This is a genomic window from Microbispora sp. NPDC088329 (assembly GCF_040685655.1).
Classification (GTDB): domain Bacteria; phylum Actinomycetota; class Actinomycetes; order Streptosporangiales; family Streptosporangiaceae; genus Microbispora.
This window is the reverse complement of the sequence record NZ_JBFBIP010000010.1, coordinates 1-55,498: the sequence shown is the minus strand read 5'-3', so window position 1 is coordinate 55,498 and position 55,498 is coordinate 1. Positions and strand designations below refer to the sequence as shown.

56 protein-coding genes (1 of these 56 cut by a window edge) are annotated in these 55,498 nt (G+C 71.8%); 30 read left to right on the top strand and 26 right to left on the bottom strand.

The features are described 5' to 3' along the window. Nucleotides 1-603: the 5' portion of a DUF998 domain-containing protein gene (locus AB0O28_RS20100; protein ID WP_363642211.1), read on the bottom strand. It extends 198 nt beyond the left edge of the window; the window shows 603 of its 801 coding nt (coding positions 1-603); its start codon is at nt 601-603; its stop codon lies beyond the left edge, outside the window. Nucleotides 604-1,092: 489 nt separating this feature from the next. On the opposite strand from AB0O28_RS20100, the gene AB0O28_RS20095 reads away from it, so the two are divergent. The 3 genes from AB0O28_RS20095 (at nt 1,093) to AB0O28_RS20085 (ending at nt 5,559) form a co-directional block, all read left to right on the top strand. Further along, entirely contained in the window at nt 1,093-1,443 is a 351-nt protein-coding gene (locus AB0O28_RS20095; protein WP_363642209.1) for a YciI family protein, read from the top strand. 111 nt (nt 1,444-1,554) lie between these two features. Continuing rightward, the gene (locus AB0O28_RS20090; RefSeq protein ID WP_363642207.1) at nt 1,555-3,705 is read left to right on the top strand and encodes a DUF6596 domain-containing protein; all 2,151 of its coding nucleotides are present in this window, start codon (nt 1,555-1,557) and stop codon (nt 3,703-3,705) included. Then, nucleotides 3,706-5,559 (top strand): histidine kinase, encoded by a 1,854-nt coding sequence (locus tag AB0O28_RS20085; RefSeq protein ID WP_363642205.1) that lies wholly within the window; start codon nt 3,706-3,708, stop codon nt 5,557-5,559. A gap of 73 nt (nt 5,560-5,632) precedes the next feature. On the opposite strand, the gene AB0O28_RS20080 is transcribed toward AB0O28_RS20085, so the two are convergent. Together AB0O28_RS20080 and vanY-N are read right to left on the bottom strand one after the other, a co-directional pair. Then, nucleotides 5,633-6,889: a serine hydrolase domain-containing protein gene (locus AB0O28_RS20080; RefSeq protein ID WP_363642203.1), complete on the bottom strand. Its 1,257-nt coding sequence runs from the start codon at nt 6,887-6,889 to the stop codon at nt 5,633-5,635. Nucleotides 6,890-6,982: 93 nt separating this feature from the next. Then, entirely contained in the window at nt 6,983-7,555 is a 573-nt protein-coding gene (gene vanY-N / locus AB0O28_RS20075; RefSeq protein ID WP_363642201.1) for a D,D-peptidase/D,D-carboxypeptidase VanY-N, read from the bottom strand. A 191-nt stretch (nt 7,556-7,746) separates the two neighbouring features. On the opposite strand from vanY-N, the gene AB0O28_RS20070 reads away from it, so the two are divergent. The 4 genes from AB0O28_RS20070 to AB0O28_RS20055 all read left to right on the top strand — a co-directional run bounded on the left by AB0O28_RS20070 (nt 7,747) and on the right by AB0O28_RS20055 (nt 11,320). Next, a complete protein-coding gene (locus tag AB0O28_RS20070) occupies nt 7,747-8,421 on the top strand; it encodes a response regulator transcription factor (protein ID WP_363642199.1) in 675 nt (224 codons plus the stop codon). A gap of 47 nt (nt 8,422-8,468) precedes the next feature. Beyond that, nucleotides 8,469-9,947, top strand: a complete 1,479-nt coding sequence (locus AB0O28_RS20065; protein WP_363642197.1) for a HAMP domain-containing sensor histidine kinase — start codon at nt 8,469-8,471, stop codon at nt 9,945-9,947. A gap of 44 nt (nt 9,948-9,991) precedes the next feature. Next, nucleotides 9,992-10,480, top strand: a complete 489-nt coding sequence (locus AB0O28_RS20060; RefSeq protein WP_363642195.1) for a GerMN domain-containing protein — start codon at nt 9,992-9,994, stop codon at nt 10,478-10,480. Between the two features lie 147 nt (nt 10,481-10,627). Then, a complete protein-coding gene (locus tag AB0O28_RS20055) occupies nt 10,628-11,320 on the top strand; it encodes a response regulator transcription factor (protein ID WP_363642193.1) in 693 nt (230 codons plus the stop codon). 55 nt (nt 11,321-11,375) lie between these two features. Here AB0O28_RS20055 and AB0O28_RS20050 read toward each other — a convergent pair whose 3' ends face one another. Beyond that, complete coding sequence (locus tag AB0O28_RS20050) at nt 11,376-12,572, bottom strand: FAD-dependent monooxygenase (RefSeq protein ID WP_363642191.1); 1,197 nt, start codon at nt 12,570-12,572, stop codon at nt 11,376-11,378. 140 nt (nt 12,573-12,712) lie between these two features. On the opposite strand from AB0O28_RS20050, the gene AB0O28_RS20045 reads away from it, so the two are divergent. Continuing rightward, the gene (locus AB0O28_RS20045; RefSeq protein ID WP_363642189.1) at nt 12,713-13,207 is read left to right on the top strand and encodes a MarR family transcriptional regulator; all 495 of its coding nucleotides are present in this window, start codon (nt 12,713-12,715) and stop codon (nt 13,205-13,207) included. 17 nt (nt 13,208-13,224) lie between these two features. Here the strand turns inward: AB0O28_RS20045 and AB0O28_RS20040 are convergent, their stop codons facing one another. Next, nucleotides 13,225-13,866, bottom strand: a complete 642-nt coding sequence (locus AB0O28_RS20040; protein ID WP_363642187.1) for a phosphatase PAP2 family protein — start codon at nt 13,864-13,866, stop codon at nt 13,225-13,227. 101 nt (nt 13,867-13,967) lie between these two features. Beyond that, complete coding sequence (locus AB0O28_RS20035; protein WP_363642185.1) at nt 13,968-15,386, bottom strand: APC family permease; 1,419 nt, start codon at nt 15,384-15,386, stop codon at nt 13,968-13,970. Nucleotides 15,387-15,616: 230 nt separating this feature from the next. On the opposite strand from AB0O28_RS20035, the gene AB0O28_RS20030 reads away from it, so the two are divergent. Both AB0O28_RS20030 and AB0O28_RS20025 read left to right on the top strand, forming a co-directional pair. Beyond that, nucleotides 15,617-16,705 carry a histidine kinase gene (locus AB0O28_RS20030; RefSeq protein ID WP_363642183.1) on the top strand — a complete coding sequence of 363 codons (1,089 nt, stop codon included), beginning with the start codon at nt 15,617-15,619 and terminating at the stop codon, nt 16,703-16,705. A gap of 79 nt (nt 16,706-16,784) precedes the next feature. Continuing rightward, nucleotides 16,785-17,510, top strand: a complete 726-nt coding sequence (locus AB0O28_RS20025) for a response regulator transcription factor (protein WP_363642181.1) — start codon at nt 16,785-16,787, stop codon at nt 17,508-17,510. 140 nt (nt 17,511-17,650) lie between these two features. Here AB0O28_RS20025 and AB0O28_RS20020 read toward each other — a convergent pair whose 3' ends face one another. Together AB0O28_RS20020 and AB0O28_RS20015 are read right to left on the bottom strand one after the other, a co-directional pair. Continuing rightward, nucleotides 17,651-19,864, bottom strand: a complete 2,214-nt coding sequence (locus AB0O28_RS20020) for a discoidin domain-containing protein (RefSeq protein WP_363642179.1) — start codon at nt 19,862-19,864, stop codon at nt 17,651-17,653. A gap of 190 nt (nt 19,865-20,054) precedes the next feature. Further along, nucleotides 20,055-21,014 carry an SDR family NAD(P)-dependent oxidoreductase gene (locus AB0O28_RS20015; protein ID WP_363642177.1) on the bottom strand — a complete coding sequence of 320 codons (960 nt, stop codon included), beginning with the start codon at nt 21,012-21,014 and terminating at the stop codon, nt 20,055-20,057. Between the two features lie 101 nt (nt 21,015-21,115). Between AB0O28_RS20015 and AB0O28_RS20010 the strand changes: the two genes are divergently transcribed. After that, the gene (locus tag AB0O28_RS20010) at nt 21,116-21,757 is read left to right on the top strand and encodes a helix-turn-helix domain-containing protein (protein ID WP_363642175.1); all 642 of its coding nucleotides are present in this window, start codon (nt 21,116-21,118) and stop codon (nt 21,755-21,757) included. 48 nt (nt 21,758-21,805) lie between these two features. Here the strand turns inward: AB0O28_RS20010 and AB0O28_RS20005 are convergent, their stop codons facing one another. From AB0O28_RS20005 to AB0O28_RS19995, 3 genes are all read right to left on the bottom strand, one after another. Continuing rightward, nucleotides 21,806-22,990, bottom strand: coding sequence for an ROK family protein (locus tag AB0O28_RS20005; protein WP_363642173.1), 1,185 nt, complete (start codon nt 22,988-22,990; stop codon nt 21,806-21,808). 254 nt (nt 22,991-23,244) lie between these two features. Then, nucleotides 23,245-24,354, bottom strand: coding sequence for a nitronate monooxygenase (locus AB0O28_RS20000; protein WP_363642171.1), 1,110 nt, complete (start codon nt 24,352-24,354; stop codon nt 23,245-23,247). A 113-nt stretch (nt 24,355-24,467) separates the two neighbouring features. Then, nucleotides 24,468-25,115 (bottom strand): disulfide bond formation protein DsbA, encoded by a 648-nt coding sequence (locus tag AB0O28_RS19995; protein WP_363642169.1) that lies wholly within the window; start codon nt 25,113-25,115, stop codon nt 24,468-24,470. A gap of 172 nt (nt 25,116-25,287) precedes the next feature. Between AB0O28_RS19995 and AB0O28_RS19990 the strand changes: the two genes are divergently transcribed. Further along, entirely contained in the window at nt 25,288-26,082 is a 795-nt protein-coding gene (locus tag AB0O28_RS19990) for an isocitrate lyase/phosphoenolpyruvate mutase family protein (protein ID WP_363642167.1), read from the top strand. Nucleotides 26,083-26,142: 60 nt separating this feature from the next. Here the strand turns inward: AB0O28_RS19990 and AB0O28_RS19985 are convergent, their stop codons facing one another. Then, nucleotides 26,143-26,718 (bottom strand): TIGR03668 family PPOX class F420-dependent oxidoreductase, encoded by a 576-nt coding sequence (locus AB0O28_RS19985; protein WP_363642564.1) that lies wholly within the window; start codon nt 26,716-26,718, stop codon nt 26,143-26,145. A gap of 70 nt (nt 26,719-26,788) precedes the next feature. Here AB0O28_RS19985 and AB0O28_RS19980 point away from each other — a divergent pair, with 70 nt between their 5' ends. Next, nucleotides 26,789-27,199, top strand: coding sequence for a ClpX C4-type zinc finger protein (locus AB0O28_RS19980; protein WP_363642165.1), 411 nt, complete (start codon nt 26,789-26,791; stop codon nt 27,197-27,199). A gap of 6 nt (nt 27,200-27,205) precedes the next feature. Here the strand turns inward: AB0O28_RS19980 and kynU are convergent, their stop codons facing one another. Beyond that, nucleotides 27,206-28,444, bottom strand: a complete 1,239-nt coding sequence (gene kynU, locus AB0O28_RS19975; protein ID WP_363642163.1) for a kynureninase — start codon at nt 28,442-28,444, stop codon at nt 27,206-27,208. 262 nt (nt 28,445-28,706) lie between these two features. On the opposite strand from kynU, the gene AB0O28_RS19970 reads away from it, so the two are divergent. Both AB0O28_RS19970 and AB0O28_RS19965 read left to right on the top strand, forming a co-directional pair. Next, nucleotides 28,707-29,459 carry a GntR family transcriptional regulator gene (locus AB0O28_RS19970; protein WP_363642161.1) on the top strand — a complete coding sequence of 251 codons (753 nt, stop codon included), beginning with the start codon at nt 28,707-28,709 and terminating at the stop codon, nt 29,457-29,459. Between the two features lie 114 nt (nt 29,460-29,573). Beyond that, a complete protein-coding gene (locus AB0O28_RS19965; RefSeq protein WP_363642159.1) occupies nt 29,574-29,786 on the top strand; it encodes a hypothetical protein in 213 nt (70 codons plus the stop codon). Nucleotides 29,787-29,977: 191 nt separating this feature from the next. Here AB0O28_RS19965 and AB0O28_RS19960 read toward each other — a convergent pair whose 3' ends face one another. Next, nucleotides 29,978-31,144, bottom strand: coding sequence for a hypothetical protein (locus tag AB0O28_RS19960; protein WP_363642157.1), 1,167 nt, complete (start codon nt 31,142-31,144; stop codon nt 29,978-29,980). Between the two features lie 153 nt (nt 31,145-31,297). Here AB0O28_RS19960 and AB0O28_RS19955 point away from each other — a divergent pair, with 153 nt between their 5' ends. Next, nucleotides 31,298-31,828, top strand: a complete 531-nt coding sequence (locus AB0O28_RS19955) for a gamma carbonic anhydrase family protein (RefSeq protein WP_363642155.1) — start codon at nt 31,298-31,300, stop codon at nt 31,826-31,828. Here AB0O28_RS19955 and AB0O28_RS19950 read toward each other — a convergent pair. Then, nucleotides 31,734-32,690, bottom strand: a complete 957-nt coding sequence (locus AB0O28_RS19950; protein ID WP_363642153.1) for an endonuclease/exonuclease/phosphatase family protein — start codon at nt 32,688-32,690, stop codon at nt 31,734-31,736. The two genes, AB0O28_RS19955 and AB0O28_RS19950, sit on opposite strands and share 95 nt — an antisense overlap. A 46-nt stretch (nt 32,691-32,736) precedes the next feature. After that, a complete protein-coding gene (locus AB0O28_RS19945; RefSeq protein ID WP_363642151.1) occupies nt 32,737-33,987 on the bottom strand; it encodes a mannosyltransferase family protein in 1,251 nt (416 codons plus the stop codon). A 323-nt stretch (nt 33,988-34,310) separates the two neighbouring features. Between AB0O28_RS19945 and AB0O28_RS19940 the strand changes: the two genes are divergently transcribed. Together AB0O28_RS19940 and AB0O28_RS19935 are read left to right on the top strand one after the other, a co-directional pair. Beyond that, the gene (locus AB0O28_RS19940; RefSeq protein ID WP_363642149.1) at nt 34,311-35,756 is read left to right on the top strand and encodes a hypothetical protein; all 1,446 of its coding nucleotides are present in this window, start codon (nt 34,311-34,313) and stop codon (nt 35,754-35,756) included. A 174-nt stretch (nt 35,757-35,930) separates the two neighbouring features. Then, nucleotides 35,931-36,092, top strand: coding sequence for a hypothetical protein (locus AB0O28_RS19935; RefSeq protein WP_167538777.1), 162 nt, complete (start codon nt 35,931-35,933; stop codon nt 36,090-36,092). A gap of 49 nt (nt 36,093-36,141) precedes the next feature. Here the strand turns inward: AB0O28_RS19935 and AB0O28_RS19930 are convergent, their stop codons facing one another. Further along, nucleotides 36,142-36,423, bottom strand: a complete 282-nt coding sequence (locus AB0O28_RS19930) for a metal-sensitive transcriptional regulator (protein ID WP_363642147.1) — start codon at nt 36,421-36,423, stop codon at nt 36,142-36,144. A 115-nt stretch (nt 36,424-36,538) separates the two neighbouring features. On the opposite strand from AB0O28_RS19930, the gene AB0O28_RS19925 reads away from it, so the two are divergent. Next, nucleotides 36,539-37,669 (top strand): PP2C family protein-serine/threonine phosphatase, encoded by a 1,131-nt coding sequence (locus AB0O28_RS19925; RefSeq protein ID WP_363642145.1) that lies wholly within the window; start codon nt 36,539-36,541, stop codon nt 37,667-37,669. Between the two features lie 16 nt (nt 37,670-37,685). Continuing rightward, nucleotides 37,686-38,069 carry an STAS domain-containing protein gene (locus tag AB0O28_RS19920; RefSeq protein WP_363642143.1) on the top strand — a complete coding sequence of 128 codons (384 nt, stop codon included), beginning with the start codon at nt 37,686-37,688 and terminating at the stop codon, nt 38,067-38,069. 116 nt (nt 38,070-38,185) lie between these two features. On the opposite strand, the gene AB0O28_RS19915 is transcribed toward AB0O28_RS19920, so the two are convergent. From AB0O28_RS19915 to AB0O28_RS19885, 7 genes are all read right to left on the bottom strand, one after another. Then, entirely contained in the window at nt 38,186-38,734 is a 549-nt protein-coding gene (locus AB0O28_RS19915; protein WP_363642141.1) for a hypothetical protein, read from the bottom strand. A 74-nt stretch (nt 38,735-38,808) separates the two neighbouring features. Further along, nucleotides 38,809-39,888, bottom strand: a complete 1,080-nt coding sequence (locus AB0O28_RS19910) for a glycosyltransferase (protein WP_363642139.1) — start codon at nt 39,886-39,888, stop codon at nt 38,809-38,811. Then, nucleotides 39,885-40,799, bottom strand: coding sequence for a hypothetical protein (locus AB0O28_RS19905; RefSeq protein WP_363642137.1), 915 nt, complete (start codon nt 40,797-40,799; stop codon nt 39,885-39,887). Before AB0O28_RS19905 ends, AB0O28_RS19910 begins: the two co-directional genes overlap by 4 nt. 159 nt (nt 40,800-40,958) lie before the next feature. Beyond that, nucleotides 40,959-43,082 (bottom strand): (Fe-S)-binding protein, encoded by a 2,124-nt coding sequence (locus AB0O28_RS19900; RefSeq protein ID WP_363642135.1) that lies wholly within the window; start codon nt 43,080-43,082, stop codon nt 40,959-40,961. Between the two features lie 226 nt (nt 43,083-43,308). After that, nucleotides 43,309-43,926, bottom strand: a complete 618-nt coding sequence (locus AB0O28_RS19895; RefSeq protein WP_363642133.1) for a TetR family transcriptional regulator — start codon at nt 43,924-43,926, stop codon at nt 43,309-43,311. A gap of 21 nt (nt 43,927-43,947) precedes the next feature. Next, entirely contained in the window at nt 43,948-44,751 is an 804-nt protein-coding gene (locus AB0O28_RS19890; RefSeq protein WP_363642131.1) for a class I SAM-dependent methyltransferase, read from the bottom strand. Beyond that, nucleotides 44,748-45,563, bottom strand: a complete 816-nt coding sequence (locus AB0O28_RS19885; RefSeq protein WP_363642129.1) for a sugar phosphate isomerase/epimerase — start codon at nt 45,561-45,563, stop codon at nt 44,748-44,750. The genes AB0O28_RS19890 and AB0O28_RS19885 overlap by 4 nt, the downstream gene beginning before the upstream one ends. Nucleotides 45,564-45,726: 163 nt before the next feature. Between AB0O28_RS19885 and AB0O28_RS19880 the strand changes: the two genes are divergently transcribed. From AB0O28_RS19880 to disA, 7 genes are all read left to right on the top strand, one after another. After that, on the top strand, nt 45,727-46,425 hold the full coding sequence (locus AB0O28_RS19880) for a methyltransferase domain-containing protein (RefSeq protein ID WP_363642127.1): 699 nt from the start codon (nt 45,727-45,729) through the stop codon (nt 46,423-46,425). A gap of 67 nt (nt 46,426-46,492) precedes the next feature. After that, nucleotides 46,493-46,897 (top strand): MerR family transcriptional regulator, encoded by a 405-nt coding sequence (locus AB0O28_RS19875; RefSeq protein WP_363642125.1) that lies wholly within the window; start codon nt 46,493-46,495, stop codon nt 46,895-46,897. Next, nucleotides 46,894-47,208, top strand: a complete 315-nt coding sequence (trxA, locus tag AB0O28_RS19870) for a thioredoxin (RefSeq protein WP_363642123.1) — start codon at nt 46,894-46,896, stop codon at nt 47,206-47,208. Before AB0O28_RS19875 ends, trxA begins: the two co-directional genes overlap by 4 nt. Nucleotides 47,209-47,275: 67 nt before the next feature. Continuing rightward, complete coding sequence (locus tag AB0O28_RS19865; protein WP_363642121.1) at nt 47,276-47,689, top strand: metalloregulator ArsR/SmtB family transcription factor; 414 nt, start codon at nt 47,276-47,278, stop codon at nt 47,687-47,689. Continuing rightward, a complete protein-coding gene (locus tag AB0O28_RS19860; RefSeq protein ID WP_363642119.1) occupies nt 47,686-48,324 on the top strand; it encodes an SRPBCC family protein in 639 nt (212 codons plus the stop codon). The genes AB0O28_RS19865 and AB0O28_RS19860 overlap by 4 nt, the downstream gene beginning before the upstream one ends. Nucleotides 48,325-48,428: 104 nt before the next feature. After that, on the top strand, nt 48,429-49,856 hold the full coding sequence (gene radA, locus AB0O28_RS19855) for a DNA repair protein RadA (RefSeq protein ID WP_363642117.1): 1,428 nt from the start codon (nt 48,429-48,431) through the stop codon (nt 49,854-49,856). A gap of 218 nt (nt 49,857-50,074) precedes the next feature. Beyond that, nucleotides 50,075-51,163, top strand: coding sequence for a DNA integrity scanning diadenylate cyclase DisA (gene disA, locus AB0O28_RS19850; RefSeq protein WP_363642115.1), 1,089 nt, complete (start codon nt 50,075-50,077; stop codon nt 51,161-51,163). A gap of 6 nt (nt 51,164-51,169) precedes the next feature. On the opposite strand, the gene AB0O28_RS19845 is transcribed toward disA, so the two are convergent. Next, entirely contained in the window at nt 51,170-51,868 is a 699-nt protein-coding gene (locus tag AB0O28_RS19845) for a hypothetical protein (RefSeq protein ID WP_363642113.1), read from the bottom strand. 195 nt (nt 51,869-52,063) lie between these two features. Here AB0O28_RS19845 and AB0O28_RS19840 point away from each other — a divergent pair, with 195 nt between their 5' ends. The 3 genes from AB0O28_RS19840 (at nt 52,064) to AB0O28_RS19830 (ending at nt 53,931) form a co-directional block, all read left to right on the top strand. Beyond that, a complete protein-coding gene (locus AB0O28_RS19840) occupies nt 52,064-52,930 on the top strand; it encodes an A/G-specific adenine glycosylase (protein WP_363642111.1) in 867 nt (288 codons plus the stop codon). A gap of 126 nt (nt 52,931-53,056) precedes the next feature. Beyond that, complete coding sequence (locus tag AB0O28_RS19835; RefSeq protein WP_363642562.1) at nt 53,057-53,614, top strand: sigma factor; 558 nt, start codon at nt 53,057-53,059, stop codon at nt 53,612-53,614. After that, a complete protein-coding gene (locus AB0O28_RS19830) occupies nt 53,605-53,931 on the top strand; it encodes a hypothetical protein (RefSeq protein WP_363642109.1) in 327 nt (108 codons plus the stop codon). Before AB0O28_RS19835 ends, AB0O28_RS19830 begins: the two co-directional genes overlap by 10 nt. Nucleotides 53,932-54,012: 81 nt before the next feature. Here AB0O28_RS19830 and AB0O28_RS19825 read toward each other — a convergent pair whose 3' ends face one another. Then, complete coding sequence (locus AB0O28_RS19825; RefSeq protein WP_363642107.1) at nt 54,013-54,948, bottom strand: TIM barrel protein; 936 nt, start codon at nt 54,946-54,948, stop codon at nt 54,013-54,015. Nucleotides 54,949-55,498: the final 550 nt, after the last annotated feature.

Genomic DNA, 55,498 nt, shown 5'->3' with positions numbered 1-55,498 from the left:
GCGGCCGAGGACGAAGCAGGCCGCGATGAGGGCGGTGAAGGCCACGGAACCGGCCGCCATGTGCAGCATCGCGTGCCAGCTCATCCCTGCCGGAGCGCCCAGCGGGGTGCCCTCGGGGAAGCCGTCCCCCGGGTCCATGCCGAAGACCCCCGCCGCCGCGAGCCCGGCGCCCTCGACGAGCAGCAGCCGCGGCGCCCACGCCCCTCCGGGCGTGCCGCGCATGGCCCTGCGCAGTCCGATCGCCCCCGCGACCGTCAGGACGGCGGTGATCCAGAAGTTGCTTGTCTGCAGCCAGCCGAGGTCGCCCGTGCTGAGCATGCTCAGGGGGTGACGCAGCAGGGTGAAACCCTCCCGGGTGAACGCCTGCGTCAGCGAGACGATCCCGAAGAGGGGCGTGGTGAGCACGGCGCAGGTGAGCAGGGCGCGGGTGAGCAGGGTACGCGTCGGTCCCCTGTCGGCCCTGGGCCCCGGCGTGGCGGGCCGCACAGCGACCTGAGCAGTGGCCTGAGCAGTGGCCTGAGCAGTGGCCTGAGCAGTGGCCTGAGCAGGGGCCTGAGCGGTGAACTGAGCGGTCGGCCGGGTGGTGTCCTGCGTGGCGGTCATGGCCGTTTCCTTCTTTCAGGCGTCGCGGTTCTCGGAAAGTCCGGTCCGTGGAGGCTCCCGGTCCCAGGGCCTCCGGTCCCAGGGGCCGGTCCCAGGGCTTTCGGCCCTGAGCTCCTGGTCCCAGGGCTTCCGGTCCTGGGCGTCCGGTCTCAGGGGCTCCGATCGCCGGGGGCTCCGGTCTCCGGTGTTCCGGCCGGGTGTCCGGCCTCGCTGACGCGTCGAACGGCGGCCGCGCGATTCGACCAGCCCTCCACCTCGCCTGCCGCCCACCCCGCTCACCTGCGGCCTGAGGCGGATCGTGCATTCTCTGTCACATGCGCATTCCCTGTCGCATCGCCCGAAAGCCCCGGTCACCGCGCCCGGCCACGAGGAGCTGTCGAATGCGGCTCATGCCGTACGACGTGTAGGTGACGGCGGGGACCGGCACCGGCCCCGGCCGGCCGCAGGATCGGAAAGCGGCCGCAGGATCAGGAAGAAGGAGAAGGACCGATGCGATTTCTGATGACCACCAAGGGCACCGACCCGAACCCGGACGCGGCGATGATGGCCGAGATGGGCGCCTTCATCGAGGAGATGACCCGGGCCGGGGTGCTGCTGGCCACGGGCGGACTGGAGCCGGGCGGCGTGCGGATGGTCTCATCCGGTGGCCGGGTCACCGTGACCGACGGCCCCTTCACGGAAGCGAAGGAGGCGATCGTCAGCTTCGCGCTGATCGAGGCACGCTCCCGCGAGGAGGCCGTGGAGCTGGCCCGCCGCTTCTGGGAGATCGTCGGCGACGGTGAGGGCTCGGTCCAGCAGGTGTTCGGCCCCGAAGACGCTCCCGGAGCCGGCCCCCGCTGACACGGGCCGGTGGGGGCAGCGGCTGCCCGGCCCCGCGGCCGCCGTCGGGGCCGGCCCCTGGGCGTACAGGCCGGGTTGCGCGGCGGGCGGGCCGGTGCTGTCATCGGTCGGGTGACGTCCCTGGACGCGAACCGCGTCGTGGACGCGGTCTGGAAGATGGAGTCCGCGAGGATCGTCGCCGGCCTCGTCCGCATGGTCGGCGACGTCGGCCTGGCGGAGGAACTGGCGCAGGACGCGGTCCTCGCCGCGCTGGAGCAGTGGCCCGAGGCGGGTGTCCCGGACACCCCGGGCGCCTGGCTCATGGCCGTCGCCAAACGCCGTGCCGTCGACCATCTGCGGCGGGAGGAGCGGCGGGACCGCGGGCAGGAGCGGCTCGCCCATGACCTCGCCACCCGTTCCGGCGACGGCGAACGTGACGTGGACGACGTGATGGACGCGCTCGACGGAGAGGTGGGCGACGACGTCCTCCGGCTGATGTTCGTCTCCTGTCATCCGGTGCTGTCCGCCGAGGCCCGGGTCGCGCTCACGCTGCGGCTGATGGGCGGTCTGCGGACCGACGAGATCGCGCGGGCCTTCCTCGTCTCCGAGAGCGCCGTCGCGCAGCGGATCGTGCGGGCCAAGCGGGCGCTCGCCGACGCGGGCGTCCCTTTCGAGGTGCCGGCGGCGCCGGAACGGGCGGCCCGGCTGTCGTCGGTGCTCGAAGTGATCTATTTGGTGTTCAACGAGGGATACTCGGCCACGGCGGGCGACGACCTGATGCGCCCGTCCCTCTGTCTTGAGGCGCTGCGCCTGGGCCGCATGCTGGCCGAACTGACCCCCGACGAGGCCGAGGTGCACGGTCTGGTCGCGCTGATGGAGCTTCAGCAGTCGCGGTCGGCCGCGCGTACCGGCCCGTCGGGCGAGCCTGTGCCGCTGCACGAGCAGAATCGGGGGCGCTGGGACCCGCTGCTCATCCGCCGCGGTTTCGTGGCGCTGCTGCGGGCGCGGGAGGCCGGCGGCCCCCTCGGCCCGTACGTGCTGCAGGCGGCCATCGCGGCGTGTCACGCGCGGGCCGCCACGCCGGAGGAGACCGACTGGCCGCAGATCGCGGCGCTCTACGAGGCTCTCGTCACGGTGTTGCCGACTCCGGTCGTCCAGCTCAACCGCGCGGTCGCGCTCGCGATGGCCTACGGACCGCGCGCCGGTCTCACGCTGGTGGACACGCTGACCGGCGAACCGGCGCTGAAGGGCTATCACCTGCTGCCCGCCGTACGCGGAGATCTGCTGGCCCGGCTCGGCCGGCACGACGAGGCCCGGGCGGAGTTCGAACGCGCCGCCTCGCTCGCCCGCAACGCCGCGGAACGGGCGGTGCTGCGGCGCCGGGCCGCGACCTGCGCCGAGGAGGCCGGAGCGGATGAGGACGTCACACTCGGCGAGACCGCGAGGACCTTCCTCGCCCGGCCCGAACTGAGCGCCGACACCGTCCGCTCCTACGAGCAGACCCTGTCGCGGCTGTGCCGCCACCTGGGAGAGGACGTCCCCCTGCGAGACGTGACACCCGACCGGATCGCCGAGGTCTTCGCCACGGCGTGGGGCGCGGCGGCAAGCGCCACCTGGAACCGGCACCGCTCGGCGTTGCGGTCGTTCGCCTCGTGGGCGGCCGAACGCGGCTGGGCCGCCGCCGGCCTCGCCGCCCCGCTCGACCGGCGGCCCGAGCCCCGCGCCCGCACCCGCCCCATCGACCGCTCCCTGCTGGAAAGTCTGTGGGAACGGCCGGGCGTCCCACTGCGCGAACGCACGCTGTGGCGACTGCTGTACGAGAGCGCGGCCCCGGCCGACTGGGCGCTCTCGCTCGACGTGGAGGACCTCGACCTGCCCGGCATGCGCGGCGAGGTGAAGGCCAGGGGCCACTGGCTGCGCTGGCAGTCCGGCACGGCCGCGCTCCTGCCCCTTCTCGTCGGGGACCGCCGCCGCGGCCCGCTGTTCCTCGCCGACCGCAGACCGGGGCCGGGCCGCATGCCGGCGGCGGCCGACCTGTGCCCGCACACGGGCCGTGGCCGCCTGTCGTACGAACGGGCGGAGTACCTGTTCAAACGGGCCACCGTGGACCTCGACCCGGAGGGCGGCGGCTACACGCTGCACCGCCTGCGCCACTCGCGCCTGGCCCACCTCGGCGAGGACGGCTGGTCCGCGCCGATGCTCATGGCCTTGTCCGGCCACGCGAGCGCCCGGACCCTGCACGGATTCGTGAGGGTTCCGCGACCTGCGGATACCGTTGCGTGAGTGGGGAGGAAAGCGGCATACCTCAAGGACGTCCTGCTCTGGGGCGTCCTCGGCCTGCCGGCGCTGTGGGCGAATCTCACGCACACCCTGGCCGACAGGTACATCTGGCCCGAGGTGATCGCCGGGCTCACGGTGACCGGCGTCGCCGTCGTGCTCGCCCGGCCCCGGCCACTGGCGGCGATGCTCGTGGCCGCCGCGCTGTGGGCGGGCTCGGTGGCCGTGCGGGGCGACCCCACCGTCTTTTTCCCTGTCCTGGCGGTGATGAGCCATCTGGCCGGCGTACGCATGGACCGGGCCCGGCCCGCCCTGCTCGGCCTGTCGGCCGCCGCGGTGGTCGCCGCCGTCGTCGTCCCGCTCGTCCGGTGGCTTCTCGCGGCCCAGTGGGATCTGGGCGCGTGGTTCTTCGCCGTCACGGGCATCGCGCTCTTCGGACTCGTCCCCTGGCTCGCGGGCCACGCCCGGCACCAGGGTCTGGCCCTCACCAGGGCGGGCTGGGAGCGCGCCGGGCACCTGGAGCGCGAGCGGCGCATGCTCGCCGAACAGGCGAGGCTGCGTGAGAGGGCCGCCATCGCGCGGGAGATGCATGACCTGCTCGGCCACGACCTGAGCCTGGTCGCGCTGCGGGTCGGCGCCCTGGAGGTCGCCCCCGGCCTTCCCGAGAGCCACCGACAGGCGGCGGGCGAGGCCCGCGAGGCGGTCACGGCCGCGGCGGAGCGCCTGCGCGACGTCGTCGCCGTGCTGAGGGGCGCCACCCCCCACGGCGCCCCCCACGCCGACCCTCACAGCCACCCGCACGGCGTCGCAGACGATGACGTCGCCCTGCTCGGGACCGGAGACGATCCCGGCCCGGCCGACGAGGACCCGCCCAAGAGTCACGCGCACGCGGAGACCGTGGGCGAGCTGGTCCGGCGCGCCGGGGCCGCCGGAATGCCGGTCGTGCTGCACGGCGCGCAGGAGGAGGCCCGGATGTCCGCGCCGGTGCACACCACCGTGCGGCGGGTCGTTCGCGAGGGGCTGACCAACGCCGCCAAGCACGCTCCCGGCGCCCCGGTCACGGTACGGCTCGTGCACACACCCGGCGAGACCGTGGTCACGGTCGCCAACGCCGCACCGCGACGGCCCGGCCGCGGCGTGACGGGCGGATACGGCCTGCGCGCCCTGGCGGAGCGGGTGCGTCTGGAGGGCGGCGCCCTGGCCGGTGGCCCCGACGGCGAGGGCTTCACCCTGACCGTACGGCTGCCGCATGTCGCTTCCCGGCGCGCCGTCTCGCTGCCCGCCACCGGCGCTCCGGCGGCCGGTGACGCCGGTGACGCCGGTGAGGAGGATGCCGCTCTCACATCGGTGGCCGCTCCCGGCATTACCACTGCTCCCGGCGTCGCCGCCGTCCCCGGCGGACCCGGCGGACGCGCTGGACCCGGCGGACCCGGCGCGGCCGAGCCGTACGACGGCCCGTCAGCGGGATCACGGCCCGCGGAGCTGGACCTGGCGCTGGACCTGGCGCTGGCCCGGCGGCGGGTGCGCCGTACGCGGCTGGCCGCCGCACTGGTCTCCCTGGCCGCGGCGGCCGGCGTCGTCGCGTTCGTGGTGGGATTCACGGTCTACGAGGCGGTCACCTCGGTCCTGCCGCCGGCCGAGTTCGCGAAGCTGCGGGTCGGGCAGGCCGAATCCGAGGTCGCGGCGGTGCTTCCGGCCAGGACCAGGATCGACGATCCGTCGTGGCCAGAGCCGCCGATTGCGCCGGGCGCCCGGTGCCGCTACTACGGCACCAGCCCTGAGCCGTTCGGCGAGTTGAAGCTCTACCGGCTGTGCTTCGCCGGGGGCCGGCTGGTCGGCAAGACTCTCATGCGCCCTTGATTGAGTGCGCCCCCACTGCCGTGTGACGCCGGGCTCAGGAGACCCTTCTCCTCGTGTCGGCCGGCGTACCGCCTCAGCCGCCCGCCCCGCCGCCGGGCGAGGCTCCGGTGATGGCGTGCGTCTCCCGTTCGATCATCTCCACCAACGGCACGTCGTCGCGGTTGGCGAGGATGACGCCGACCCAGCCGGTGTCCGGGTAGATGCTCCAGTTGGCGCAGACACCGGGGTTGCCACCTGCGCGCTGGAGCACCCACTGGCCGCCGACGATGGAGGCCGAGGGCCCGTACGTGCCGAACGCCGCCGGGCCGAGGGGGATCTTGGCCGCGGTGAATACGTCGGCCCACGGCCGGTCCAGCAGTGTGCCGTCGCACAGCGCGTTCGCGAAGCGGACCAGGTCCGGCGCGGTGGCGAAGCCGCCGTCCCCCATGGGGTCGATGAAGGCACGACCGGGGTTCCTGCCGAGGATGTACTCGTACGGGCTGCCCTTGTCGAGGTTGCGAATGGCGTCGACGTGGCTTCCGTCGGCGAGTTTCATGTACGGGTGCGCGATGTGCTTGCCGGTGAGCCACTGCGGCCTGGTGCAGAACGCCGAGCCGGTCATGCCGCAGCGGCGGAAGATGTTCTCCTCGACGTAGTCCCAGTACGTCGTGCCGCTCACGGCCTCCACGATCAGTGCGGGAATGGCGGTCTCGGCGCCGGCGTGAAACGTGTTGGGAAGGCCGGGTGTGCCCACCAGCTTCGACTGCCGGGCCCACCGCTCCTGGTACTCGTGGACCTCCTCCCGGCTCTGGAAGACCCGTCGGATGTCCTCTTCGGGGGTGTTCATCCCGGAGGTGCCGGAGAGCATGTGGTGGATGGTCACCTTCTTGGCGATGTCCGGGGCGAAGCCCTTCAGGTGTTCGCCGACCGTGTCCGTCAGCCGTAGCCTGCCCTGCTGCGCCAGCTGCAGGACGGCTATCGCGTTGAACGGCTTGCCCGCCGAGCTGAGGGTGAACGCGGTGCCCTCGTGATTGCGGATCCCCCTCTCCTCGTCGGCCATGCCGTAGCTGCGCGAGAGCACCGTCCGGCCCCGGTGCGACAGCAGCACCACACCGGAGAACCTGCCCTCGGCGGCCAGCTTCGCCACGTACCGGTCGTAGGCGCCGCCGGGCCGGGTGGCCGGCGGGATATCGGGGCCGGTCGAGGCCGGGGTGGTCCCGTGGCCGGGCTCGGCGCCCGCCGGCGGCGCGTTGACGACCGCCCCGGCCACCGCGCCGAAGGCCGCACCGGCGGCCGCGAGCCCGCTCCACCCGAGCAGCCGCCTCCGGCCGATACCACGTACGGAATCCATTTCCGTGATCACTTTCCTTTCCGATCGTCACACTGACCGTTGACGCGCTGTGGCCCATGCCTCCGCTCCGGGCGGGAGGCTGTCGGCCGCGGGCTACCTCTGGTCCCCGATCTCGCCGCCGTGGCGCGCGCCGGGGTGGGGTCGTCGTCGTGGCGGCGTGCCGCCGCAGTCCGGGCGGTACTCGAAGTGCCACCACTCGTTGTCGTAGATGCGGTAGAGGTCGTAGCGGGCGCCGTGCTCCTCGAGCCAGCGCGCGCCCTCGTACGGGCGCACGTCCAGCGCGACGCCCTTGACGTGGGAGGATTCCGCCGGTGGCGACACGAGCATTCGCGCCGAGACCGCGGACCCGGAACGACGCACCTCCTCGTCGAACATCCGTTGCTGGACGAGGGGATCGCGGTAGCCCGAGGTGAGGCCGATGAGCAGGCCGTGACGCCAGAGCGCCTCGGTCCGCGCGGCGGCGAACGCCGCCCTCGCGCCGTCGGTGAGCCCGGTGAGGTCCTGGGCGGGGAATCGCATCCGCAACGCCCAGTGACAGGCCAGTTCGCGGGCGCGGCCAGGACGCCGGATGAACGCCGCGGGCAGCAGGAGCCCGGCGAGCACCAGCGTGACCACGGCGAACAGCCGGTCTCGGGGCCGAGGTGGAACGGTGCGTGGTTCGTTCATGACGACATACGATCGGCGCAGAATGTGCGCGCGTCGTCCGCCGTATGTCACCGTTCATCGACGGCGGTCACCGCCGGCGCGACCGTGACACAACCATGACAAGGCGCTGACGTGGCGGGGACACGGCCGGTCCACAGTGGACGAAGTCGACCGGCGGGCAAGCTACGGAGCGTTCTGTGATACTCGGCGGCGTGTCGCGAGTGTTGTTGATCGAGGATGACCCGGCCGTGCGGGAGGGCCTCGAACTGGCCCTCACCCGGCACGGGCACCGGGTGCACGCGGCGGAGTCCGGCGAGCAGGGGCTGGACCGGCTGCGTGCGGACCCTCCCGACGTCGTCGTGCTCGACCTGATGTTGCCCGGCATGGACGGGTTCGCGGTCTGCCGCCGCATCCGGGCCGTGGGTGAGATGCCGATCATCATGCTCACCGCACGCGGCGACGACATGGACGTGGTGGCCGGGCTGGAGGCGGGCGCCGACGACTACGTGGTCAAGCCGGTGCAGCCCAGGGTGCTCGAGGCGCGCATCCGCGCGGTGCTCCGGCGGAACGGCCGGGAGCAGGCGGAGCTGGAGCGGCATGCGGACCTGACCATCGATCGGGCCGGGCTGGTGGTCGCCAAGCACGGCATGCCGGTCAGCCTCGCCCCGACCGAGCTGCGCCTGCTGCTCGAGCTCTCCGGCGCGCCGGGCCGGGTGCACAGCCGCCAGCAGCTGCTGGAGTCGGTGTGGGAGCACGGGTATTTCGGCGACTCGCGTCTCGTGGACGCGTGCGTGCAGCGATTGCGCGCGAAGATCGAGGACGACTCGGCGGCGCCCGTCTACGTGCAGACCGTGCGCGGGTTCGGGTACCGGTTCGGGCCGGTGTGAAGCGGCCGGCGGCGCCTCGTCCGACCCTGGGACTGCGTACCCGGCTGTTGCTGGCGTTCGCATTGCTGTGCGTGGTCACCGCGGCGGCGGTGGCCGGCGCGGCCTACGTCCAGGCCCGCAACGCCATTCTGGAGCGCGCCCAGGATGCCGCGGTGCAGACGGTGAGAAGCCGCCTGCAGGCGCTCTTCCCGTTGCGGAATCCGGCGCCGGGCCCGGCCGAGCTCGCCGAGATCGCCCACACCGTGTCCGACGGGAACGACGACGCGGTCGCCTTCTATTACGAGACGCGCTCGCTGACCGCCCCAGGCCCGCCATGCCTGCGTCCCGGCGTGCCGTGCCTGACTCCTGGCGTGCCATGTCTGCCTTCCGGCAGGCCGTGCCGGCCCGGCCTGGATCCCGAAACGATCCCCAAGGAGCTGCGGCGGAAGGTGGCCGGCGGCGATATGGCGTGGCAACGCGTGGTGTGGCCGGACGGGCCCCACCTGATCATCGGCACGCCGATGCTGATCGTCGAGGGGGACCGGCCGGCGCGGGCGTCCGGCATCGAGGTCTACGTCGCGCACAGCCTGGCTCCCGAACAGCGCAGCATCGACCGGCTCGCCGCATTCGCCTGGCTCACCGGCGGCGCGTCCCTGGCGTTCGCGGTCGTGCTGGCGATGCTGGCCACTCGTGGCGTGCTGGGGCCGGTGCGCGAGCTCGGCCGGGCGGCACGCCTGCTGGGCCAGGGCGAGCTGCGGACCAGGATCGCGGTCCGCGGCTCCGACGAGCTGGCCGACGTGGCGCGCACGTTCAACGACACCGCGGCGGAGCTGGAACGGCACGTCGAGCAGCTCCGCGAGATGGAGGCCGACGCCCGCCGCTTCGTGGCCGACGTGTCCCACGAGCTGCGCACCCCGCTGGCGGCGCTCGCCGCGGTGGCCGACGTCCTCGACGAGGAGGCGGCCAGGCTGCCCGAGCCCGCCGGCAGGGCCGCCAGGCTGGTCAGCCAGGAGACGCTCAATCTCACCGGGCTGGTGAACGACCTTATCGAGATCAGCAGGTTCGACTCCGGCGTCGCGGCCCTCGCGCTGAACGAGGTCGACGTGGCCGAACTGGTGCGCGCCACCCTGCGCGCCCGGGGCTGGCCGGAGCAGGTGCACACCGAGCTTCCCCCCGCGGTGACGGCATGGCTGGACCCGCGCCGAGTGGACGTCATCCTCGCCAATCTGGTCGGCAACGCCCTGCGGCACGGCGAGCCACCGGTGTCGGTACGGCTTTCCGCCGACCCGCACTGGATCGCTCTCGAGGTCCGCGACCACGGGCCGGGACTGGGCGAAGCGGTGCTGCCGCACGTGTTCGACCGGTTCTACAAAGCCAGCGCCGCCAGGGCCAGGTCCGAGGGCAGCGGCCTCGGCCTCGCCATCGCGCGGGAGAACGCGCGCCTGCATCGGGGCGACCTCACCGTTGCCAACGCCCCGGACGGCGGCGCCGTGTTCACGCTGCGCCTGCCACGCCGGGCACACGATCCGGACGGAGGCCCGGAGTGAGGACCGGAGTGAGGACCGGGGTGAGGCCTGGGGTGAGGCCCGGGGTGAGGCCAGGGCTCGCCCGCCGCGTGCTCGCCGCGTGCCTCGTATCGCTCGTCGCCACGGCCGGCTGCGGTGTGCGACCCAGCGACGTCATCCGCGCCGGCGACCCGCCGAGCGGAGCCGTCGCACCGACCGTCACACCAGCCGTCACTTTCTACCTGGTGAAGAACGGCCGGCTCAGCGCGGTGACGCGGCCCGGTCGTCGGCTGCCCCCGGCGGACACGCTCGCGCTGCTGGCCGCGGGGCCCACCACGACGGAACAGGCGGACGGGTTCACCACCGACGTCCCGCCCGAAGCCGCTCCGTTCTCGGTGACCGTCAAGCCGTCCGGCCGTCTGGTGGTGACCCTGTCCACTCCGGCCGGCGAACTGTCCACACTGGCCGTCGCGCAGATCGTGTGCACGGCCGCCGCCTTCGTGCCGGAGGGCTCTGCCCAGATCACCGTCGTCGGTGCCGGGCAGAGCGCCGGCCCTCGGAACTGCCCCGCGTGACGATATGACCTGTCCATCACTCCGGACAGATCGCCGTGGTCTCGGTCGATCGCGTGAAGCGTGCGGCTGACGGTGGCGTGACGTCGATGCTCGCGGCATGTTCCGTAGCATCGACCCGTGGTTGACGGAACGGTGTTTGACAGAACAGTGGTTGACGGACCCGTGGTCGGCAAAGCGGTGCACGCGATCCGGGTGGTCCTGGCCGACGACGAACCGGTGATCCGCGCCGGGGTCCGGGCGATCCTCGCGGCGGACCCCGGCATCGACGTGGTCGCCGAGGCCGCCGACGGGCGTGAGCTGGTGGACGCCGTCCTGGCGCACCGGCCCGACGTCGCGCTCGTCGACATCCGGATGCCCGGCCTGGACGGGCTGGCCGCCTCGGCCGAGGTGCGCAGGGCCGCTCCCGGCACCGCCGTCTTGATCATGACGTCCTTCGGCGAGGACGCCTACATCGCCCGGGCGCTGGGCGACGGTGCGGCGGGGTTTCTGCTGAAGACCGGCGATCCACGTGAGTTCCCCCTCGGGGTGCGGGCAGCGGCCGACGGCGGGGCGTACCTGTCGCCGCCGGTGGCCGCGCGGGTCATCCGGGGGCTCGCCGGAGACCGGCTGGCACGCGCCACCGCGGCCCGCGAGCGCGTCGCCGCCCTGACCGGCCGGGAGCGCGAGGTGCTCGCCCTGGTCGGCGAGGGCCTGCCGAACGCGGGCATCGCCGCCCGCCTGCACCTCACCGAGGGCAGCGTCAAGACCTACGTGAGCACGATCATGGCCAAGCTCGGCGTGCCCAACCGGGTGCGGGCGGCGCTCATCGCCCACGAGGCGGGGCTGGCGGACGTGCGCTAGTCGCCGCCGATCGGCCTCGGCCTGCTCCGCCGTCGCGCCGGCCGCCGGATGCGGTTCAGCTTCCGAGTGCGTGCTCGTAGTCGGGCAGGTCCAGGGAGGTGACGGCGGAGCGGCCCTCGGCCCTGGTCCGCAGCGCCGTATCGCCGCGCAACATCGCGTTCCGCGCGTCGAGATGCCGCCGGGTGCGCGGGGCGAGCGCGCTGCCGCCCTCCGTGGCGAGGGCCTGGTTGCGCTCCACGAAGCCCCGGATCGTCTTCTCGTACGCCGCGAAGGCCGCCGCGTGATCGCTCCTGTGGGTGGCCAGCTCACCGGCCAGGACGTACGCACCCACCAGCGACACGCTCGACCCCTGGCCCGACATGAACGACGTCGCGTACGCGGCGTCGCCGACGAGCGCGACCCGGCCGGTGGACCAGGCGGGCATGTGGATCTGGCTGACGATGTCGAAGAACAGGTCGCCGGCCTCGCGCATCGCCGCCACCATCCTGGGGATCTCCCACACGGTGTCGGGGAACGTCGCGGCCACGAGGTCGCGCTGCGCCCGCGGGATGCGGAAGGCCGCGAAGGGTGGTTCGTCCTGCGCGAAGGTCAGGAAGCCGTACACCCGATCGCCGGATTCCTGTGCGTAGAGGGCGGCGGCCCGTCCTGGGGTGTTCCATAACACCGCCTCGTGCTCGAGGCCGAGCTCGTTGGGCAGCGTGAAGACGGCGAAGCAGAAACCGAGATAGCGGTGGTAGCGCTCCTCCGGGCCGAAGGCCAGGCCCCGGGTGTTGGAGTGCAGGCCGTCGGCGCCGATCACCAGGTCGAACGCGCGACGGGCACCGCTGTCGAAGGTGACCTCCACGTGGCCGCCTCGGTCGTCGAGGGCGGCGATGGAGTCGCCGAACAGGAACTCGGCCTTGTCCCCCACCAGGCCGTAGAGGCAGTCGGCCAGATCGCCCCTGCGCACTTCGAGGTCGAGACCCTCGGCGCCGCCGGTGACGGCCTCCGGCCGCAGGCTGGTGAGGACCGAGCCGTCGGTGTCGAGGAAGGTGATCCGGCGGGTGTCCACGTGGAGCCGCCGTAAGCGCGCCATCAGGCCCATGCGCTCGACGACGTCGCGTGCGGTGCCGCGGATGTCGATGGGGTACCCTCCCCCGCGCAGGTGGGAGGCCTTCTCCACGACAGTGACCTTGAAGCCGTAGCGGGTCAGCCAGTAGGCCAGCGACGGACCGGCGATACTGGCCCCTGAGATGAGGATCGTGCGGTTCATTCGGAGTCCTTCCTGTCCGTACCTGCCGCAAGCAACAGATGCTTACTTTAGGTATCCTTTTTGCGGACGCAATGCCGCCATGAACATCGACACGATCCACCGTATAGATACATGTGTTAAGTATGCAACCGGAGCCGCCGATGAACGCCGAACCCGAGGGCCGCGCCGGCGTGGACGACCAGGTGCTGGCCGTGATGCCCCGCCTCACGCAGCTGGGCAACGCCGTCAGCCGCGGCCGCCTGACCGAGCACGCGATGAAAGCCGCCGGGATCGAGGTGGATCGCCCGGCCTTCTCCGTCCTGATGTCCGTGCATCTGGCCGACAAGCCGCTGCGGATCAGCGAGATCGCGGAGAAGATGCAGGTCGTCCAGCCCCACGTCACCCGGCAGGTTCAGCAGTTGGAGCGCCGCGGCCTCGTCCGCCGCATCGGCGACCCGAACGACCGCCGCGTCAGCTTCATCGAGCCGACCGGCGAGGGCACGGCGGCCGCCGACCGCTACGCGCGGACGCTCATCGGCTGGTTCACCGGCGCCATCGCCCACTGGTCGGAGCAGGACCGCGAAGACCTCGGCCGCCTGCTGGCCCGCTTCGCCGACGACGTCACCGCTCACCTGGCCACCCTTGAGGACGGCTGAGCTCGCCGCGCCCGCCGTCATCGCCTGAGAGGCGGGACCGGCGGGCGTGCGGTGGTCAGCACCGCCGCCAGCGCCGGGTGTCGCCGCATCGCGGCGACCAGGGCGGTCGCGGGATTCCGCAGGGCCTTCAGGACCAGCGCCGCGGTCACCGCGCCGAACAACAGCCCCGCCGCCACGTCGTGCGGGTAGTGGACGCCGACGAAGACCCGGGAGAACGCCTCCAGCAGCGCGAGCACCGGCGCCACCAGCGCCATGCCGCGCCACAGGGCGACCAGCGCGACGGCCGCCGCCGCGCCGAAGGTCGCGTGGTTGCTCGGCAGCGACCAGTCGCCGTACGGCGGGCAGGGCGCCACCGTGACCACGTCGGCGAGGTCCCAGCAGGGGCGCCGCAGCCGCAGGACGCTCTTGACGCCCTCACTCGCGAGATAGGCCCCCACCACCGCGAGCGGTGCGAGCAGCGCGAGCGCCATGCGGCGGTCGTCCCCCCGCCGCGCCCGCCACCAGCCGAAGACGAGGAACGCGAAAAGGAGCGCGGGGACGGCGTCCGTCGCGACCTCCGCCGCGTCGCGCACCCATGCAGGGGTGTGCTGGGCGAACGCGGTGACCTCCCGATACCACTCGGCGCTGATGTCCGGGACGTCCTCGATCTCGTTGCTCACCGGTTCCCCTCCGTGTGCGTGCCGCCGTCCGGCCCATCGACCCTAGAGCCGGGCGATACGGCGGGCACTTACGGAAAGTCACCGGTGACCCCTCACTTTCGTCAACGGTGCGCCGGGACGGTCGCCTCCTCCTCCTCGCGCGCGCCGGCCGGAACGGCCGTCTCCCTGCGGGTGAACCGCGCGTAAGCCAGGGCGGCGCCGCCGATCAGCAGCGGCCAGACGAGGTAGACGCCCGACGCGGCGACCAGCAGGGCGACCGCCACGAGCGCGAGCAGGGCGGCGGCCCTGGCCCGGCCGCGCGGCAGCAGCCGGATGGCGGCCGCCACGCCGATCGCGTAGACCACCACGAAGGACCCGTTGGTCATCAGCACCAGCGGACGGATGCCGGTCCCCGCCGCGTACACGACGGCGAGGGCGAGGAAGGACAGCACGGCGACGACCGCGAGGCTGCGCCGGGGCACCTCCCCGGCCACGCTGCCCCGGGAGAGCCAGCCGGGCAGGGCGCCGTCGCGGCCGAGGGCCGCGCCGAGCTTGGCCGCCCCGGCCCAGTACGCGTTCATCGCGCCGAGCGTCAGCAGCAGGGCGGCCACGGCGGCGAGCAGCCGGGCGTTGCCGCCGAGACCGAGGGCCAGCAGGTCACCGAGGGGCGCCCGCGCGCCTCCGGCGGCCGGGCCGAGGACCGCGACGGTGGCGAAGGCGACCGACAGGTACAGCACGCCGACCAGCACGACGGCGGCCGTGGCCGCCCTGGGCAGGTCCCTGGACGGCCTGCGGAAATCGGCGGCGAGGTGGGTGATCGCCTCCCAGCCGGCGAAGCTCCACACCAGCAGGGCCGCCGCCGGGCCGATCGCCGTCCAGCCGTGCGGGGCGAACGGCCGCAGGTTGGCCGCGTCGGCGTGCGGGAGCGACAACGCGACGGCGACGACGAGCAACGCGACGAGCAGCCCGGCCAGCCCGAGCTGGACCCGGCCGGTCACCCGCAGCCCGGAGGCGTTCGACACGGTCACGACCGTCATCAGCGCCGCCGCCGTCAGCGTCGCCGTGCCGGTGCCGCCGCCCACCGCCGCGGCGACGTATTCGCCGCCGAACAGCGCCGCGGCGGCGGCGCTCGGCGGTATCGCGAAGTAGAAGCACCAGCCGACGACGACGGCGGCCCGGTCCCCGAAGGCGAGGCGGGCATAGGTCGACACGCCTCCGGAGTCCGGATGGCGCGCGCCGAGCGCGGCGAACGCCGCGGCCAGCGGGGCGGACAGCACGACCAGGCCGAGCCAGGCCAGCAACGACGCCGGCCCGGCGGCCTGGGCCGCGAGCGCGGGCAGGGCGATCACGCCCGTGCCGAGCACCGCGCCGACATACATGGCGGTGCCCTGGGCCGCCGTGAGGCGGCCCCCCGGGGCGGCCCCAGATGAGGCGGCACAGGATGAGGCCGCCCCGAGTGAGGCCGCCCGTGGTGAAACCGTGGGTGTGACGGCAGGTGTGACGGCAGGGGTGACGCGGGACGTGACGCTCGTCCGAGCCATTCGCGCTCACCTTCCATTCGGCGGAGCATGACCGCACCGACGCTATGAACGCCCTGGTCAACGGGCAAGGAAACAGCCACTACAGTGCGCCGGAAATCATCCGGACGATCGGCGGGAGGTATCGAAAGGTGTAGGTCCGGCCTCTCCCGCCGGCATCGCGATTCTCATTGTCTGGACATGCGGCGTGGTCCAGGATGGAGGCACTCGTCCGCTTTCTCTCGGGGGGTCCATTGGCGGGAGACCGAAATCCGGGGGCGGCGGTCCCGGACGTCGAGGGTTTCCTGGAAGCGCATCGCGCCGAAATTCTGGAAGCGTACGCACAGAGCCTCGCGGCACTGGACAGCCCGATCAGCCGTGATCCGGTCGCCCTCCGGCAGACGCTGGCCAACGCCGAGCAGATCCTCGACGACGTGGCCGAGACGCTGCGAGCCGGCAGCATCAGGGTGGGCGACTCCCACAAGCTCATCGCGTGGGAGGTGGGCGCGACCAGGGCGGCGACCGGGGTTCATCCGGACGAGTCGCTACGAGCGGCCTCGGTGTGGTTCCAGACGGTGGTGGCCCACCTGCTGGAGCGGATGCCCGGCGACGGCGCGTCGATGCGGCTGTTCGCGCTGGTCGTGCTGGGGCTGGAGCGCAGCGTCACGGCGCGGATCAGGGAGTCGGCGGCCGGCTACTCCAGCTTCCTGCTCGACAAGGTCCGCGAGGCCCAGATCGAGGAGCGCCGCCGGATCGCCCGCGAGCTGCACGACCGGATCGGGCACGGCCTCAGCGCCGCCCACCGGCAGCTGGAGCTGTACGACATGCACAGGGCGAGCAAGCCCGCCACGGCGACCGCCAAGGTGGAGACCGCCCAGCGGGCCATCCTGGAGACCATGCGGAACCTGCGCGCGGTCACCGGCGAACTGCACCCGCATGAGCCGCGGGGCAGCCTGGAGAAGGCCCTGCTCTACTACCTCGAGACCGTGGACGTGGACGACGTGGACGTCCGGCTGCGGGTCAGCGGAGACGAGACGTGGGCCTCCCCCGCCGTGTGCGACGAGTCCTTCCTCATCCTGCGCGAGGCGACCAGGAACGCGCTCAGCCACGGCGATCCCACCAAGGTGCTGATCCGGGTCGACTTCGCCCCGCACGAACTGCGGGCGTCCGTGGACGACGACGGCCTGGGCTTCGCCGAGGGGAGCGGCCGGCCGGACGGGGTCGGCCTGCTGTCGATGCGGGAGCGTGCCGCGATCATCGGAGGGACGGCCACCGTCACGAGCAGGCCCGGTCACGGCACACACGTCGAACTGCACGTGCCCTTCTCCCGGCTCGACGGTTGACGGCGGCCGGTGCCCGTCCCACACCACCGTTGGGTCCGATTCCATCCCGCCCGAGCAGGGGTCTCCCCGGAGGTATCCGATGAGCCGGTCCGGCAGCCCGATCACCATCGCCCTCATCGACGACCACGCGTTGTTCCGGGAGGGCCTGCGCGAAATCCTGGAGGCCCAGGAGGACTTCGAGGTCGTCGGCGAGGCGGGCGACTCCGGCGGGGCGGTGGCCCTGGTGGAGCGGGAGCGGCCCGATGTGGTCCTCTTGGACGTCGAGATCCCCGGTGACGACGCCACGCGGACCGTGGCCCGGATGCGCGCGATCTCACCCGAGTCGCAGATCATCATCCTCAGCATGTACGACGGCCCGCAGTTGCTGAGCCGCCTGCTCGCGGCCGGTGTCCGCGGCTACCTGCTGAAGAGCGTGCACCGCCAGGAGCTGATCTCGGCCGTCAAAAGCGTCAGGAACGACCCCGACCGGCTCGTGCTCGCCGTCTCGCGCGACGCGTTCGCCCAGCTGCAGGGGGATGGGATACAGGGGGGCGGGTCGCGGGTGGTGCTGACCGGTAGGGAGCGGGAGATTCTCGAGCTCGCCGCCCAGGCGCTGAGCAACCAGCAGATCGCCACCCGGCTCACCCTCACCGAGGCGACGGTCAAACGGCACCTGCACAACGTCTTCACCAAGCTCGGCGCGGTCTCCCGGATCGACGCGGTCAACAAGGCGCTGGGCGCCTCGCTCATCTCGCCGCACCGCGATCGGCCGACGCCCCGCCTCCGTCCCGGGCCCGGCCTCCGGGGACGGCACTCGTCTCCCTGAACCGGACCCGGGCGCCGCCGAGGCGCACACGGGTCCGGGCGGCGGGAGTGCTCTCGCCGCCGCCCGGACCTCCGGTCGTACCGTCAGGGGCCGCCGTTCATCGGTGGCCGGATCAGTGGCCGCTCATCGGTGGCCCTTCATCAGGGGTAGCTGACGACGTTCACCGGGACGGTGGCCGTGCCCTGGGCCGCGCCGCCCGTGGTGTTGATCACATGGGCGATCGTTCCCACCCCGCCCAGCGACACCGTGAGCAGGTCGTGGAACTTCACCCCCGACCTGTTCGGGGCCTCGAAACCACGCTCGGCCACGATCGAGGGATCGGTGCTGAAGTTGCAGTAGCTGCCCATGCCCCAGGCCTCGTGGCTGGTCACGGAGTCGGCCACTTTGTAGGCGGCGTAGCCGCGGGTCGAGCCGTTCATCCAGGACGCCTGGTTGGGCGGGTCGTAGGGCAGCTCGTTCTGGAAGAAGATCGTCTTGCCGCCCTGGCCGTTCCAGATCACCTCGTACTTCTTGTAGTGCTCGACGAACAGGCCGTACGCCGTCACGTTGTCGCCGTTGACGATCAGGCCGGTGTCGGCGGGGTTGGTGTTCCAGCCCACGCCCGCGCCGTGGTCGGCCCGCCACGCCCAGATGTGGTCGATGATCGTGTTGTTGCTGTTCACGACCAGGCTGGTCGTGGCCGAGCCGGGGCCCGCGCCGCCGATCCGGAAGAACACGTCCTGGATCGAGGTGGGGTTGCCGGCGTGGCTCGCCGAGGCGCCGTCGGGGCCCACCCGCAGCAGCACCGGCGAGTTGACCGTGCCGGCGTCGAGCAGCAGACCGGCGATCTTCACGCCGTCGACGTCCGCGACGTTCATCGCGACGACCCCGTTGTCCGGGATCAGCGTGGCGTAGCCGAGCCCGAGGACCACGGTGTCCGGCCTGGTCACGTTCAGCGTCTGGCTGAGGTGATAGACGCCCGGCGTGAACAGCAGGTTGAGCCCCTGGCTCAGCGCCTGGTTGAGCGTGGCGGCGCTGTCGGACGGCTTGGCGACGTAGAACTGCGTCAGCGGGATCAACGTGCCGGGGGTCGCGCCGTTCGCCCAGCTCACGCCGCTGGAGTTCGTCCGCAGCGACGGGACGAAGACGCGGTAGGCGCCGCCCGAGTCCACGTACAGGTACGGCTTCTCCCGGGTGACCGGGCTGGTCGCGAGCGTCGTGTACGGCGGATTCGGGAAGCTCTGCGCCGGAGCGCCGACGACGCCGGAGAACACCATGTTCCAGACGCCGTTGGTCCAGCCGCCGATGGTGCTGTCGCGGGTGAACCACTGCTGCTGGGAGTAGGGGCCGACCGTGCCGTCGACCTTGCTGTCAGCGATGTAGCCGCCGCTCGCCCAGCCGTACCCGTTGGGGGCGAGGTTCAGCCCGCCGCGCACGTGGATCCGCCGGAACGGCGCGGCCTGGGCCACGGCCCACCGGTCGGTGCCGTTGACCGGGACGACGGCCAGGTTCTCCGCCGACCGCCAGAAGTTCTGGGTGGCGTTGCCCTTGAACCACCCGGCGTCGACGGTGATGTCCCCGTTGATCGTGACGTTGTCGGGCGACTGGCCGAGACCGGCGATCGAGGTGTAGAAGCCGATCTGGGCGTTCAGGCCGCTGTAGGTGCCCGGCTTGAACAGCAGCGCGTAGCGCTGGCTGCCGAACTGGTTCGACTCCTGCTGCCTGAAGATGGTGTCGAGCGTGCTCTGGATGCTCGCGCTCGACATCGACGGGTCGAAGATTCTCACGTTCGGCCCGAGGTCGCCGCCGCCCGGAAGGGTGGGGCCGCCGTCGTCACCGCCGCCGGTGGTGTTGACGGCGAACTCCCAGAGCGAGTAGCCGTACGCCGTGGCCCGGGTGAGGCCGGTCATCCGGACGTAGCGGCCGGTCGCCGACAGGTCGAGCGACTGCGTCCCGCTCACGCCGTTCACCGTGGCGGTCGCGTCCGACCAGGCCGAACCGTCGGCCGACACCTGGATCTTGAACGTCCTGGCGTAGGCGGCCTCCCAGTTCAGGATCACCTTGCAGATCTGCTGCGAGCTGCCGAGATCCACCTGGATCCACTGCGGATCGCTGAACGCGCTCGACCACCGCGTGCCGGTGTCACCGTCGAACGCGGCCGACGCCGGTGACCCGGCGTTCTCCGTCGAGGAGGCCGACGACGGCCTCCCCTGCGCGACGTTGGCCGTGCCGCAGGCCGACGCCGTGGCGCTGTAGGTGGTGGGGACGACGCCGGTCACGGCCGCGAAGGTCGCCAGCGCGACCAGCCCGGCGGCGACCCGGCCGGAACGTCCGCGCCGCCGGTGCGTGGAGTGAAGCCGTAAGGATGGAGGCATGCACGTCTCCTTGGCTGCGGAGCCCCTTGGACGAGGGTTCGGGGGATGAGAGAGGTCCAGCGGACTGAGAGTGCGCCCGCTACTCCGCTTATGTCAAGGCTTATTTCACAGCTAAAAATATCTCCGGCTTCCAGGGCCGCTCGGAAGCCGGTCTCCGGCAGGGCGCCGACCCCCGCGCCCCTCCGGGGCGTCACATCCCACCGGTCGCGCCCTGCCCTTCCGTCGTCGGCCTGGCGAGCAGCCGTTCGGACAGCGCCCACAGACGGTCGGCACGCCCGGCGTCCATCGCGTACGGCAGGTAGTGGCCGCGCGGCGGTGGGCCGTCACCGTGCCACGGCCGGGCGAAGGAGCAGCCTTCCAGGTATCCCCCGCCGGCACCCGACAGCTCGGGCGCCGTCGCCGCCCACACGGTGGTCGCCGCCCCCTGCTCGGGTGTCTTCCACCCGGAGTTCGGCCAGCCGCGGCCGGCACGCTCGGTGTCGGACATGTGCCGCTGCAGGTCCGTGACGATCGCGCCCGGCATCACCGCGTTCGCGGTGATCCCCGAACTCGCGTAACGGCGGTCGAAGGCCACCGCGAACAACGCGTTGGCCGTCTTGGACTGTCCGTACGCCTGCCAGCGGTCGTACGGACGGGCGAGGTAGTTCGGGTCGTCGAAGTCCACGTCGGAACGGCGGTGCGCGCTCGACGTCAGCACGACCACCCGGGCGCCGTCCGCTCTCAGCAGGCTCGGCACGAGCCCGGTCACGAACGCGAAGTGGCCCATGTGGTTCGTGCCGAACTGCGACTCGAAGCCGTCCTCGGTGCGGGTCAGCGGCGGTGCCATGACCGCCGCGTTGGCCACGAGGATGTGGCATGCCCTGCCGGTCGCGTTGTGCCGGTCGGCCCAGCCCCTGACCGAGGTCAGGGACGCCAGGTCGAGGTGGCGGAAGACCACCGGACCGCCGCCCGCGAGAGCCGTCAGCTTCGCGGCCGCGGCCTCGCCGCGCACGCGATCGCGGCCCGCGATGACCACCCGCGCCCCGGCGGCGGCCAGCGCCCGCGCCGTCTCGAACCCGATCCCGCCGCTGCCGCCGGTGACGACGGCCTCCCGCCCCGACAGGTCGGCGCCGGCGACGACCTCCAGCGCCGTCCTCGAAATCTCCGTCATGCGGCCCAGCCTCTTCCCGGCGGCCGATCCCGGCCAGGTCCTGCGACACCTGGCAATACGACGGCCAGGCTCGCCCGCTCACCCGCTGCCATAGTGGGAACATGGCGCAGTCGAACGAGCTGGGCGACTTCCTGCGCGCTCGCCGGGCGCGGCTCCGGCCGGACCAGGTCGGCCTGCCCGGCACCGTCGGCCGCCGCCGGACTCCCGGCCTGCGGCGCGAGGAACTCGCCGCGTTGGCCGGGCTCAGCGTGGACTACTACATCCGCCTGGAACAGGGCCGCGAGCGCAACCCGAGCCCCGCGGTCGTCCACGCGCTCGCTTCCGCCCTGCACCTCGACGCCGACGAGACCGCCCATCTGCACGCGCTCACGCATCACGCGGCAGGCCGCCGTCCCCGCCCCTCAGCCACGTCTCCGGCCGCGCCGCCCGCTGTCGCCGCCCTCCTCGACCGGCTGCGCCCCTGGCCCGCTCTGGTGCTCGCCCGGAACGGGGACGTGCTGGCCGCCAACCCCGAGGGCCTGGCCCTCTACGCCGGTCTCGATTCGCGGCACGACGTGCGCCCCCGGCGCGGCGGCGCCAAGACCTTCCGTCATCCCGCCGCCGGCGACCTCGTGCTGTCGCACCAGAGCCGGCACCTCGACGACTCCTCCGTACGGCTGAGCCTCTACCAGCCGGAACCGGGCTGTCAGGACCGGCTCCACCTGCTCACGCTCGGTGCCGACGCCGCGAGTTCCCCCCGATGACCGTGCTCGCCCTGCCGGCGGACCCCCGCCTTCCCGCAGGCCCGCGAGTCAGCCCGCGGCGGTGATCCGGGCGACCTGGGGAGCGTTCAGGAACTCCTCGAGCACGAGCGTGGCGGCCCCCAGCGCGACCGCGTCGGGGCCGAGACGGCCCAGGACGATCGACGTCGCGGCGTACGGCTCGGCCAGCGAGTTGTCCGCGGTGGCGCGGCGGATGCCGGGCAGCAGGCTCTCGCCGAGCTGGATCCCCACCCAGCCGCCGATCACGATCTTCTCGGGGTTGACGAGGTTGACCAGGTTGGCCAGGCCGACGCCCAGGTAGGTGACGGTCTCCTCGACCACCGGAGACTTCGACGCGAGCACCTGGGCGAGGTCGTCCTCCCAGTCGCCGCGCGAGGTGACACCCGCCCGGTCGAGGATGGCCTCGATGCCGACGTACGCCTCCAGGCAGCCGCGTCCGCCGCAGCGGCAGGGCCGCCCGTTCGCGACGATCTTCGTGTGGCCCCACTCCCCGGCGCTGCTGCTGACCCCGCGGAACGTGGTGCCGTCGGCCACGATGGTCGCGCCCACTCCCACGCCGAGCAGCACGATGACCGCGTCGGAGGCGCCCCGGCCCGAGCCGAACCACAACTCGGCCTGGCCCATCGTCTTGGCGCCGTTGTCCACGTACAGCGGGAGCGAGGTGCCCCGGCGCAGGAGCGCTCCAAGCGGAACGCCGTCCCAGCCGAAGGTCTTGGCGTGGATGACGCCGTCGGCGCCCGGCTCGACGATGCCGGGGACCCCCACACCGATGCCGAGCACCTGCTCGGGCGACACGCCCGCGTCGGACAGCACGACCTCGACGCCCGCGAGGATGTGCCGGGCGATCAGTTCGGGGTCGTGACGGGCCGGCCGCAGCATGTAGTCCACCTTGGCCCGCTCGGTCATCTCCAGGTCGAACAACCCCACCCGCACGTGGGTCTCGGCCACGTCGACGCCCACGGCGAAGCCGTACTCGGGGTTGACCCGCAGCAGCACACGGGGCCGGCCGCCGTCGGACTCCACCTGGCCCGCTTCGACGACGATGTTCTCGCTCAGCAGGCCGGCGGTCATCGTGCTGACCGTGGCGGCGCTCAGGCCGGTGCGGGCGGTGAGGTCGTTGCGGCTGGTCGGGCCGGAGAAGTAGAGCGCGCGCAGCAACACGGCCCGGTTGCCTCTGCGGATGTCCCGTACCGTCCTGCGCTGAGGCCTCGCCATGACCACCCTCCCCGTCGACACGGTCATCTTAGTTCAGAGGTGAAAACAAGCACCTCCGCCCTCCTCAGACCTCTGCACGGTCGCATCTCCCGGTTACCCGTCCGTTAAGCCCGCGTGTCGCCCTCGCCCTTCTTCCGAACCCTGAACCAACACCACGGCACCTTGATCTCAGACAATCGTGATGACTGCCACCGAGGCCTCGCGCACGCGGCTCGCCGTCCGGCGCGGCGGCAAGACGCGCGGCGCCTACGCGGTCATGCGCGGGCGGTCGCGAGCTCCTTCATGAGGACCTCGACGAGGGCGGCGGCGGGAAGGTCGCGGCAGCGACGGTATCCCCGGCCGCACCACAGGGCCATCGCCTCGGGGTCGCCGTGCTCCGCCGCGGCCCGCCGCAACCCCTTCGTCAGGTGGTGCACCTGCGGGTAGCACGCGGGTGCCGACGCCTCGTGTTCGGCCATGAACCGGTTGGCCAGGCCGCGTGCCGTACGTCCCGAGAAGGCCCGGGTGAAGGCGGTGCGGGTGAACCGGGGATCGGCGAGAGCGGCCTTGTGCACGGGGTGCGCCCCGCTCTCCGGCGTACGCAGGAACGCGGTGCCGAGTTGCGCGGCGACCGCGCCCGCGGACAGGACGGCGGCGACGTCCGCACCGTCCATGATCCCCCCGGCGGCCACGAGCGGGACGCCGGTGTGCTCCCGCACGAGGGACACGAGTTCCGCCAGATCGTCGGGCGCCTCCCAGGAGGACGGCCAGGAGGGAGCCGCGGGCAGGAAGGCCGCCTGGTGCCCACCTGCGCCGGGCCCCTGGACGACCACGGCGTCGGCTCCGGCATCGGCCGCCGCGACCGCCTCCCACGGGGTGTTCACCATCACCATGACGACGGCTCCGGCGTCGTGCAGGCGGGCCGTCACCTCGGGCGGCGGGCAGCCGAAGGTGAAACCGGCCACCGGCACCTGTTCGTCCACCAGCAGGTCGATCTTGGCGTCCCACTCGTCGTCGTCCGGGCCCGGCGCCTCGGGCAGCGTCACGCCGTACCGCTCGGCCTCGGGGAGGAGTTCGTCGCGGTAACGCGCCACCGCGGCCGCGTCGGCCGACTCGGGCCCGGCGAACTCCGGCCGGGAGGACTCGGACCGGACGACTTGGGGGCCGGGGACGAAGACGTTCACGCCGAACGGCCGGTCCGTCCGCTCGCGCACCGCCGCGATCTCCCGGCGCACGTCCTCCGCCGTACGGTAGCCCGCCGCGAGGAACCCGAGGCCGCCCGCCACGGACACCGCCGCCGCCAGGGCAGGGGTGGACGCGCCGCCCGCCATGGGCGCCTGGATGATCGGATTCGACGGCCCGAAGGGCAGGACGCGACCGGTCACGAGACCTCCTCACTCGTCTTACAGCAGCGTAGAACGCGGTCGGCGAGCGCCCCTGCGGCCCCCGCAGGAGCCGCGGGCCGAGCCCAAGTCGCGGGCCCAGTCGAAGTCGCGGTTCAGTCGAATTCGGGGTCGGTGGTGCGGCTGCGCTTCAGCTCGTAGAAGTACGGGAACTTCGCCATGGCGAGGGCGCCGTCGTAGATGCGGAGGGCCTCCTCGCCCCGCGGGATGCGGGTCATCACCGGCCCGAAGAACGCCACGCCGTCGATGTGGATGGTCGGCGTGCCGACCTCGTCGCCGACCGGGTCCATGCCCTCGTGGTGCAACCGGCGCACGATCTCGTCGTACTCGTCGGTGCCGGCGGCGTCGGCCAGCTCCACCGGCAGCCCGACCTCGGCGAGCGCCTCCTTGGCCACGAGCCCGTAGTCCTTGTTGTTCTGGTTGTGGATGCGGGTGCCCATCGCCGTGTACAGGTCGCGCAACACGCCCTCGCCGTGCTGCTGTGCGGCGGCGACGCACACCCGGACCGGGCCCCACCACCTGGGCACGGCTTCGCGATAGAAATCGGACACGTCCTGCTTGCCCTCGTTCAGCACGGAGAGACTCATCACCCGGAACCGGAGGTCGAGGTCGCGCTGCTTCTCGACCTCGAGGATCCACCGCGATGTGATCCACGCGTAGGGGCAGACGGGGTCGAAGTAGAAGTCCACCGTGGGACGGCTGTCCGCCCCGGCCTGGTCGACAGTCCTGTCGATGTTGCTCATAAAACGTTCCTGACGGGATGAGGCGGATGAATCGGGGGGCCGGTCCGGCGAGCGTATCCAAGGGCAGCGTGACGCGTCACCGGGCCCGATCCCATGAACCGTCGGCGCTTTCCCATAATTCCCGCAGGGATGATCGTAATTTTGGACCGGCCGGGCTCTCTAGGCTGACCTCATGGCTGAGATCCACGAGAAAACAGCGATCCGCGACAGGGCCATGACCCTCCGGGCGCTCCATGTGCCCGGTGACCCCGTCGTACTACCCAACGCCTGGGACGCCGCGTCGGCGCGTGCCGTCGAGGCGGCGGGCTTCCCCGCCGTCGCGACCAGCAGCGCGGCCGTCGCCGCCGTGCTGGGCTACGAGGACGGGCAGGACACGCCCGTGGACGAGATGTTCGCGGCCGTGGCCCGCATCACCCGCGTCGTGGCCGTCCCCGTCACCGCCGACGTGGAGCGCGGCTACGGTCTGGAGCCCGCCGAGCTCGTCGAACGGCTGGCCGCCGCCGGCGCCGTGGGCTGCAACCTGGAGGACTCCGACCCGGCGACCGGCACGATGATCGACGCAGCCGAGCAGGCGGACTTCCTGGCCGCCGTACGGGCGGCGGCGGCCAAGGCCGGAACCGACCTCGTGATCAACGCCCGCGTGGACACCTTCATCCACGGCGCGGGGACTCCTGGAGAGAGGCTCGCGGAGGCGCTCGACCGGGCCGGCCGCTACCTCGACGCCGGCGCCGACTGCGTCTACCCGATCCTCGCGAGCGATCCCGAGGTCATCGGCACGCTCGCGCGGGAGATCGGCGGCCCGATCAACGTGCTGATGTGGCCCGGCGTGCCTTCCATCCGCGACCTCGCGGCCCTCGGCGTGGCCAGGGTCAGCCTCGGCTCCGGCATCCACCGTGCGACCCAGGCGTTCACGGCCGGCATGCTCGACACGATCGCCCGAGGCGACGACCCCTTCCCACCCGCCTGACCCGCCCGCGTCCCGATCCGCACCACGCCCACCACCGGGGGCCGCCCTGACCTGGTTCGCCTACCTTGCTCCGGGCGGCCGCTCCGGCTCCGCCGCGTACGACCAGCCCGACCAGCGCTCGACCCGGACGAGGATCGCGGGCCCGGCGGGGGGACGCTCGCGATACTGGGCGTACTTGCGCACCAGCCACGCCACGGCCCGCTCGCGCTCGGGGCCGCCCTCCACGACGCGGGCGTGCCCGTCGGCGCGCACCCACCACAGCCGTTCCCAGTCGTCCTCGTAGTGGTCCGCCAGGAGGCAGACGCGGGGATTGTCGCGGATGTCGCGCAGCCGCCGCAGGTCGGTGGCGCTCTTCGGCTTGTGGTCCACGGCCGTCACGACAGTGCCGAGCCCACCGCCCAGCCCAGTATCGAGCCCACGGCTCAGCCCACCGCACAGCTCCGCGCCGGGCCCTGCTCCCACGCCGGTCGCGGGCACTCCCCCGTCATCGGGCCCGGGGCCGTACGCCGAGGCATCGGGGCCGTACACCAGAGCGAAGGTGACGGGGACGAGCCGCGGGGCGCCCTCGGCCCCGGCGGTCGCGAGGCGGGCCACGCGGGCCGCCGAGAACAGGGCGCGGGCCCGCTCCTCGGGCATCCTCACCAGGCCAGCCTACCCACCGTGGTCGCGCTTGATCGTCTTTGTACGGCGGCCTATGGTGTCCGCCATGGAGGCATCTGAGTTACTCGAGCGGGCCCGCTCGAGCGCACGCGACCCCGAAGATCCCCTGGAAATCCTGTCCGCCGCGATCACCCTGGTTCCCGACCTGGGCGGCGAGGCGGACGCCCTGCTCGACCTCGCGGTGCGCCGTGCCCGTGAGGCCGGCGCGTCCTGGACCGCCATCGGTGAGCGGTTCGGCTACATCAGGCGGAGCGCGCGCAGGCGGCGCTTCACTCCCGCCTTCGCCCACCGCCACCTGGTGAACCGCCGCATGAAGCGCGACGCCGCCTGCTCCTTCTGCCGCAGGCCGCCCGGCCCGCGCGTCCACATGGTGCACGGCGAGGGCGGGCGCATCTGCGACCGCTGTGTGGCGCTGGCCGGCGACATCGTCGCCGGGCTGGCCCGCCGCGGCCGCTGACGCACGTCAGGTGACGGTGAGCCGCCGCGCGTAGCGCTCGTCCCGCCACAGCTCCTCGCCGAGCACCTCGGCCAGCGCCGTCGCCGCGTCGTACACGTCGACATGGCGCAGGTACAGCGGGGCGAAGCCGAAACGGACGAAGTCCGGCTCGCGGTAGTCGCCCATCACGCCCCGGTCCGCGAGCGCGCGGACCACGGGGTAGCCCTGCGGGTGACGGTAGCTGACCTGGCTGCCCCGCCGCTCCGGGTCGCGCGGGGTGGCCAGGGCGAGCCCGAGCCCCGGGTCGACGATCTCGTCGAGCAGGTCGATGAACAGCGAGGTCAGGGCCACGCTCTTGGCTCTGACCTCGCCCAGGTCCACCCGCTCCCAGATGTCGAGGGACGCGTTCAGCGCGGCGTACGACAGGATCGGCGGGCTGCCCGTGGCGAAGCGCCGCACACCGGCGGCGGGGCGGTAGTGCGGTTCGAAGTCGAAGGGCGCGGCATGACCGTGCCAGCCCGACAACACGTTGTGGACGGCGTCCTGATGGCGCGGCGCCACGTACAGGTACGCGGGAGCGCCGGGCCCGGCGTTCAGGTACTTGTACGTGCAACCGACGGCGAAGTCGGCCTCGCCCACCCGCACGGACAGCGCCCCGGCGCTGTGGCACAGGTCCCACATCATGAGCGCACCGGCCGCCCGGACCCGCTCCGTCACCGCCGCCATGTCCCTGGCCGCGCCGGTCCGGTAGTCCACATGCGACAGCAGCACGAGCGCCACGTCCTCGCCGAGGGCGTCCTCCAGCGAACGGCCGCCCTCGCCGATGTCCCGGATCTCGTACGCGCCGAGCGCCCGGGCGGCGCCCTCCACGACGTACCGGTCCGTGGGGAAGTTGTCCAGATCCGAGACGATCACCCGGCGGCCGGGCCGCAGCGGAAGGGCGGCGGTGACCAGCTTGAAGATGTTCACCGAGGTGGAGTCGCCGGCCAGCACGTCTCCCGGGCGCGCGCCGATCAGGGGCGCGATACGGTCGCCGGTCGTCTGCGGCATGTCCCACCAGCCGGCCGTGTTCCAGCTCGCCCCCAGATGCACACCCCACTCGGTCTCGACCGTGTGGGCCACCTTCTGCGGCGTGTGCCGGGGCAGCGCGCCGAGCGAGTTGCCCAGCAGGTAGACGACCCCGGGAGGCAGCGAGAACTCGTCCCGGAACCCCGCGAGCGGGTCCTTGGCGTCGAGGTCCTGGCATTCGGCACGGCTGAGAACCATCGGCAACTCCTTCGTCACCGCATTATGTACCGAAATATCCGATCTTGTAGTGGTCGTGATGACGGAGCGTTCACGGTGCCGGTAATACCGGAAGGGACCGTTCCACCGTAGCGGACGGCTATAACCCCCAGAGATCGCCACACCGGCACGATCAGCGCAAAGTAAGCACAAGACGCACCCAAGACTCTGTGCGATCGTGGACAAGACGGGGCAAGTTCTCTGGAGACGCCATCCCCCCGTTGGTGACAGAGGGTGATCAAACGTGACGGAATCCCCGGTGCATCACGAGTCTCCGATCTATCGCCGCATGGCCGACAGGCTGCGCGATCAGATCCTGTCCGGCGAACTCGGTGATGGAGACCGGCTACCGGGCGAAAACGCGCTCATGAAGGAGTACGGCGTGGCACGCGCGACGGCACGGCAGGCGCTGGCCGTGCTGATCAACGAAGGGCTCGCCGTGCCGAAGCGGGGCTCGGGCGTCTACGTGCGCCTGTTCCGCCCCATCCGCCGCCACGGGTCCCGCCGGCTCTCCAGGGAGCAGTGGGCCCAGGGCCTGGCCATCTGGGACTCCGACACCAGGGGCCGGTCGTACGTCGTCGACGAGGTGCGCATCCTGCGCGAGCCGGCGAGCGAGCAGGTCGCCCGCGTGCTCGGCACCGGCGAGGTGTGGGTGCGGCGGCGCCGTTACTCGGTGGACGGCCGCCCGGTGCAGCTCGCGGCCTCCCACTTTCCCGCCGAGCTCGTGGACGGCACGGCGATCGTCCGGTCCGACACCGGCCCCGGCGGGGTGTACGCCCGGCTGGGCGAGCTCGGCCGGGCTCCCGTCCGTTTCAGCGAGGAGGTGCGGGCGCGGATGCCGCTGCCCGGGGAGGTCGAGTCGCTGGGCCTCCCGGCCGGCACGCCGGTGATCTCCGTCATCCGGGTGGCCTTCGCGGAAGGAGGGGTGCCCGTCGAGGTCAACGAGATGATCCTGGACGCGGCGTCGTATGTACTCCAGTACGACTTCGACGCCTAGGTCAAGAGGGAACGTTGACCTGACTGTCCCGATCATTGATTTCTCTAGAGATGTCCCGCACCTTGAGGAGGAGACGTCAAGAACACCGGGCACACGGCGAGGGAAGGTGTACGGATGTCCTTTGACCGACGCCTCGCCGAGATCGCCCGGGAGTTTCCGGAGTGGACGATCTGGCGGAGCGACGCGGGCCGGTGGTGGGCGACCCGGCACCACCCGCTCACCTCCGCGCAGCGGGCGGCGGGATGCGCGATGACCGTCGACGCGGACGAGGCCGAGGGGCTGCGTCGGCTGCTGCGTGAGCAGGAGACCCTCGCCGCCGATCCATGAGCGCGGAAGCCCCCGACCCGATCGGGGGCGGGGGCTTCCGCTACCACTCCGGTCTTCCGCACTGCCGCGTGTTCTCCCGGCCGGGCGAAACCCGCCCTCATCGGCATCACGCCCCGGCCGGGGCATCCGCCGCCGGCGCGGCCTGCCCGCCGGCCACCGGGCCGGTCATGCCACTGTTCGCACGGCCGGGCTCACTGACCGCGGACCGGCTCCCCGTCCGGCAGGGCACGCCGTACGCGGCCGAGATTGACGTCGGTGTCCTCCGGCGACGGCGTCACGGCGTGACCGTTCTCGTGGCGTCCGTCGTCCACGATCAGGACCGCGTCGTCCTCGTCGCCGCCCGTCCGCTGCCCCTGACCGGCCCCCTGACCGGCCCCCTGACCGGCCCCCTGACCGGCGCCGTGATCGGCGCCGTACTCGCCGGAGGCGTCGGCGTGCGCCTCGTGCCCGGACGGCGCGGCCTCCAGTGCCTGCCGCGGCTCCTCGACCGGCTCGGGAATCTGGCTCTGCGGCTGGTCAGGCGCGCCCGCGGGGATGGCGTGCATCTGCGGCGCGGGCGGCAGCACGGCGTCCTCGTCGATCACCGGACCCGCCGCGGTCTCCCGCTGCATCAGGTCGCCGAGCACCGAGCCGATCTCGTTGAGCCGCCGCACGACCTCCGCGTGGGTGTCGGTGAGATAGGCCACCCGGCGGCCGGTGTGCTCGTCCAGCGCGTTGACGCGCTGCTGCGCCGCCGCCAGCATGGCCTCGGCCTGCCCGCGTGCCTCGGCGAGCAGCCGCTCCGCCTCCATCCGGGCGGCGGTGAGCTGCCGCTCCCCCTCGGCGCGGGCCGCGCGCAGGGTCTCCTCCGCCTCCGCGCGTGCCGTGCCCAGCGTCTCCTCCGCGTTCGCGCCCGCCTGCGCCAGCAGCCGATCGGCCGTGGACGTGGCGTCGGCGACGCGGCGCTCGGCCTCGTCCTGGGCGGCGGCCCTGATCGCGTCGGCCTGCTCACGCGCCGACGTCACCAGCCGCTCGGCCTCGGCCGCCGAGGTCTCGCGCAGTCTCCTGGCCTCCGCCTCGGACGCCTCCTTGTTGGCGGTCGCCTCCTCCTGTGCCAGCTTGAGTATCTGGCTGAGCCGCTCGCCCAGCTCGTCGGGGTTCTGCGGCGACTCCGTCATCCTCCGCCGCGCCTCGGCCAGCTCCAGCCGGCTCTGCTCCGCCTGGTCGATCGTGCGCGCGAGCCGTTCCTCCAGGTCCCGGATCTGGTTGCGGGTCCTGACCATGTAGTCGTGGACCTGCCTGCGGCTGTACCCACGCATCACGACTTCGAAGGAGTCGTCACTCATCAGGTCGGGGAAATTGTCGGTCTGATTCGTCATGAGAAACCCTGGGGTTGGAGATAACGACGGTAACGCAGCCAGGACACGACTTTCCTGCTATCCGTCGCACATCGCAACCTGAACGCCGCAGGCGCCGGGCGGAACACGGGGCGTCGAGTCGGACGCGGCACGGCCGCATGGGATCATGGCGGCATGCCGTACGTAGCGGACCTGGACGACGACGCCACGCCGATCATCCACCCCGACGCGTGGGTGGCCCCGGGCGCGGTGGTCGTCGGGAGGGTGCGGCTCGGACGCGGTGCGAACGTCTGGTACGGCTCCGTGCTGCGCGGCGACGACGAGCGCATCGAGGTCGGCGACGAGGTCAACATCCAGGACCTGTGCTGCCTGCACGCCGACCCAGGAGAGCCCGCGATCCTGGAAGACCGGGTGAGTCTCGGCCACCGGGCGATGGTGCACGGCGCGCACATCGAGACCGGCGCCCTCGTGGGCATCGGGGCCGTCGTGCTCGGCGGGGCGGTCGTCGGAGCCGGGTCTCTGATCGCGGCGGGGGCCGTCGTGCCGCCCGGCCGCCGCATCCCGGCCGGCGTACTGGTCGCGGGCGTGCCGGGGAAGGTCGTGCGGGAGCTCACCGACGACGACCGCGCCTCCTTCGCGCGCACCCCGGACAACTACCTCGCCAAGGCCCGCCGTCACGCCGCGGCCTCGGTTCGGTCCCGATGAGCGTGCCGAGCAGCGCCAGGTGATCGGACAGCTCCGGGTCGGTCCTGATGACCTCGGCTCCGCCCGGACGGTAGTCGGCCTCGGTCGCGAAGACGTAGTCGATCTTCCGGCCGCCGCGCGTGGTGGGCTCGCCGCCCCGGCGCGCAGTCCCGCACGACTCGGCGTCGGCCTCGGTGTAGCCGCCCTCGCCCAGGCCCATGCCGTACACGTCGGTGAGCTGGTCGTGGCCGGGTTCCCGGTTGAAGTCACCGGTGAGGATCACCGGAGCACCGTGGGCGTACGCCGCCACCAGTCCGGTGACCTGCCGCGGGGTCTCGGTGTCGGAGATGTGGGTCACGCAGCAGACCGATCGGCGGGGTCCGACCCGGCCGGGGGCGCACAACAGGCCGCGCGGGTGGATCGTCTCGCCCGGTGTGGCCGGGGCGTGGTCGGCGCGCAGCAGCCGCCGCAGCGGCGAGCCCTCGGCGCCGTTCTTCAGCGCCAGCGCCACGCCGAAGGTCTTGCCGTCCGGCGGAACCGTGTCCGGGGTGAGATCGCTCCACAACGTGCGGCACCGGTCCTCACGGCCCGGCCCGCCGCCCTTCGCGTAGCCGTACCAGAGCAGGCGATAACCGGGCAGCTCGCGCCGGAGCAGGCCCACCTGGGCGTAGCACATCTCGGTGAACGAGGCGACGTCCACGTCCTTCGACCGGATGAGCGCGGAGACCTGACCGGCCCAGGTCCTGCGGCGCCGCGGCGTCAGGTCGCGTACGCAGGTGCCGGCGCTGTTGCCCGCCGCGCAGACGTTGTAGGTGAGCACGTTCACCCGGTACGTGTCGGCGGCCGGCGGAAGACCGGCCACCACAAGTGCGACAATTGCCACTCCTGCCACATATGCCCCCATACATGGAGAAGCTAGTCAGGAGCGATCAACCCACCCAGGCGCCTGTGGTGAAATTTCCGACATTGATTGCCATCACCGGCGCCGCGACCGCGATGTAGGCCATGAAGACCCAGGGCCTTCGGCTGCCGACGACGCCGACGGAGATGTAGAGCGGCCACCACAGCAGGGAGGCCCGGCCCACCGACATGTAGAACGACGACATCGCCAGCAGCGCCACCGCCTGCGGCGCCAGATAGGCGAAGTCCGCCCAATTTCGCCGGATCAACCGCGCGATGATCAGCACGACCAGCACGATGGCCGAGATGATCTCCTCGCGGTACGACGTCGTCAGGGCGGGCTCGTCGAAGGACCGGTGCCAGGTGTTGATGAACACGTTCCAGGGCGCCTCGGGGTAGCGGCCCCAGTACTGCGCCTCCGCCGCCTTCCAGGCCATCAGATCGCCGGTGCGGTGCCACAGGTAGATCATGTACGCCAGCACGGGTACACCCGGCAGCAACAGCCACGGCGCCTTGCGCCACCCCCCCGTGGTGCGCAGCCCGTCACGCGAGAAGACGAACATCACGACCAGGCCGAGGGCGAGGAAGAGCCCGGAGATGCGGATGGACGACGCGAAGGCGGCGCAGACGGCGGCGGTCTCCCACCGGCCCTTACGCGCCAGCAACCACGCGGGAATGGCCAGCGCGAGGAACAGCGCCTCCGTGTAGCCGGCCAGCAGGAACACCGCGAACGGGCTGCAGAAGAAGGCCAGCACGGTCCAGTGGCCGCTGCCCTCCCGGTACGACTCGCTCAGCCGCGACAGCGCCACCGCCACGACGGCACTCGCGACGAACGAGACCAGGACGAGGGCGAGCCTCAGGTCCGGGATGACCAGGTGCAGGACGCGCAACAGCAACGGCAGACCCGGGAAGAACGCGACGAGCCGCGGCGAGTCCTGGTCCTCCGGCCGGCCGTCGTAGCCGTACTTCGCGATGTCCTCGAAGTTGTAGGAGTCGTACCGGTTGAACCGGTCGAGAATCGGGTCCTCCGTACGGCCGGGCGCCGCCAGCACCAGGTAGATGTAACAGGCGACCTCCCAGAAGAACCAGATCAGCAGGGCCGTCCGGTCACTGGGCCGGCCGAGCCACCACACCGCTCGCCGATCCCGGCCCGAACGCGGCCCCGTCTGCTCGCCGGTCGCCGTGCCGCCAGAGCTGTCCACGGGCGCCATCTTCTCCGACGCCTCGTCCGCGCCCTGCTCCCGGTCGGTCCCGGCCTGCTGGATCTCCGTCACGAGCATCTATGGAATACGCCACGGCAGCCGATGCCAAGTGGCAGGCATCCCCCGAGATACCGAACAATCCTTAGATACTTGGATTTACGCTGTTCAGCGCATCCCGTCGTGTGAAACTTTCACCGGCGGCCTCCGCCGCACCACCGCTCCCGCCGTCTGTCGGACCGGCGAGCTACCATCGGATCAAGCGAGGGGACCGCCGGAATCGTCCCGGCACTCGGATGGCCGGCAGGGGCATCGGCCAGGGCGTGGTCGCCGCCTGCGCGGGCCGCCGCAACCGGGATGAACGAGAACTCGTCCTCTCCAGAGGACGGAGGAGTCACTGCCGCGTGTATTGGGACGGGTTCACGGCGATGGAGCGCGACGTGCGCGCCGTCGTCGGCGACCCCCGGTGGACGCTGCTTCCCCCGCTCACCCGGGCGCACACCCTGGCCCAGCGAGCGCTGGTCACGCCGGACGGCGCGCAGTGGCTGTTCGGCGCGCACGCCCGCTGGTACCGCCTGGACCGCGTCGACGGCCGCTGGCACCTGTCGGCGCCTCCACTGCACGCCGCGATCCGTTCCGGCGCCCGGCCGCAGCCGCCGGGTGTCGCGATTCCGCCCGCGCTGATCCCCTCCGGTCCCGACTTCGCGTACGACCGCGGGTCCTCCCAGGCGTTCGTCGGCCCGGACGTCCCGCATGAGATCACCGAACGGCTCCGCGCGCTGCTCCTCGCCCACCGCGGGCTGCGCCGGGAGGACTTCCCCCTCGGCGGCAGCGTCTACCGGGAGATCTTCGCTCGCGACGTGGCCTCGACGGTGGCCGCCGTGTGGGGCACCGTCATGTGGTGCGCGTACGCGCCCGCCTTCGACGGCAACGAGGTCATGCTGTCGATGTTCGGCGAGTTCCTGGCCCGGCCCCTGCCCGGCGACGACTGGGTGCGCTGGCTGCCCATGGGTTCGCTCGACGCGCTCGTGACCCTGTACGCCGAGCGGATGCGCAGCGGTGCCCAGGAGGCGGGCCTGCGTCTGGCCGGGCTGATGGCCGAGACCGCCACCGTGCTCCGCGCCGACCCCCGGTTCCGGCCGCGCGCCGACGCGCTGATCGCGATGACCGAGCCGCTGCTCGGCAGCCCCTGGCTGGACCAGCACGCGATCCCCGGCGGCGGCGTACGGCAGGCCTGGCTGGCTCGCTGCCCGCCGCACCTCGCCCCGGCCACGCTCGTCGAATGGGCGCCGGGCGAGCACTTCCGGCACACCCTGTACGACCTGGTCGAGGCGCTGGCCTACACGGCCTCACGCGGGATGGATCCGCGGGCCGTGGCCGCGGCGCTGCTCGCCGCCGACGTCGCGGGCGTGTGCGGCGTGACCGAACCCGCCTGGGCGGCGCCGGGCAGCTCGCACACCGCGCAGGTGGTCACCGAGCTCTATCCGTGGATGGACGACGAACTCCGTCAGGCCCTCTATCTCGCGCTCGCCGATCCCGCCCACCCGCTGCGGGGCTGCTGGCCGGCCGGCGGCGCGCTGCCGCCGGGACTGGTCCCGCCCGACCGGGGAACGGCCGCCGCCCTGCTCGGCTCCGCGTACGCAACCGGCCTGGCCTGGTGTGCCCTGACCGGCACGCCCGCGCCGGCGGAGGGTTTCCCGGTATGCTCGGCGGTCGTCACGTGCCTGATCCACCAGCGTGACGACCCGCGCCCCCAGCAGGCGGCGCAGCCCAGGCGCGACCTGGAGGAGTCCGGCGGCTGGCTGTTCGAAACGTCAAATTCGGATATATCGCCCTTACCTCCGCTTTAGCAACCCCTTCCCTCCATCACTGCCTTTTTCATCGAATTGTGATCTCGGTATCGGGGAAATGGTCCCGGAGGGACGAGGGGCGCGGGATGGAATGGTCACGATGGGCCATGTCGCGGCAGGGTACCCAGACGTAACCTCGTGATGGGTGTGGGCTGCGGAAGGAAGGACGACGCGGTGGGGCACGACGACCTGGACTCTCGGGTCCACGACCGTGTCGCGTTGGACGAGATCGCGCTCTACGCCGAGGTGCTGGAGGCCGTGAACATCACGGAGAACCGACTGACCTTGGAAGAGCTCGACAACGCGCTCGGATTGCGGACTTCGGCGAGCCGCTGAAGGCATTGAGAGCACGGACCGTCCCGGGCATCTGATGGGCCCGGGACGGTCACGACCTGACGAGCCGGGCGATGGCCGCCGAGGCCTCCTTGACCTTCTCGCCGGCCTCCGGGCCCCCGCTCCTGACGGCGTCGGCGACGCAGTGGGCGATATGGTCCTCCAGCAGGCCGAGCGCCACCGCCTGGAGAGCGCGGGTGGCCGCCGAGACCTGGGTGAGGATGTCGATGCAGTAGGCCTCCTCGTCCACCATCCGCTGCAGCCCCCGGATCTGTCCCTCGATCCGGCGCAGGCGGGTGAGGTAGGCCTGCTTGTCCCCGCTGTACCCGTGCATCCTCCCACGATACCCGCCGCCGGTATGCGGCAGGGCCGCGCCCGTATGGGCGGGTAGGGCAGGTGGTCCCGGGAATGCATCCATCGACCGGCTCATAGCGGCGCTGGAGTCGCGGATGACATCGCGAACCGTCCTCCGTACGCTGCCGTTCGCCGCCATGGCGACGGTGGTGGTGCTCGACCTGCTCGCCGGGCCGTCCCTGGGCCTGCTGCCGTTGCTGACCCTCGGACCCGCGCTGGCCGCCGTGACGGGCGGCGTGCGTAACACGGCGCTGGCCGGGCTGGTCGCGCTCGTCCTGTCCGTGCCGGTGGCCTACCACGATAATTTGATCCGCCGCCCGCAGAACATCGTCACGTTGGTCGCGATCGTCGGTGTCACCGCGGCCGCCACGTTCGCGTGCCGGCTGCGGGCCGAGGGCGAGCGGAAGCTGGCGGACGTCCGCCTCGTCGCCGAGGCCGTCCAGCGCGTGCTGCTGCACCCGCTGCCGCGTCACGCCGGCGACCTGCGCATCGCCCTGTCCTACACCTCCGCCGCCGTGGAGGCCCGCATCGGCGGAGACCTGTACGACATCGCCAGGGGGCCGCACGGCGTCCGCCTGATCGTCGGTGACGTGCAGGGCAAGGGCCTGGACGCGGTGGAGACCGCGGCCTCGGTGGTCGGCGCGTTCCGGGAGGCCGCCTACGACGAGCCGGCGCTGGCCGCCGTGGGACAGTGCCTGGAAGACCACCTCGCGCGGCGGCTCGGCGGGGAGAAGTTCGTCACCGCCGTGCTCGCGGAGGTGCGCGAGGGCGAGATCTCGCTGCTCAACTACGGCCACCCGCCGCCTCTGCTGCTCACCGGCGACGGCCGCGTTCACCGGCTCGAACCGCGCGAGGAGACGCCGCCGCTCGGCCTGGCCGCGCTCGCCCCGGCCAGGCCGGAGCCGTACGGGTGCGCGTTCCGCCAGGGCGACCAGATCCTCTTCTACACCGACGGCGTGATCGAGGCGCGCGATCGGGGTGGGAACTTCTACTCCCTGGAGGAACGGGCGCCCCGCCTGCTTCGGGACGGCGACCCTCAGGCCGCCCTCGACCTGCTGGAACGCGACCTGGTCGCGCACGTCGGCGGGCCCGTCCCCGACGACGCCGCCATGCTGCTCGTCCGCAGGGAACGAGCCGGACGGTGCGGCCCAGGCATCATTTGCCATGTGCAATCATTGACGGACAGCTCCGGCGGGAGGCGACCGCCGGACGGCAAGGCCGGGTGAGCAGAGGCGAGCACGAGTGGAACCGGGAAGGCACGGACAGCCCGACACCTTCTCCATGCTCACCGTGCTGGACGAGGGCGTCGTCGTCATCCGGATGTTCGGTGACCTGGATCTGGTTTCCGCTCCGTCGCTGCGTGCCTGCCTGGCCGAGGCGGTCGGGCTGCGCACCCCGCCCCGGATCGTGGTCGACGCCGAGGGGCTCAGGTTCTGCGACTCGACCGGGCTGAGTGTCCTCATGGGAGCCCTGACCGCCGTCAGGGCGGCCGGCGGGCGCCTGGCATTGAGCGGCGCTCACGGGCGTTTCGCCCGGATGCTCAGGATCACCGGCCTCGACTCGGAGCTGCCGAGTTACGGCTCCGCCACCACCGCCGCCGCGCACCTCACCGAACCCGGCGACTGAATCGGACCGCCGCCGGCAGCACACCTCCCACGAGGGCGTCACCACATATGCGGGTGCCGCACCGGCGTCAGGGGCCCGTCGCCGTCCTCCCGGTTCCGGGCCCCTGAGAAGTCTCCCTAGTTGAAGCAGTCCTGGCCCTTGAGAACCAGGGCCATCTCGTACACCTTGCCGTGGGACAGCAGGAAGAAGTAGGAAGCCTTGCGGTTGCCGGGGACCGTGGTGAAGGGGAAAGCGACGGGCGGCGCGACGAGGTGGGGATAGGCCCTCTTCAGCTGCTTCATGGTGGAGCCGATCCCGATGCCCTCCGGAGTCCTGACCCCCTTGGGCGCGAAGATCGCGGCCAGGCCCTGTTTCTTCGAGATGAACAGGCCGACACTGTCCTTGGGAGTCGGGTGCCCCTTCAGGTCCCAGCCCGAGCAGCTTTCGTCGTTGCGCTTCTTGACGATCTCGCCGGTCCTCTGGGCCTGCTTGGCGCTCATCCTCAGTTTCAGGGAGCCGTAGCCGTACGGCCCCAGCCGTGAGGCCGCGCTCGCTGACATGCCGCCCGCTGTACTGCCTGCCGTGCTCTCCGCCGCGCTCGCGGACGTGGCGCCGCCCAGCGCGACGCCCACGGCGAGAGCCGCCACCATCGGCGAACGTCCCAGACGCACAGCCCTGTTCGTCATGCCGCTTCCTCCTGGTTTCCGTGATCGCCATCTCTGGGGGACACCGACACCACTCACCAACCGAGGTTGGCGGGTCAGGGGCGGGAGCGCAGGCCGTACATGAGATCCTCCCAGCGGACCGCGACGGCGGGCGCGGCGTGGATGGACGCGGTCTCAAGCGCCCCGGCCGCCAGCTTCATGCGGCGGCGTTCGTCGTCGACGAGGGTGAGCAGCGCGCAGGCGAGCGGCTCGGGGTCGCCGTCCTCTTCCTCCTGGACCAGCACGCTGTCGCGGTCCGGACGGAGGAACTCGGCGGGCCCCCGGGATCCGGTGAACCCCACGACCGGCACGCCGCAGCTCAGCGCCTCGATGACGGTCATGCCCAGCACCTCGTTCTGCGAGGGCACCGCGACGATGGACGCCTTGGCGAACTCGCCGGGCAGGTCGGGGGTGACGCCCATGAAATACACGTGGTTGTGCAGGTCGAGGTCGCGGACGAGGGCACGCAGCCGCCGCTCCTCCGGTCCCCCGCCGTACAACCGCAGCCGCCAGTCGGGCCGCTTGTCCGCGACGATCGCGAAGGCGCGCACGAGCTGGTCGTACGACTTGCCCGGCACCAGCCTGCCCCCGGCGCTGACGATCCGGTTGTCCATGCGGGAGCGCGGCCAGGGCGCGGTGGGCAGGGCGTCGGGGATGACGTGGACCGACAGGTCGTCGTCGAGCAGCCGCACCCACTCGTCCCGCCGCCCGCCGGTGCTCGTCACCACGGCGTCGAGGCGGGGATAGAACCGGCGCACCGGCGCGGGCACCGACGGTTTGCCCCACTCCCGCGCGATGCGGACGACCTCTCGCGGGGCATACCTCGCCGCCTGCACGCTCAGCGACGGCCGCGTGGTGACCAGGACATCGGCGCGCAGACCGCGCAGCATCCGCCAGAGCGCCACCTCCGTGCGCACCTGTCCCCGAGGCAGGAGGTGGTGGACACCGGGCCTGGCGTCCACGAGCCAGCGCATCGTCACCCGGCGGTCGACCGGGAAGAACGGCGTCTCCCTGGTGCGCCGGACGCTCACGACCTCCACGTCGTGCCGCGAGGCCAGCCCTTCCGCCAGGTTCAGCGTCGCCCGCACGTCGCCGCGCATGCCGTACGCGGAGGGAAGCAGGAACGTGATCCTCACGCTCCCACCTCCAGCAGCAGCTCGTCACCCGGTGTGAAGCTGGGCCGGATCGGCACCCCGTCGACGAGCGCGTGGGGATAGTGGACGCGGCGGCGTTTGCCCTCGACGTCGTCGAGCCGGGCGCCCAGCGGAAGCGCGTGGTCGACGCCGTCCACCTCCAGATAGGGCTCCCAGGAGCCCTGCGAGTCGGGAGTCGCGGCCAGCACGTCGCACAGCGAGAGCGCGGCATGGAACCGAACCCCCTGGACGGTGGCGGCGACCCGCACGGTCGCGGCCGGGTCAATGTGGCCCCGATCACCGTGGCCCGGATCACCCTGACCCGGATCGCTGCGGTGCGAACTGTTGTGACCCGGGCTGTTATGACCCGGGCTGTTATGACTTGGGCTGTTATGACTTGGGCTGTTATGACGCAGTGCGAGCGTGGCATGACGGTGCTGGTCGTCGTCGTCCAGGCCGGTGTAGGCGAGCAGCCCGGTCACCTCGAAGCGTCCCTCGCGGAACCACACCGCGCGCACGTCGGCGACCGGCTGCGCCGGCTCTATCTTCAGGGCCAGGAAGCCGTTGCGGGTGCGGTAGGCCCGGTAGGCCAGCGTCCGCCGGCCCAGCGCGTACGCGTCGAGGCGGTCGAGCGAGAACCCCGGATCGATGCTCTGGATGCGGACGCGGACGCCGTTCTGGTCGAGGTAGGCGTCCCAGCGCCCGGGGCCGAGGTCGAGCGGCTCGAGGGAGACCGCGACACTGGCGTCCCGCGTACGTCCACCGGAGGCCTCGAGCGTCACCCGCCGTTCCTCACCGGTGCCCCGCCGCCGCAGGATCAGCCGGGCGCCGTCCGCCAGCGGATCGGCGACGGCCATACGCAGGGAGAGGACGTCCGCCAGGGTGACCTCCGCGTCGGTGACGACCACACCCACCGTCCAGCCCCCTCCCCGTCGATTGAGCCAACGTTGAGGTTACCGTGATTTTCCCGTTATGTGGAGAAAGCCTTTGTCACTCTTCCGTGAAACACGGTTCATTCCATCGCCTTGACTGAGAATTTTCACAAATAGTTCACGATCTCGGCAAAGATGCCTTTACCCCTGCTTGATGGATTTGATGAGGAGCTGGGCGACGTCCACGACCTCGAGCGACTCCTTGGCCTGACCGGCGTTCTTCTTCTCGTTGATCGCGTCGCCGAGCATCACGAGACAGAACGGGCAGGCGGTGGAGACGGTGTCGGGGTCGGTGGTCAGCGCCTCGTCCACGCGCTCGGTGTTGATGCGCTTTCCGATGCGCTCTTCCATCCACATCCGCGCGCCGCCGGCACCGCAGCAGAATCCGCGTTCCTTGCAGCGGTGCATCTCCTGAGCCTGGACGCCGGGCACCTTGGCCATGATGTCGCGCGGCTGGGCGTACACCTTGTTGTGGCGGCCGAGGAAACACGGGTCGTGGTAGGTGATCTTCTCCTCGATCGGCGTGATCGGGGTGAGCCTGCCCTCCTCGACCAGGTGCGCCAGCAGCTGGGTGTGGTGCACGACCTCGTAGGTGCCGCCGAGCTGCGGATACTCGTTGGCGAGGGTGTTGAAGCAGTGCGGGCAGGTGGCCACGATCTTCTTGACCCCGGCCTCGTTGAGCGTCTCGATGTTCTGCTGGGCGAGCATGGTGAAGAGGAACTCCATGCCCAGGCGGCGGGCCGGGTCGCCGGTGCAGGCCTCCATCGGGCCGAGCACGCCGAACTTGACCCCGGCGATGTGCAGCAGCTCCGCGACGGCCTTGGTGGTCTTCTTGGCCCGGTCCTCCAGCGCGCCGGCGCAGCCGACCCAGAACAGATACTCGACATCCTCGGGCATCTTCTCGTCGATGATCGGGACCTCGAAGTGTTGTCCGTCCACGGAGGTGGCGAGCTCCTCGATCCACTCGGCACGCTTCATCTCGGACATGCCCCACGGGTTGCCCTTGTTCTCCAGGTTCTTGAGCATCACGCCCGCCTCGGACGGGAACGACGACTCGATCATCACCTGGTAGCGGCGCATATCGAGGATGTGGTCGATGTGCTCGATGTCGACCGGGCACTGCTCCACGCAGGCGCCACAGTTGGTGCACGACCACAACACGTCGGGGTGGATGACCCCGTCCTCGCCGACCAGCGGCTTGTCCAGCAGGGCGAGCACGTCCTGCGGGAAGCTCTCCTTCTCCTTGTCCCCCGCCAGCAGGTACGGCGCGACCGCGAAGGCGTGGTCACGCTGGTCGAGGATGAGCATCTTGGGCGACAGCGGCTTGTCGGTGTTCCACGCCGGGCACTGCGACTGGCAGCGGCCACACTCGGTGCAGGTGTAGAAGTCGAGGAAGCCCTTCCAGGACGTGTCGGTGATCTTCCCGCGGCCGAACACGTCCGTCTCGGGGTCGGCCTCCTCGAAGTCGAGCACCTTGCCGTCGCTGCGCATCGGCTGGGCCGGGCCGAGGCCGTCGGGGCGGCGGGAGAACAGCACGTTCAGCGGCGCGGTGAAGATGTGCAGGTGCTTGGAGTTCACCACGAAGACCAGGAACACCAGCATGACGCCTATGTGCAGCAGCAGGCCGATCTCCTCCAGCACCTCGCTGGAGGGCAGGATCTTCGCGACCGCCTCCGAGGCGAACGCCCCCGACTCGTACGGGAGGTTGCCGGTGTTGACGGCGGCCCCGCGGAACAGGAACATCGTCCAGATCACATTGAAGATCATGAACAGCGTGAACCAGGCTCCGCCCAGGTGGGAACCGGAGAAGCGGGAATCGCGGCCCAGCTTCTTGGGCGAGTTCTTGATCCGGATGGCGGTGAAGGCGATCAGGCCGATCAGCGCGGCGACCGCGATGAAGTCCTGCAGGAAGCCCAGCACCGGCCAGGTCCCGATCAGCGGGATGTGGAAATCCGGCTTACCGGTGACGGCCCCCTGGATGAGCGCGCCGTACGCCTCCAGGTAGACCGTGGCCAGGATGAAGAACGCCCACATGACGAAGAAGTGGGCGGTGCCCGACGGCGTCCATTTGAGCAGCTTGCGCTGGCCGAAGACCTCGACCAACTGCGCCTTGATCTCCGTGCCGACGTTGTCCCTGGCGTACTCGATGCGCTCCGGGGCCGGCTGGCCGCTCCTGGCGAGCCGGTAGAGGAACAGCACGCGACGGCCCGCCAGCGCGACCGCCACGGCGGTCGCGACGAGGCCCACTATCGCTACCCAGAGCACGAGTCCCTCCCATGTCGAACATCGGCGGCCAGCGTAGGGGCGCGGCGCCCCTCGCCGGGGCGGCCGAGCCCCGGCCTGTGGATAACTCCTACGCTTCCCGAATGGTACCGGTGAGTAACTTATCCTGCGTCACGCTCGGCGAGTGGTGCTCGTCACCGCGTTTCCCGCCGACGGCACGATACTAGAACAAAGCTCTATAAGAGGGTACGGGAGGGATGCACCCAACCTATCCGGCCAGGTAGCGCTGCACGGTGGGGCCCAGCAGCGCGACGATCTCCTCGATGTCGGCGGAGGCCAGCGGTTCGAACCGGAGGATGTACCGCGTCATCACCACGCCGAACAACTGCGCGAAGGCGGCCTCCATCCGCAGCGGCGGAACGTCGAGCGCCTCGGCCACCCGGCCGAGGACGGCCGTCGTGAAGAACTCCCGCACCATGCCGACGGCCTGCTCGTTGACCATCGCCGTCCGCACCAGCCCCAGCAGCGGCTCCCTGGCCGCCGGGTCGGCCGTCATCGTCAGGACGAAGCGGACGAGGCGCACGCCGACCTCCTCGCGCGGCCCGGACAGGATGAGGGGAAGCACGGCCGAGGGGTCCGTCGGCAGCCGCATGGCCGCGACGAACACGCCTTCCTTGCTGTCGAAATAGTGATGCACCAGAGCGGGGTCGACTCCGGCCTCGCGGGCGATGCCCCGGATCGTCGCCTTGTCGAACCCCTTCTCCGCGAAGACTTTGCGTGCGGCGGCCAGAATCTCACCGCGGGTGTCCGCCGCGCCCGGACGCCGGCCGGGTCGCCGCCCCGGTCGCCGCCTGCCGCCCGAGACCTCCGGCACCTCCGTCGTCACATCGGCTCCCCGCTCGCCCGCTCAGCCCTTACGGCCCACCGCAAGATACACGCGCATGGGGACGGTCAGCCGTCCGTCCGGGAAGACGCGGCCGAGTTCGGCCCGCTCCCGGGCGAGCAGCTCCGTCGCCACGCCGCCCTCCATGCTGGCGATGTACGAGTGGGAGCGCAGGTCGGTCAGGAAGTCCTCCAGCGGCACCGACCTGGTCCAGTCGACCCAGGTCTCGGCCACGGCGAGGCCCGCGTCGGACATGGCCGCGGCGATCGGCGGCATGGTCCAGCCGGGCAGCACGGGGCCGATGTAGCCGGGACACGACTCGGCGAGCCGCACCTGGTTGGCCGCCAGCCAGTCCGCCTTCCCGGGATCCACGGTGTTCCACCAGCCCGCGACCGCGCCGCCCCCGATCGCGTCGCCGTCCCCGGACCCGCCGCCGCCCCCGATCACCCGTACGGCCTCGGCCATCGAAAGCGCCGGGTCGAGCCAGTGCCACGACTGGGCGTAGGTCACCAGGTCGGCCGAGCCCGCGCGGAAGGGCAGGTCGTTCCCGTCGGCCAGCAGAGCGGGGCAGGCCGTGCGGGCACGCAGGCGCACCAGCATCCGCTCCCCGCGGTCCACGGCGACGACCCGGGCGCCACGGTCGAGCAGGCCCCGGGTCGAGATGCCCGTGCCCGCTCCGACGTCGATCACGGTCGCCCCGGCGAGCCGGATCCCCGACAGGGTCTCCAGCGCGACGTAGAGGGCCTCCGGATAGTGCGGCCTGGCCGCGTCGTACTCCTGCGAGACCCGGTCGAAGACCCGGTGGCTGTCCGCGAGTCGTTCGTTCATGAGGCCGTCGACGAGGCGGCGAAGTGGAGCCTGGCGAAGGCGAGCGCCTCGGTCAGATCCTGGATCCGCTCGGTGCGGCTGGCGGCCTTGCGTGTGTTGATCTCCAGGACGACGATGCCCCGGTAACCGTTGCCGGCCAGGCGTTCGAGGATCGGGGCGCAGGGCTGCGACCCCCGGCCGGGCACCAGGTGCTCGTCCTTGTTGGTCGTGCCCAGCCCGTCCGCCAGGTGCAGGTGGGCCAGCCGCTCACCCAGCTTGGTCGCCATCTCCATCGCGTCGGACCCCGACACCGCCGTGTGAGACAGGTCGAGCGTCACGTCGGGGAAGTCGTAGTCGACGGGGTTCCAGTCCGGCGCGTACGGCACGACCTCGTTGCCCCTGGCCCGCAGGGGGAACATGTTCTCCACCGCGAAGACGACGTCGGTCTCCTCGCGCATCCGGGCCAGGCCCTTCTCGAACTCCTTGGCGTAGTCGCGCTGCCAGCGGAAAGGCGGGTGGACCACGACGGTCTGCGCGCCCAGCCGCTCGGCCGCCTCGCGCGCCCTGCGCAGCTTCAGCCACGGGTCGCGGCCCCACACCCGCTGCGTCACCAGCAGGCAGGGCGCGTGCACGGCCAGGATCGGGATCTGGTAGTGGTCGCGCAGCCGTTGAAGGACCTCGATGTCCTGACTGACCGGGTCCTGCCCGACCATGATCTCAACGCCGTCGTACCCGAGCCGGGCGGCCAGTTCGAAGGCGTCCGGCGTCCGTTCCGGGTACACCGACGCCGTCGACAGCGCCACCTTGCCGCTGGGCACGCGGATGTCATTCATGAGGCCAGCCTCCCCTTGCGGCCCACGGGCACGTTCCAGTCCCGTGGCCGTGGCCGTCCGTTCGCTCCCTGCGCCCGTTCACGGATCCAGCCTAAGCCGCACCCGCGTCGCGCGCCGCTTCGCCACAATCAACTACCCAAGGTCGCGAACTAATGTGGGGCGCATGGCACGGATCGTGAACGGGGCCGTACCCAGTCCGAACATCTGGAACACTCCCCAGATCTACGAGCTGGAGAACCTCGCCGTGGGACCGGAGGGCGCGGCCGAGGCGGCGATACGGGCCCTACGGCCCTTCGACGGCGCGACCGTGGTCGAGATCGGCTGCGGCACCGGCTTCCACCTGCCCACGCTCGCCGCCTCCGCCGGGCGCGTCCTGGGCGTGGAGCCGCACGGCGGCCTCGCCGCCAAAGCCGCCGCCCGCTGCGCGTCCCTGCCCAACGTCGCCGTGCGTACGGGCACCGCGCAGGCGTTGCCCCTCCCCGACGCGTCGGCCGACGTGGCGATCGCGCGCTGGGCGTACTTCTTCGGGCCCGGCTGCGAGCCGGGACTGCGCGAGCTCGGGCGGGTGCTGCGCCGGGGCGGCGCCGCGTTCGTGGTGGACGTGGACGCCTCGCGCGGGGCGTTCGGCCGCTGGTTCCGCCGGTCGCTGCCCTCGTATTCCCCCGAGGCCGTGGAACGCTTCTGGTCCCGGCTGGGCTGGCGGCGCGAGGAGCTTGACCTGCGGATGACGTTCCGGTCCAGGACCGACCTGGAGGCGGTGCTCGGCATCGAGTTCACACCCGAGGTGGCCGGCGAGGCGATGCGGGAGATCGACGGCCTGGAGATCGACTATCCGAACGTCCTGCGATGGCGGGAATTCTGAGCCACGGGCTTGACCTTGTCACCGGCGTCAAGCTTTACCGTCGTGTCCCGTACGAGGGCCGCAGCGGGTGGACGAGGCCGAGGAGGAGCCGATGCGGATCGGCGAGCTGGCCCGGCGCGCGGGCGTGAGCACCCGGGCGCTGCGCTACTACGAGCAGCGGGGGCTCATCCGGTCGCGCCGCTCGGCGAACGGATATCGCGAGTACGACGAGTCGGACATCCCGATCGTCACCGAGATCCGGGGGCTGATGTCGGTCGGCTTCACGCTGGAGGACGCCCGGCCGTTCGTGGACTGTCTGCGGTCCGGCCATCCGTCCGGGGGATCCTGCCCCGATTCGGTCGCGGTCTACCGGCGCAAGCTCGCCGAGATCGACGACCAGATCCGCGACCTGCTGGCCCGCCGGTCCGAGGTGGCCGCCCAGTTCGCCGAGGCGTGCCCCGGCTGCCTGCTGAGACGACGAGGAGAGTCATGATCACGCTGACCGCGGAGAACTTCGACGAGCAGGTGCTGCGCAGCGGAAAGCCGGTGCTGGTGGACTTCTGGACCGACTGGTGCCCGCCGTGCAAGATGATCGCCCCGATCCTGGAGGAGATCGCCGCCGAGTACGGCGACCGCCTCACGGTCGCCAAGCTCAACGCCGACGACCACCCCGAGATCGCACAGCGCTACAACGTCCTGGGCTTTCCCACGCTCAACCTCTATCGGGACGGCGAGGTGGTCCGGCAGATCAGGGGCGCCAAGCCCAAGCGCCTGCTGCTCGCCGACCTCGCCGGCCACTTCTAGGCGCTACCCGAGGGCTGCTCTTATATAAGCGTTGACTTTTATAAGCGACTCTCGGCATAGTGGGCGCGTGCACGCATTCGACGCGCTGGGGGATCCGGTGCGACGCCGGATCCTGGAGCTGCTCTCCCACGGCGAGCAGACGTCGGGCGCGCTCACGTCGGTCATCCGCGCCGAGTTCGGGATCTCGCAGCCGGCGGTCTCCCAGCACCTGCGAGTGCTCCGGGAGTCCGGGCTGACGTCCGTACGGGCCGAGGGCACACGCCGGCTGTACGCCGTCGAGCCCGCGCCTCTGCGCGAGGTCGACGCGTGGCTGGAGCGGTTCCGCGGCTTCTGGGAGCAGCGGCTCGACGCGCTCGGCACCGAACTGGCGCGGGGGAAACGGGAGCGGCGGCTCGGACGGCGGCACGACGGCGGCGATGCCCATCACGCATCCCATCACGCAGCCCACGACGGGCGGACCGACGAGGAAGAGCGGCCATGAGCGACTTCATCGACCACATCAACCAAGCCCACCGCGCGGTCGGCGCGCGCGACCTGCCGGAAGGCGAGGCCCGCACGGTGCTGCTGCGGCGCGCCTACGACGCCGAGATCGGGGACGTGTGGGACGCCTGCACCGACCCCGAGCGGATCGGCCGCTGGTTCCTGCCGGTGAGCGGCGAGCTGAAGCTCGGCGGGCACTACCAGCTCCAGGGCAACGCGGGCGGGGAGATCCTGGCCTGCGAGCCGCCCCGGCTGCTGCGGGTCAGCTGGCTGTTCGGCGAGAACCCCGGCTTCAGCGAGGTCGAGGTGCGGCTGAGCGCGGAGGGCGACGGGCGCACCGTGTTCGAGCTCGAGCACGTCGCCGTGGTGCCGCCGGAGTTCTGGGACCGGTTCGGGCCGGGGGCCACGGGCGTCGGCTGGGACCTGGCACTGCTCGGGCTCGGGCTGCACCTGCGCGGCGAGATGATGGACGACCCCTCGGCGTGGGAGCGGTCGGAGGAGGCGCGGGAGCTCATGAGGCTCAGCAGCGCCCTGTGGGGCGAGGCATACCGGGCCTCCGGCGCACCGGACGACGTGGTGGTCGCCGCGGTCGCCGGCACCACCGCCTTCTACGTCCCAGAGAAGCCGGAGAACTGAGGAGTGTCCCGCGATCTTGCGCTGCGGCGACCGCGGCAGGCTGGAAAGATCACGGGACACGACCTGGATTCGGATTGTCGGCGGCGGCCGGTAGCCTCCCGCACGTGAGCAAGGCAGCGAAACCGGCGTACCGGTGTGGCGAGTGCGGCTGGACCACGGTCAAGTGGGTCGGCCGGTGCGGGGAGTGCCAGGCGTGGGGCACGGTCGAGGAGGCCGGGGCGCGGCAGGGCGTCCACGTGGTCAAGCCGGGCGCCGTCTCCGCCCCCGCCGTCCCGATCGGCGAGGTGAAGGCCGAGGTCGTCAGCTCGCGGACGACCGGGGTCCCCGAGCTCGACCGCGTGCTCGGCGGCGGCCTCGTCCCCGGCGCGGTCGTGCTCTTGGCGGGAGAGCCGGGCATCGGCAAGTCGACGCTGCTGCTGGAGGCCGCCGCGCGCACCGCGAGCGGCGAGACCGTCCTCTACGTGACCGGCGAGGAGTCGGCCGCCCAGGTGCGCATGCGCGCCGACCGCATCGGCGCGATCGAGGACAGGCTCTACCTCGCCGCCGAGACCGACCTTTCCGCCCTGGTGGCGCACGTCGAGAAGGTGCAGCCGAGCCTGCTCATCGTCGACTCCGTCCAGACGATCGGATCGGCCGGCGCGACCGGGGTGCCCGGGGGTGTGACCCAGGTCAGGGAGGTCGCCGGCAACCTGGTCCGCCTCGCCAAGGAGCGGGCGATGTCCACGGTGCTCGTGGGCCACGTGACCAAGGACGGCACGATCGCCGGGCCCCGGGTGCTGGAACACCTGGTCGACGTCGTGCTCCATTTCGAGGGCGACCGCAACTCGCGGCTGCGCATGGTCCGTGCGGTGAAGAACCGGTTCGGCCCGATCGACGAGGTGGGCTGCTTCGACCTGCACGAGCGCGGTATCACCGGGATCACCGACCCCAGCGGGCTGTTCGTCTCCCGCCACCCCGAGCCGGTGCCGGGCACCTGCGTCACCGTGACCATCGAGGGCACCCGTCCGATCCCCGCCGAGTTGCAGGCCCTGGTCGGCCCGACCGAGGCGCCCCAGCCCCGCCGCACCTCCTCCGGCCTCGACTCCTACCGGGTGGCGATGGTGCTCGCCGTGATGGAGCGACGGCTCCACGCCAAGATCGGCAAGTGTGACGTCTTCACGGCGACCGTGGGCGGGATTCGCCTGACCGACCCCGCCGTGGACCTCGCGCTGATGCTGTCGGTCGTCAGCGCGGCCGGCGATCAGGCCCTGCCCCCCGGGCTCGTCGCGTTGGGCGAGGTCGGCCTGGCCGGCGAGCTGCGGCCCGTACGGGACGTGCGGCGGCGGCTGGCCGAGGCGGCCCGGCTCGGTTTCACCAAGGCGCTGGTGCCCTCCGGTTCGCTGGAGGAGGAGGGCCCCCGTCTCGAGGCGTCGGCGAGCCGCGGCCGTCTCGTGCCGTTGCGCTCACCGGCCGGCCGTACGACGCCGTTCGCGCCGGGCTTCGAGGTCACGGAGGTGGAGAACGTGTGGGACGCGCTCAACCAGATGAGGTGAGCGAGGCGAACCGCTGTGACACCGGTGAGCACGCCGTCACACCGGTAAACTCTGTTGCCTGCCCCGTCGGCCGTGGCCTCGCCCCCGCGCCCCCGAGGGGCTTCACCGGGCCGTCCGCGGAGCGCCTCTCGGGCCTCGCCGCCGACAGAGGGCCCCGACAAGGGATCGACAGGAAGACGATCTGACGGATACGACCGGGCGAGCCCACTGGGGTGCATGTGCTGGACAACGACAAGGCGATCGACGACCGCAGAAGGGCCGTGCTCGCCTCGCTCGCCCCGGGGACGGCGCTGCGTGACGGCCTGGAGCGCATCCTGCGCGGCCACACCGGCGGTCTGATCGTCCTCGGGTACGACCGCACGGTCGAGGACATCTGCACCGGCGGGTTCACCCTCGACGTCGAGTTCTCCGCGACCCGCCTGCGCGAGCTCGCCAAGATGGACGGCGCCATCGTGCTGGACACGGCCCACCTCAGGATCGTTCGGGCCGCCGTGCACCTCGTGCCCGACCCGGCCGTCCCGACCGACGAGTCCGGCACCCGGCACCGTACGGCGCAGCGGGTGGCCAAGCAGACCTCGCTCCCGGTCATCGCGATCAGCAAGTCGATGCGGATCATCGCGCTCTACCTCGACGGCATCCGATACGTGCTGGAGGAGTCGGCCGCGATCCTGTCCAAGGCCAACCAGGCCCTGGCGACGCTCGAACGCTACAAGAAGCGGCTCGACGAGGTCTCCGGCAACCTGTCCGCTCTGGAGATCGAGGACCTCGTCACGGTCCGCGACGTGGCCGTCGTCGTGCAGCGTCTGGAGATGGTCCGCCGCATCGCCCGCGAGATCGAGGGATACGTCGTCGAGCTCGGCACCGACGGGCGGCTGCTGTCCCTGCAGCTCGACGAGCTGTTCGCGGGAGTGGAGACCGACCGCGTCCAGATCATCCGCGATTACGCGCCCGGCTCGCCCGGCGCGCGGCCGCACGGGGACGGCGACGCCATGCGCGAGCTGGACGAGCTGTCCTCCGGCGATCTGCTCGACCTGTCCAAGGTGGCGCAGATCCTCGGCCACCACGGCGCCGACGCGCTCGACACGCCGGTGAGTCCGCGCGGGTTCCGGCTGCTCACCAAGGTTCCCCGCCTGCCCGGGGCGATCGTCGACCGGCTCGTGAGCCACTTCGGCGGCCTGCAGAAGCTGCTCGCGGCCACCACCGCCGACCTCCAGGCCGTCGGCGGCGTGGGCGAGACCCGGGCGCGCAGCGTGCGCGAGGGCCTGTCCCGGCTCGCCGAGTCGTCCATCCTCGAGCGCTACCTGTAGGTCACCTCAGCGCAGGTGGAACACGATCTTGGGGCTCTTCAGCCGGCCCGCGTGCGCGGTCGCGACGTACGTCCCGACGTCGGCGGGCGACCGCTTGCCCGCGCACGTGCTGCCCGAGCGGTGGCGGTCCCACCGGATCGCGCGGACGTAGGGGATGCCGCGCTCCAGCAACTGCCTGTCCACACCGTCGCCCGCGACGCAGTCGGCCGTCGACCACACGCGCTCGCCACCCGACAGCACCCGCATCTCCAGCGTGCGCGGCCCGACGTCCACCGTGCATTCGACCTTGCCCGTGCTCACGACCGTCAGCAGGAAGGTCGGCGTGACCCCCTTGCCGTACACGTCCTGACCGGTCTGCAGCGCGAGCACGAGATCCTTCTCGTCGCATGGGTCACCGGGGCGCCGCGGCTTGCCGGGCGAGGGCGACGCGCCCGCGGAGGCCGACGGCGACGGCTGCCCCGGCACGGTGGCGGGATCTGCGGGCGTCTTCGGCGCCAGCCCGGCGGGCAGCGAGACGACCAGCCGGTCGGAGGGCGTCGTCTTGACGGCGGCGGCGGTCTCGTCCGACCGTCCGGAGGCGCTGCTGCACGCCCATGCCACGACCGCCACCACGACGAGCATCCCCGTGAGCACCGACACCCGGCGGCGCCAGTAGACGTCCGCCCCCTCGACGCCCACGTCACCACGGAAAGTGTCCGGATCCATACGGACAGTATGGAGAGCCCTGGCGGGTCCCGGGCAACGGCTCGCTGAACCTTGTCCTTTCCCAGGTCACAGCCTCGCCAGACCTTTGCGCAAGCAGGCCCCGCACGCGCGGCGGAGCGCCCCTCCGTCGGCTGGTCGTCGTCCGCGTCGCTCGTCCAGGCGCTCGCATCCGGCCCGCTCGGTAGGGTCGGGGCTGTGTCCGCCTCCCTCCGTGAGCCCATCCTCGACTGGTACGCCGAGCACAACCGCGATCTGCCCTGGCGACGTCCCGACGCGACCCCGTGGGGCATTCTGGTCAGCGAAATCATGCTTCAGCAGACGCCCGTCGCCCGGGTGCTGCCCATCTGGACCGAATGGATGGAGCGCTGGCCCACCCCCGAGGCGCTCGCGAAGGAGTCCCCCGGCGAGGCCGTACGTCACTGGGGGCGGCTCGGCTATCCGCGCAGGGCGCTCAACCTCCACGCGTGCGCCCGGGCCATCACGGACGCCCACGATGGCCGTGTGCCGTCCACCTACGACGAGCTGCGGGCCCTGCCCGGAATCGGCGACTACACGGCGGCGGCCGTGGCCAGCTTCGCGTACGGCGGCAGCCACGCCGTGCTGGACACGAACGTGCGGCGGGTGCTGGCCAGAGCGGTGCGCGGCGAGGAGTACCCGCCGAAGGCCCCGACGGCGGGCGAGCGGCGGCTCGCGGAGTCACTGGTGCCGGCCGTGGGCGCGCCCCGCTGGGCCGTGGCCGTGATGGAGCTGGGCGCACTGGTGTGCACGGCGAGGGCGCCCCGCTGCGAGCGCTGCCCGATCACCGCCCAGTGCGCCTGGCGGCTGGCGGGGCGTCCCGCCCACGAAGGCCCGGCGCGGCAGGGCCAGACGTACGCGGGGACCGACCGGCAGTGCCGCGGACGCCTGCTCGCCGTGCTCCGCGAGGCGCACGGGCCGGTCCCCAAAGAGGCGCTCGACGCCGTCTGGGCCGACCACGTGCAACGCGAGCGCGCACTGGACGGCCTCCTGGACGACGGCCTGGCCGAGGTCCTCCCCGACGGCACCTACCAGTTGCCCACCTGACGCCGGCCGCCGGGAAGGCGGAGCACCGCGTCCTGCTCGGCGCCCCCGAGGAGCCGGCGTCCCGGGCAGCGCGGGAGAAGCCCGCGGGAACGAGGGTGACCGGTCGGACAGTGCTTGTGTGTGGACATGTCACTGCGCGCCCGGATTCGTGACGGGGATGGCGAGGCGTTCGAGGCGCTCTTCGAGGAGATGGAACGGCCGGTGTTCAGCCACGCCTTCCGGTTGACCGGGAACTGGTCGGCCGCCGAGGACGTGCCGTCGTTGACCTTTCTCGAGGCGTGGCGGCTGCGGCATCGGGTCGACGCCGAGGGCGGGTCCCTGCGGTCATGGGTGCTCGGGATCGCGACCAACGTGGCGCGCAATCTGCGCCGGGCGGCGAGGCGGTACGACGACGCGCTGGCCAGGATGCCCAGAAGCCACCCCGTCCCCGACTTCAGCGACGAGATCATCGGCCGCATCGAGGCCGCCGAGCAGTTGGCCGCGATCCGGCAGGCATACGGCTCGCTGCCCTGGTCTCCGCGCTGGCCCTCGGGGTCGCGGCGGCCGTGGGCGTCCCGGCGCTTCTCGGCGGCGGGACCCCCGCGTACGCCGTGTCGAGGAACGCTGACGGGACGCTCACCATCACCATCAACCACGCGAAGGACCCCGAGCCGCTGGAGGCCACGCTCCGCGGCATGGGGGTGAACGCGGTCGTCGACTACATCCCCATGGGGAAGCGATGCTCGCCTCAACCCCGCAGCACGAGCTTCCTGTCCCGGCAGGAGGCACAGCACCCTGCCGACGACAGGCCGTTGGTGATCTGGCCGCCCGATCAGCCGGGGTTCCGCATCGACCCGGCCGCGGTCAAGCCCGGGCAGACGGCGGTGCTGGAGTTCAGCGTCTCCAACGACGGAAGGACCGCCGGCATCTGGGCGAACATCTCCAACGGGCCCGTCGCGCCCTGCACACTCGTGGACAGCGACGAGGCGCCGCTCGGCCCCCCATCCGGCTGGGACGACTGACCGGCGTTTCAGCGGGCGCCGGGGCGGCGGCCTTCGACTGCCGCCCCGGCCCTCCGCCCCGGCCCCCGCCTCGGGCTCCCGTCAGGCGGCGAGCTTGAGGCCGAGCGCGGTGAGGTTGCGGCGGGTCCAGTCGAGCTCGTCGGCGAGCTTCGCCACCAGGGCGGCAGGACCCTTCGTCCTGGAGGAGGTCCCGTCGTGGGCCTCCACCTCGATGTGCGCGGTGCCGTTCACCGCTCCGGACAGGATCGCGGTGAGCGTGTCGGCGATCACCGGCTGGGTGCTGGGGATCTCCTGGCTGTGATTGTGCACGTGGCTGAGCTTGACCACGGGCGCCCCGGCGAGGGCCAGCCCGCGCAGCGCCGCGTCGGGCTCCTCGGCGCCGCAGGACAGGTGGCAGGCGTCGAGGCAGACGCCGAGATGATCGGAGTCGATGTCGCAGACCCGTTCCAGAGCCTGCTCGGTGGTCTCCAGCACGCAGCCGGGCCAGGGCTCGAAGCCGACCCTGATCGTCTTGCCGGTGACGCTGTAGAGGCCGCGCAACTCACGCGACAGCCGCTCCAGCCGGCGGGAGGCGATGGAGTGCAGGTCGGCGGGCCAGTCGCGGCGCCAGCCGATCGGAATCGTGGAGATGCCGCCCGACTGCACGTCCTCGGGCAGCAGGAACGCGAGGATCTTCGCCAGCGCCATCGTGTAGCGGTAACGCTCGGGCTTGGCCCAGTCGGGCCCGGGGACCTCCTGGTTGCGCCCGCCGGTGCCGTTGAGGCTGACGCACTCCAGGCCGCGCTCCTCCAGCGATCGGCGCAGCCGTACGAGCTCGATGCGATCGGCGATGAGGTGGTCGGCCACGGCCGGGGCGAGCCACAGGCCGATGCCCAGCCGGTCGACACCCAGCTTCCTGCGCACCGGCACGGCGTAACGCGTCAGGTGGGCGATGAGGTTCTCCAGATCCTCGGCGGGGTGTACGCCCGCGTTGTAGGCCAGGTGAACCAGCGTCCCGTCCTCGTGCAACAGGCGCATCAGCTGCCTCCAAGGCTTGTGCACTCTCGGACCGCCATTTCGCCCACAGGGCGTGTCCCGACCGCATGGGACTCCGGTCCTTCTACCACCGGGATCTCTCCCGAGCGGACCGAGCTTCCCCCGTGCGCTCGGTCCTTCGCGTCCGCCCCGCAGCGGATTGTCCGGTACGCCGCGAGGATGACATGGCTGTCACACGCGCGCATGACATAGCACGAGCGGACTCTACAAAGTGTAGTACTACGTTCGGTGGCGTGATACCGGTTCTCACCTACCGGGCCGGAAGGTGACCGCAACGTGACCCGGGGTACGGCGGAAAACGCCGAGGGGCGCCCCTCACGGAGCGCCCCTCGGGTGGAACGGGTTATCGCAGAACGATCAGTGCTGGATCGGCTCCGCGATCGAGGCCGCCGAGTCCGGCACGGCGGGGCTCTTCGCCTCGCCCACGAAGGTGAACTTCGCGGCGTCGCCTTCGCCCTCGATATCGATCTTGACGACCTGGCCGGGCCGCAACTCGCCGTACAGGATCTTCTCCGACAGCGTGTCCTCCAGC

What these genes read in the sequence shown, in the direction of transcription:
- AB0O28_RS20095 (WP_363642209.1), top strand. Translation starts at nt 1,093, where the DNA reads ATGCGATTTCTGATGACCACCAAGGGCACCGACCCGAACCCGGACGCG.
- AB0O28_RS20080 (WP_363642203.1), bottom strand. Translation starts at nt 6,889, where the DNA reads ATGGATTCCGTACGTGGTATCGGCCGGAGGCGGCTGCTCGGGTGGAGC.
- vanY-N (WP_363642201.1), bottom strand. Translation starts at nt 7,555, where the DNA reads ATGAACGAACCACGCACCGTTCCACCTCGGCCCCGAGACCGGCTGTTC.
- AB0O28_RS20050 (WP_363642191.1), bottom strand. Translation starts at nt 12,572, where the DNA reads ATGAACCGCACGATCCTCATCTCAGGGGCCAGTATCGCCGGTCCGTCG.
- AB0O28_RS20045 (WP_363642189.1), top strand. Translation starts at nt 12,713, where the DNA reads ATGAACGCCGAACCCGAGGGCCGCGCCGGCGTGGACGACCAGGTGCTG.
- AB0O28_RS20035 (WP_363642185.1), bottom strand. Translation starts at nt 15,386, where the DNA reads ATGGCTCGGACGAGCGTCACGTCCCGCGTCACCCCTGCCGTCACACCT.
- AB0O28_RS20025 (WP_363642181.1), top strand. Translation starts at nt 16,785, where the DNA reads ATGAGCCGGTCCGGCAGCCCGATCACCATCGCCCTCATCGACGACCAC.
- AB0O28_RS20020 (WP_363642179.1), bottom strand. Translation starts at nt 19,864, where the DNA reads ATGCCTCCATCCTTACGGCTTCACTCCACGCACCGGCGGCGCGGACGT.
- AB0O28_RS20015 (WP_363642177.1), bottom strand. Translation starts at nt 21,014, where the DNA reads ATGACGGAGATTTCGAGGACGGCGCTGGAGGTCGTCGCCGGCGCCGAC.
- AB0O28_RS20010 (WP_363642175.1), top strand. Translation starts at nt 21,116, where the DNA reads ATGGCGCAGTCGAACGAGCTGGGCGACTTCCTGCGCGCTCGCCGGGCG.
- AB0O28_RS20005 (WP_363642173.1), bottom strand. Translation starts at nt 22,990, where the DNA reads ATGGCGAGGCCTCAGCGCAGGACGGTACGGGACATCCGCAGAGGCAAC.
- AB0O28_RS19995 (WP_363642169.1), bottom strand. Translation starts at nt 25,115, where the DNA reads ATGAGCAACATCGACAGGACTGTCGACCAGGCCGGGGCGGACAGCCGT.
- AB0O28_RS19990 (WP_363642167.1), top strand. Translation starts at nt 25,288, where the DNA reads ATGGCTGAGATCCACGAGAAAACAGCGATCCGCGACAGGGCCATGACC.
- AB0O28_RS19985 (WP_363642564.1), bottom strand. Translation starts at nt 26,718, where the DNA reads ATGCCCGAGGAGCGGGCCCGCGCCCTGTTCTCGGCGGCCCGCGTGGCC.
- AB0O28_RS19980 (WP_363642165.1), top strand. Translation starts at nt 26,789, where the DNA reads ATGGAGGCATCTGAGTTACTCGAGCGGGCCCGCTCGAGCGCACGCGAC.
- kynU (WP_363642163.1), bottom strand. Translation starts at nt 28,444, where the DNA reads ATGGTTCTCAGCCGTGCCGAATGCCAGGACCTCGACGCCAAGGACCCG.
- AB0O28_RS19965 (WP_363642159.1), top strand. Translation starts at nt 29,574, where the DNA reads ATGTCCTTTGACCGACGCCTCGCCGAGATCGCCCGGGAGTTTCCGGAG.
- AB0O28_RS19960 (WP_363642157.1), bottom strand. Translation starts at nt 31,144, where the DNA reads ATGACGAATCAGACCGACAATTTCCCCGACCTGATGAGTGACGACTCC.
- AB0O28_RS19955 (WP_363642155.1), top strand. Translation starts at nt 31,298, where the DNA reads ATGCCGTACGTAGCGGACCTGGACGACGACGCCACGCCGATCATCCAC.
- AB0O28_RS19945 (WP_363642151.1), bottom strand. Translation starts at nt 33,987, where the DNA reads ATGCTCGTGACGGAGATCCAGCAGGCCGGGACCGACCGGGAGCAGGGC.
- AB0O28_RS19930 (WP_363642147.1), bottom strand. Translation starts at nt 36,423, where the DNA reads ATGCACGGGTACAGCGGGGACAAGCAGGCCTACCTCACCCGCCTGCGC.
- AB0O28_RS19925 (WP_363642145.1), top strand. Translation starts at nt 36,539, where the DNA reads ATGACATCGCGAACCGTCCTCCGTACGCTGCCGTTCGCCGCCATGGCG.
- AB0O28_RS19915 (WP_363642141.1), bottom strand. Translation starts at nt 38,734, where the DNA reads ATGACGAACAGGGCTGTGCGTCTGGGACGTTCGCCGATGGTGGCGGCT.
- AB0O28_RS19890 (WP_363642131.1), bottom strand. Translation starts at nt 44,751, where the DNA reads ATGAACGAACGACTCGCGGACAGCCACCGGGTCTTCGACCGGGTCTCG.
- AB0O28_RS19885 (WP_363642129.1), bottom strand. Translation starts at nt 45,563, where the DNA reads ATGAATGACATCCGCGTGCCCAGCGGCAAGGTGGCGCTGTCGACGGCG.
- AB0O28_RS19880 (WP_363642127.1), top strand. Translation starts at nt 45,727, where the DNA reads ATGGCACGGATCGTGAACGGGGCCGTACCCAGTCCGAACATCTGGAAC.
- trxA (WP_363642123.1), top strand. Translation starts at nt 46,894, where the DNA reads ATGATCACGCTGACCGCGGAGAACTTCGACGAGCAGGTGCTGCGCAGC.
- AB0O28_RS19860 (WP_363642119.1), top strand. Translation starts at nt 47,686, where the DNA reads ATGAGCGACTTCATCGACCACATCAACCAAGCCCACCGCGCGGTCGGC.
- AB0O28_RS19845 (WP_363642113.1), bottom strand. Translation starts at nt 51,868, where the DNA reads ATGGATCCGGACACTTTCCGTGGTGACGTGGGCGTCGAGGGGGCGGAC.
- AB0O28_RS19835 (WP_363642562.1), top strand. Translation starts at nt 53,057, where the DNA reads ATGTCACTGCGCGCCCGGATTCGTGACGGGGATGGCGAGGCGTTCGAG.
- AB0O28_RS19830 (WP_363642109.1), top strand. Translation starts at nt 53,605, where the DNA reads ATGGGGGTGAACGCGGTCGTCGACTACATCCCCATGGGGAAGCGATGC.
- AB0O28_RS19825 (WP_363642107.1), bottom strand. Translation starts at nt 54,948, where the DNA reads ATGCGCCTGTTGCACGAGGACGGGACGCTGGTTCACCTGGCCTACAAC.